This is a genomic window from Variovorax sp. P5_A3 (assembly GCF_056400665.1).
The window spans coordinates 1-54,770 of record NZ_JBFUKW010000026.1 but is presented as its reverse complement, the minus strand read 5'-3'; the positions used below and the strand labels follow the sequence as shown (position 1 = coordinate 54,770).

59 protein-coding genes (1 of these 59 running past the window's edge) are annotated in these 54,770 nt (G+C 64.7%); 40 read left to right on the top strand and 19 right to left on the bottom strand.

Going from position 1 to position 54,770, the window contains the following annotated elements; translation table 11 throughout:
- Both AC1D3B_RS29460 and AC1D3B_RS29455 read left to right on the top strand, forming a co-directional pair.
- On the top strand, window positions 1–275 hold the 3' portion of the coding sequence (locus AC1D3B_RS29460) for an N-acetyltransferase family protein (protein ID WP_478194218.1). It extends 247 nt beyond the left edge of the window; 275 of the gene's 522 nt are visible here — the last part of the coding sequence; its start codon lies beyond the left edge, outside the window; the stop codon is at window positions 273–275.
- Window positions 272–715 carry a TM2 domain-containing protein gene (locus AC1D3B_RS29455; protein WP_478194217.1) on the top strand — a complete coding sequence of 148 codons (444 nt, stop codon included), beginning with the start codon at window positions 272–274 and terminating at the stop codon, window positions 713–715. Before AC1D3B_RS29460 ends, AC1D3B_RS29455 begins: the two co-directional genes overlap by 4 nt.
- Window positions 716–814: 99 nt before the next feature.
- On the opposite strand, the gene AC1D3B_RS29450 is transcribed toward AC1D3B_RS29455, so the two are convergent.
- From AC1D3B_RS29450 to hda, 5 genes are all read right to left on the bottom strand, one after another.
- Window positions 815–1,825 (bottom strand): inorganic phosphate transporter, encoded by a 1,011-nt coding sequence (locus AC1D3B_RS29450; protein WP_478194216.1) that lies wholly within the window; start codon window positions 1,823–1,825, stop codon window positions 815–817.
- Between the two features lie 15 nt (window positions 1,826–1,840).
- A complete protein-coding gene (locus tag AC1D3B_RS29445; protein WP_478194215.1) occupies window positions 1,841–2,485 on the bottom strand; it encodes a DUF47 domain-containing protein in 645 nt (214 codons plus the stop codon).
- Window positions 2,486–2,579: 94 nt separating this feature from the next.
- On the bottom strand, window positions 2,580–3,038 hold the full coding sequence (folK, locus tag AC1D3B_RS29440; RefSeq protein ID WP_478194214.1) for a 2-amino-4-hydroxy-6-hydroxymethyldihydropteridine diphosphokinase: 459 nt from the start codon (window positions 3,036–3,038) through the stop codon (window positions 2,580–2,582).
- On the bottom strand, window positions 3,035–4,615 hold the full coding sequence (gene pcnB / locus AC1D3B_RS29435; RefSeq protein WP_478194213.1) for a polynucleotide adenylyltransferase PcnB: 1,581 nt from the start codon (window positions 4,613–4,615) through the stop codon (window positions 3,035–3,037). Before pcnB ends, folK begins: the two co-directional genes overlap by 4 nt.
- Before the next feature lie 30 nt (window positions 4,616–4,645).
- On the bottom strand, window positions 4,646–5,332 hold the full coding sequence (gene hda / locus AC1D3B_RS29430; RefSeq protein WP_478194212.1) for a DnaA regulatory inactivator Hda: 687 nt from the start codon (window positions 5,330–5,332) through the stop codon (window positions 4,646–4,648).
- Window positions 5,333–5,529: 197 nt separating this feature from the next.
- On the opposite strand from hda, the gene purM reads away from it, so the two are divergent.
- The 5 genes from purM to AC1D3B_RS29405 all read left to right on the top strand — a co-directional run bounded on the left by purM (window position 5,530) and on the right by AC1D3B_RS29405 (window position 9,682).
- Window positions 5,530–6,570 carry a phosphoribosylformylglycinamidine cyclo-ligase gene (gene purM, locus AC1D3B_RS29425; RefSeq protein ID WP_478194211.1) on the top strand — a complete coding sequence of 347 codons (1,041 nt, stop codon included), beginning with the start codon at window positions 5,530–5,532 and terminating at the stop codon, window positions 6,568–6,570.
- A 14-nt stretch (window positions 6,571–6,584) separates the two neighbouring features.
- Window positions 6,585–7,643 (top strand): AI-2E family transporter, encoded by a 1,059-nt coding sequence (locus AC1D3B_RS29420; RefSeq protein ID WP_478194210.1) that lies wholly within the window; start codon window positions 6,585–6,587, stop codon window positions 7,641–7,643.
- Window positions 7,644–7,755: 112 nt separating this feature from the next.
- Window positions 7,756–8,334, top strand: a complete 579-nt coding sequence (locus AC1D3B_RS29415; RefSeq protein ID WP_478194209.1) for an isochorismatase family protein — start codon at window positions 7,756–7,758, stop codon at window positions 8,332–8,334.
- Window positions 8,331–8,624 (top strand): hypothetical protein, encoded by a 294-nt coding sequence (locus AC1D3B_RS29410; protein ID WP_478194208.1) that lies wholly within the window; start codon window positions 8,331–8,333, stop codon window positions 8,622–8,624. Before AC1D3B_RS29415 ends, AC1D3B_RS29410 begins: the two co-directional genes overlap by 4 nt.
- Window positions 8,603–9,682 carry a GlxA family transcriptional regulator gene (locus AC1D3B_RS29405; protein ID WP_478194207.1) on the top strand — a complete coding sequence of 360 codons (1,080 nt, stop codon included), beginning with the start codon at window positions 8,603–8,605 and terminating at the stop codon, window positions 9,680–9,682. Before AC1D3B_RS29410 ends, AC1D3B_RS29405 begins: the two co-directional genes overlap by 22 nt.
- 33 nt (window positions 9,683–9,715) lie before the next feature.
- Here the strand turns inward: AC1D3B_RS29405 and AC1D3B_RS29400 are convergent, their stop codons facing one another.
- From AC1D3B_RS29400 to murJ, 3 genes are read right to left on the bottom strand one after another with little or no spacing between them, the layout of a single operon-like run.
- On the bottom strand, window positions 9,716–10,135 hold the full coding sequence (locus tag AC1D3B_RS29400; RefSeq protein WP_478194206.1) for a bleomycin resistance protein: 420 nt from the start codon (window positions 10,133–10,135) through the stop codon (window positions 9,716–9,718).
- A complete protein-coding gene (locus AC1D3B_RS29395) occupies window positions 10,135–10,986 on the bottom strand; it encodes a SirB1 family protein (protein WP_478194205.1) in 852 nt (283 codons plus the stop codon). Before AC1D3B_RS29395 ends, AC1D3B_RS29400 begins: the two co-directional genes overlap by 1 nt.
- A 45-nt stretch (window positions 10,987–11,031) precedes the next feature.
- Entirely contained in the window at window positions 11,032–12,597 is a 1,566-nt protein-coding gene (murJ, locus tag AC1D3B_RS29390; RefSeq protein ID WP_478194204.1) for a murein biosynthesis integral membrane protein MurJ, read from the bottom strand.
- A gap of 118 nt (window positions 12,598–12,715) precedes the next feature.
- Here murJ and rpsT point away from each other — a divergent pair, with 118 nt between their 5' ends.
- Window positions 12,716–13,030 (top strand): 30S ribosomal protein S20, encoded by a 315-nt coding sequence (gene rpsT / locus AC1D3B_RS29385; protein ID WP_435515783.1) that lies wholly within the window; start codon window positions 12,716–12,718, stop codon window positions 13,028–13,030.
- Between the two features lie 116 nt (window positions 13,031–13,146).
- Here rpsT and AC1D3B_RS29380 read toward each other — a convergent pair whose 3' ends face one another.
- Window positions 13,147–13,482, bottom strand: coding sequence for a DUF3579 domain-containing protein (locus tag AC1D3B_RS29380; protein ID WP_478194203.1), 336 nt, complete (start codon window positions 13,480–13,482; stop codon window positions 13,147–13,149).
- 162 nt (window positions 13,483–13,644) lie between these two features.
- Here AC1D3B_RS29380 and AC1D3B_RS29375 point away from each other — a divergent pair, with 162 nt between their 5' ends.
- The 6 genes from AC1D3B_RS29375 (at window position 13,645) to AC1D3B_RS29350 (ending at window position 19,927) form a co-directional block, all read left to right on the top strand.
- Window positions 13,645–14,850, top strand: a complete 1,206-nt coding sequence (locus AC1D3B_RS29375; protein WP_478194202.1) for an acetylornithine/succinylornithine family transaminase — start codon at window positions 13,645–13,647, stop codon at window positions 14,848–14,850.
- Entirely contained in the window at window positions 14,847–15,776 is a 930-nt protein-coding gene (argF, locus tag AC1D3B_RS29370) for an ornithine carbamoyltransferase (RefSeq protein ID WP_478194201.1), read from the top strand. Before AC1D3B_RS29375 ends, argF begins: the two co-directional genes overlap by 4 nt.
- Before the next feature lie 73 nt (window positions 15,777–15,849).
- Window positions 15,850–16,488, top strand: a complete 639-nt coding sequence (gene kynB, locus AC1D3B_RS29365; protein ID WP_478194200.1) for an arylformamidase — start codon at window positions 15,850–15,852, stop codon at window positions 16,486–16,488.
- The gene (gene kynU / locus AC1D3B_RS29360; protein WP_478194199.1) at window positions 16,485–17,783 is read left to right on the top strand and encodes a kynureninase; all 1,299 of its coding nucleotides are present in this window, start codon (window positions 16,485–16,487) and stop codon (window positions 17,781–17,783) included. Before kynB ends, kynU begins: the two co-directional genes overlap by 4 nt.
- Window positions 17,784–17,794: 11 nt before the next feature.
- The gene (kynA, locus tag AC1D3B_RS29355; RefSeq protein WP_478194198.1) at window positions 17,795–18,631 is read left to right on the top strand and encodes a tryptophan 2,3-dioxygenase; all 837 of its coding nucleotides are present in this window, start codon (window positions 17,795–17,797) and stop codon (window positions 18,629–18,631) included.
- 45 nt (window positions 18,632–18,676) lie between these two features.
- Window positions 18,677–19,927, top strand: a complete 1,251-nt coding sequence (locus AC1D3B_RS29350) for an SMI1/KNR4 family protein (protein ID WP_478194197.1) — start codon at window positions 18,677–18,679, stop codon at window positions 19,925–19,927.
- A 2-nt stretch (window positions 19,928–19,929) separates the two neighbouring features.
- Here AC1D3B_RS29350 and AC1D3B_RS29345 read toward each other — a convergent pair whose 3' ends face one another.
- From AC1D3B_RS29345 to AC1D3B_RS29330, 4 genes are read right to left on the bottom strand one after another with little or no spacing between them, the layout of a single operon-like run.
- Entirely contained in the window at window positions 19,930–21,108 is a 1,179-nt protein-coding gene (locus AC1D3B_RS29345; protein ID WP_478194196.1) for an FAD-dependent monooxygenase, read from the bottom strand.
- Between the two features lie 13 nt (window positions 21,109–21,121).
- On the bottom strand, window positions 21,122–21,400 hold the full coding sequence (locus AC1D3B_RS29340) for a DUF6587 family protein (RefSeq protein ID WP_478194195.1): 279 nt from the start codon (window positions 21,398–21,400) through the stop codon (window positions 21,122–21,124).
- A 1-nt stretch (window position 21,401) separates the two neighbouring features.
- On the bottom strand, window positions 21,402–23,303 hold the full coding sequence (feoB, locus tag AC1D3B_RS29335; protein WP_478194194.1) for a ferrous iron transporter B: 1,902 nt from the start codon (window positions 23,301–23,303) through the stop codon (window positions 21,402–21,404).
- Window positions 23,296–23,577 carry a FeoA family protein gene (locus AC1D3B_RS29330; RefSeq protein WP_478194295.1) on the bottom strand — a complete coding sequence of 94 codons (282 nt, stop codon included), beginning with the start codon at window positions 23,575–23,577 and terminating at the stop codon, window positions 23,296–23,298. Before AC1D3B_RS29330 ends, feoB begins: the two co-directional genes overlap by 8 nt.
- A gap of 446 nt (window positions 23,578–24,023) precedes the next feature.
- Here AC1D3B_RS29330 and AC1D3B_RS29325 point away from each other — a divergent pair, with 446 nt between their 5' ends.
- The 18 genes from AC1D3B_RS29325 to AC1D3B_RS29240 all read left to right on the top strand — a co-directional run bounded on the left by AC1D3B_RS29325 (window position 24,024) and on the right by AC1D3B_RS29240 (window position 39,639).
- The gene (locus AC1D3B_RS29325; protein WP_478194193.1) at window positions 24,024–24,329 is read left to right on the top strand and encodes a TcpQ domain-containing protein; all 306 of its coding nucleotides are present in this window, start codon (window positions 24,024–24,026) and stop codon (window positions 24,327–24,329) included.
- Window positions 24,329–25,186 (top strand): VirB8 family type IV secretion system protein, encoded by an 858-nt coding sequence (locus tag AC1D3B_RS29320; protein WP_478194192.1) that lies wholly within the window; start codon window positions 24,329–24,331, stop codon window positions 25,184–25,186. The genes AC1D3B_RS29325 and AC1D3B_RS29320 overlap by 1 nt, the downstream gene beginning before the upstream one ends.
- Window positions 25,183–25,947: a TrbG/VirB9 family P-type conjugative transfer protein gene (locus tag AC1D3B_RS29315; protein ID WP_478194191.1), complete on the top strand. Its 765-nt coding sequence runs from the start codon at window positions 25,183–25,185 to the stop codon at window positions 25,945–25,947. Before AC1D3B_RS29320 ends, AC1D3B_RS29315 begins: the two co-directional genes overlap by 4 nt.
- Window positions 25,944–27,125 carry a TraB/TrbI/VirB10 family type IV secretion system protein gene (locus AC1D3B_RS29310; protein ID WP_478194190.1) on the top strand — a complete coding sequence of 394 codons (1,182 nt, stop codon included), beginning with the start codon at window positions 25,944–25,946 and terminating at the stop codon, window positions 27,123–27,125. The genes AC1D3B_RS29315 and AC1D3B_RS29310 overlap by 4 nt, the downstream gene beginning before the upstream one ends.
- 23 nt (window positions 27,126–27,148) lie before the next feature.
- Window positions 27,149–28,189 (top strand): P-type DNA transfer ATPase VirB11, encoded by a 1,041-nt coding sequence (gene virB11 / locus AC1D3B_RS29305; RefSeq protein ID WP_478194189.1) that lies wholly within the window; start codon window positions 27,149–27,151, stop codon window positions 28,187–28,189.
- Between the two features lie 63 nt (window positions 28,190–28,252).
- Window positions 28,253–28,891 carry a lytic transglycosylase domain-containing protein gene (locus AC1D3B_RS29300; RefSeq protein WP_478194188.1) on the top strand — a complete coding sequence of 213 codons (639 nt, stop codon included), beginning with the start codon at window positions 28,253–28,255 and terminating at the stop codon, window positions 28,889–28,891.
- A 40-nt stretch (window positions 28,892–28,931) separates the two neighbouring features.
- Window positions 28,932–29,363, top strand: coding sequence for a TrbC/VirB2 family protein (locus tag AC1D3B_RS29295; protein WP_478194187.1), 432 nt, complete (start codon window positions 28,932–28,934; stop codon window positions 29,361–29,363).
- On the top strand, window positions 29,356–29,664 hold the full coding sequence (locus AC1D3B_RS29290; protein WP_478194186.1) for a VirB3 family type IV secretion system protein: 309 nt from the start codon (window positions 29,356–29,358) through the stop codon (window positions 29,662–29,664). The genes AC1D3B_RS29295 and AC1D3B_RS29290 overlap by 8 nt, the downstream gene beginning before the upstream one ends.
- Before the next feature lie 20 nt (window positions 29,665–29,684).
- Window positions 29,685–32,126, top strand: a complete 2,442-nt coding sequence (locus tag AC1D3B_RS29285) for a VirB4 family type IV secretion/conjugal transfer ATPase (protein WP_478194185.1) — start codon at window positions 29,685–29,687, stop codon at window positions 32,124–32,126.
- A 17-nt stretch (window positions 32,127–32,143) separates the two neighbouring features.
- Window positions 32,144–33,235: a TrbL/VirB6 family protein gene (locus AC1D3B_RS29280; RefSeq protein WP_478194184.1), complete on the top strand. Its 1,092-nt coding sequence runs from the start codon at window positions 32,144–32,146 to the stop codon at window positions 33,233–33,235.
- A 92-nt stretch (window positions 33,236–33,327) separates the two neighbouring features.
- A complete protein-coding gene (locus AC1D3B_RS29275) occupies window positions 33,328–34,131 on the top strand; it encodes a DUF4189 domain-containing protein (RefSeq protein ID WP_478194183.1) in 804 nt (267 codons plus the stop codon).
- The gene (locus AC1D3B_RS29270; RefSeq protein WP_478194182.1) at window positions 34,128–34,886 is read left to right on the top strand and encodes a hypothetical protein; all 759 of its coding nucleotides are present in this window, start codon (window positions 34,128–34,130) and stop codon (window positions 34,884–34,886) included. Before AC1D3B_RS29275 ends, AC1D3B_RS29270 begins: the two co-directional genes overlap by 4 nt.
- Window positions 34,883–35,251 (top strand): hypothetical protein, encoded by a 369-nt coding sequence (locus AC1D3B_RS29265; RefSeq protein WP_478194181.1) that lies wholly within the window; start codon window positions 34,883–34,885, stop codon window positions 35,249–35,251. The genes AC1D3B_RS29270 and AC1D3B_RS29265 overlap by 4 nt, the downstream gene beginning before the upstream one ends.
- Window positions 35,217–35,933, top strand: coding sequence for a hypothetical protein (locus AC1D3B_RS29260; RefSeq protein WP_478194180.1), 717 nt, complete (start codon window positions 35,217–35,219; stop codon window positions 35,931–35,933). Before AC1D3B_RS29265 ends, AC1D3B_RS29260 begins: the two co-directional genes overlap by 35 nt.
- 55 nt (window positions 35,934–35,988) lie before the next feature.
- Window positions 35,989–36,117: a hypothetical protein gene (locus AC1D3B_RS29255; protein WP_478194179.1), complete on the top strand. Its 129-nt coding sequence runs from the start codon at window positions 35,989–35,991 to the stop codon at window positions 36,115–36,117.
- Window positions 36,111–36,857, top strand: a complete 747-nt coding sequence (locus AC1D3B_RS29250; RefSeq protein ID WP_478194178.1) for a hypothetical protein — start codon at window positions 36,111–36,113, stop codon at window positions 36,855–36,857. The genes AC1D3B_RS29255 and AC1D3B_RS29250 overlap by 7 nt, the downstream gene beginning before the upstream one ends.
- 64 nt (window positions 36,858–36,921) lie before the next feature.
- Entirely contained in the window at window positions 36,922–37,926 is a 1,005-nt protein-coding gene (locus tag AC1D3B_RS29245; protein ID WP_478194177.1) for an XVIPCD domain-containing protein, read from the top strand.
- A 33-nt stretch (window positions 37,927–37,959) separates the two neighbouring features.
- Window positions 37,960–39,639 (top strand): type IV secretory system conjugative DNA transfer family protein, encoded by a 1,680-nt coding sequence (locus tag AC1D3B_RS29240; protein ID WP_478194176.1) that lies wholly within the window; start codon window positions 37,960–37,962, stop codon window positions 39,637–39,639.
- 33 nt (window positions 39,640–39,672) lie between these two features.
- On the opposite strand, the gene AC1D3B_RS29235 is transcribed toward AC1D3B_RS29240, so the two are convergent.
- Window positions 39,673–42,540 carry an aconitate hydratase gene (locus tag AC1D3B_RS29235; RefSeq protein ID WP_478194175.1) on the bottom strand — a complete coding sequence of 956 codons (2,868 nt, stop codon included), beginning with the start codon at window positions 42,538–42,540 and terminating at the stop codon, window positions 39,673–39,675.
- A gap of 118 nt (window positions 42,541–42,658) precedes the next feature.
- Between AC1D3B_RS29235 and AC1D3B_RS29230 the strand changes: the two genes are divergently transcribed.
- Window positions 42,659–43,483, top strand: a complete 825-nt coding sequence (locus AC1D3B_RS29230; protein WP_478194174.1) for a helix-turn-helix domain-containing protein — start codon at window positions 42,659–42,661, stop codon at window positions 43,481–43,483.
- Between the two features lie 48 nt (window positions 43,484–43,531).
- Here AC1D3B_RS29230 and acnB read toward each other — a convergent pair whose 3' ends face one another.
- From acnB to AC1D3B_RS29205, 5 genes are all read right to left on the bottom strand, one after another.
- On the bottom strand, window positions 43,532–46,117 hold the full coding sequence (acnB, locus tag AC1D3B_RS29225; RefSeq protein ID WP_478194173.1) for a bifunctional aconitate hydratase 2/2-methylisocitrate dehydratase: 2,586 nt from the start codon (window positions 46,115–46,117) through the stop codon (window positions 43,532–43,534).
- A 65-nt stretch (window positions 46,118–46,182) separates the two neighbouring features.
- On the bottom strand, window positions 46,183–46,725 hold the full coding sequence (locus tag AC1D3B_RS29220) for a hypothetical protein (protein WP_478194172.1): 543 nt from the start codon (window positions 46,723–46,725) through the stop codon (window positions 46,183–46,185).
- A 27-nt stretch (window positions 46,726–46,752) separates the two neighbouring features.
- Window positions 46,753–47,763, bottom strand: a complete 1,011-nt coding sequence (locus tag AC1D3B_RS29215; RefSeq protein WP_478194171.1) for an HpcH/HpaI aldolase/citrate lyase family protein — start codon at window positions 47,761–47,763, stop codon at window positions 46,753–46,755.
- Window positions 47,764–47,770: 7 nt separating this feature from the next.
- A complete protein-coding gene (gene tam / locus AC1D3B_RS29210) occupies window positions 47,771–48,547 on the bottom strand; it encodes a trans-aconitate 2-methyltransferase (protein WP_478194170.1) in 777 nt (258 codons plus the stop codon).
- A gap of 13 nt (window positions 48,548–48,560) precedes the next feature.
- Window positions 48,561–49,547: a malate dehydrogenase gene (locus tag AC1D3B_RS29205; protein WP_028248645.1), complete on the bottom strand. Its 987-nt coding sequence runs from the start codon at window positions 49,545–49,547 to the stop codon at window positions 48,561–48,563.
- A gap of 192 nt (window positions 49,548–49,739) precedes the next feature.
- On the opposite strand from AC1D3B_RS29205, the gene AC1D3B_RS29200 reads away from it, so the two are divergent.
- The 7 genes from AC1D3B_RS29200 to AC1D3B_RS29170 form a co-directional block, all read left to right on the top strand.
- A complete protein-coding gene (locus tag AC1D3B_RS29200) occupies window positions 49,740–50,501 on the top strand; it encodes a GntR family transcriptional regulator (protein WP_478194169.1) in 762 nt (253 codons plus the stop codon).
- Between the two features lie 215 nt (window positions 50,502–50,716).
- Window positions 50,717–51,163, top strand: coding sequence for a succinate dehydrogenase, cytochrome b556 subunit (gene sdhC, locus AC1D3B_RS29195; RefSeq protein ID WP_478194168.1), 447 nt, complete (start codon window positions 50,717–50,719; stop codon window positions 51,161–51,163).
- 13 nt (window positions 51,164–51,176) lie between these two features.
- Complete coding sequence (sdhD, locus tag AC1D3B_RS29190) at window positions 51,177–51,542, top strand: succinate dehydrogenase, hydrophobic membrane anchor protein (protein ID WP_478194167.1); 366 nt, start codon at window positions 51,177–51,179, stop codon at window positions 51,540–51,542.
- 87 nt (window positions 51,543–51,629) lie between these two features.
- Window positions 51,630–53,438, top strand: coding sequence for a succinate dehydrogenase flavoprotein subunit (gene sdhA / locus AC1D3B_RS29185; RefSeq protein WP_478194166.1), 1,809 nt, complete (start codon window positions 51,630–51,632; stop codon window positions 53,436–53,438).
- A gap of 31 nt (window positions 53,439–53,469) precedes the next feature.
- Window positions 53,470–54,171, top strand: a complete 702-nt coding sequence (locus AC1D3B_RS29180) for a succinate dehydrogenase iron-sulfur subunit (RefSeq protein WP_478194165.1) — start codon at window positions 53,470–53,472, stop codon at window positions 54,169–54,171.
- A 14-nt stretch (window positions 54,172–54,185) separates the two neighbouring features.
- A complete protein-coding gene (locus tag AC1D3B_RS29175; protein ID WP_478194164.1) occupies window positions 54,186–54,488 on the top strand; it encodes an FAD assembly factor SdhE in 303 nt (100 codons plus the stop codon).
- Window positions 54,489–54,512: 24 nt separating this feature from the next.
- A partial coding sequence (locus AC1D3B_RS29170) for a citrate/2-methylcitrate synthase (protein WP_478194163.1) occupies window positions 54,513–54,770 on the top strand: 258 nt, incomplete at its 3' end.

Genomic DNA, 54,770 nt, shown 5'->3' with positions numbered 1-54,770 from the left:
AAGATTCGATCTACCTCGCCGACGCCGCCCGCGGACAAGGTCTAGGGGCCAGGTTGCTGGCCGCACTGTCCCAGGCCGCCGAATCCGTCGGCGTGCGCAAACTGATCGCTGTCATCGGCGATTCGGCCAATGCGGGCTCCATCGGCGTGCACCGCGCGCAAGGCTTCAGCCATGTGGGCGTACTCAAGGATTGCGGATGGAAGTTCGGCGAGTGGCGCGACGTCGTGCTGATGGAAAAGGTGCTGGGAGCGGGCAGCTCGACCAGTCCCGAATGAAGAACAAGACCGTGGCCGCGTGGCTGGCCTTTCTGGGCGGCCCGCTGGGCTTGCATTGCTTCTACCTTCGGGGCCTTTCCAGCACCCTCGGCTGGTTGCTACCGATCCCGACCGCTCTCGGCCTCTACGGCGTCGAGCGCGTGCGGCTCTACGGTCTTGACGATGGCATGAGCTGGGCGCTGATTCCTCTGCTCGGCTTCACCATTTCCGGCTGCGCGCTCACAGCCATCGTCTATGGGCTGATGACCCCGGAAAAATGGAACGCCCGCTACAACGCCGGGCGCTCCGACAGCGCGGCCGGCAATACCAACTGGCTCACCATCGGTGCCGTCGTCCTGGCACTGTTCTTCGGCAGCACCATCCTCATGGCCAGCCTGGCATTCAGCTTCCAGCGCTACTTCGAACACGAAATCGAAGCAGGCCGAAAAATCTCACAGTGAAGGCGTGAGGGCCGCCGCGCCCGGCCGCCCGAAGCGGCCGGCCCGCCCCCGGTAGGGGGTAGGCGAAGCGACACGCAGTGCGCGCAGCCTGGGGGTGAGTCAAAAGACCTGGATGCCGATCCAGTAGGCGATCGCGGCGACGAAAGCCGATGCGGGGATCGTGAAGATCCACGCCCACACGATGTTTCCGGCGACGCCCCAGCGCACTGCGCTCATGCGCTGCGCCGCGCCCACCCCGACGATGGCGCCCGTGATCGTGTGCGTCGTCGACACCGGAACGCCCAGCGCCGTCGCCAGGAAGAGCGTCAACGCCCCGCCGGTTTCAGCGCAGAAGCCGCCGACAGGCTTGAGCTTCGTGATCTTCTGCCCCATCGTCTTCACGATGCGCCAGCCACCGAACATGGTGCCGAGCGCGATGGCGGTGTAGCAACTCACGATCGTCCAGGTCGGCGGCGCTTCCGCATCCGCGGCCGCGTAGCCGGTGGCGATCAGCAACATCCAGATGATTCCGATGGTCTTCTGCGCATCGTTGCCGCCGTGGCCCAGGCTGTAGGCACCGGCGGAGACCAGTTGCAGCCGCCGGAACCATCGATCCACGCGCGACGGCGTGGAACGCCTGAAAGTCCAGGCGACCAAGACCATCATCAGCGAACCCAGCAGGAAACCGAGCAGCGGCGAAACGAAGATGAATGCCACCGTCTTCCAGATGCCCGAGGCAATCAGCGACCCCGCGCCCGCCTTGGCAATCACTGCACCCACGATGCCTCCGATCAGCGCATGCGACGAACTGCTGGGAATGCCGTAGTACCAGGTGACGAGGTTCCAGCTGATGGCACCCACCAGCGAACCAAAGACGACGTGCACATCCACGATCCCGGGCTGCACGATGCCCTTGCCGATCGTCGCCGCCACGCTCAGGTGGAACACGAAGATCGCGATCAGGTTGAAGAAGGCCGCGAACACGACCGCCTGACCGGGCTTCAGCACACCGGTCGACACGACGGTGGCGATCGAATTCGCCGCGTCATGAAATCCGTTCATGAAGTCGAATGCGATGGCCAGCGCGACCAGCACCACTACCACCCAGAGGGCGACCTGAACCGTTGCCATTCGAAGCCCGCAGTATCAGGAGTTTTCGAGGACGATGCCCTCGATCACGTTGGCGACGTCCTCGCACTTGTCGGTGATCGTTTCGAGCAGCTCGTAGATGGCCTTCAGCTTGATGACCTCGCGCACGTCCGGCTCTTCGCGGAACAGCTTGCTCATCGCGCTGCGCATCACGCGGTCGGCGTCGGACTCGAGGCGGTCGATCTCCTCGCAGGTCTTCAGGGTGGCCTCGGCCGTGGCCGGGTCGGTGATCTTGCCCAGGAACTTGACCGCGTCCTTCACCCGTTCGCAGCACTTCACGCTGAGCGCGGTGAGGCGCGTGATCTCCTCGGTCATGTGGCGCACGTCGTAGAGCGCCATGGTTTCGGCCGAGTCCTGGATCAGGTCGGCCACGTCGTCCATCGTGTTGATCAGCTTGTGGATCTGCTCGCGGTCGATCGGCGTGATGAAGGTCTTGTGGATCAGGCGGTTGACGTCATGCGTCACGCGATCGGCGGCGCGCTCGGCATTGTCGACATCGCGGTTGTATTGCTCGCGAAGGTGCAGGTCGTTGTAGTTGGCGACCAGATGCTCGAAGGCGCGCGCGGCTTCGACGATACGGTCGGCGTGCTGATTGAACATCTCGAAAAAATTCCCCTCGCGGGGCAGCAGCTTGCCGAACATGGCGCTCTCCTGGGTTCGCGGCCGTCACGGCACAAGTCTGTGACACCTTCGTGAAAAACCGCGCAAGTGTAATGGGCAGACCTGAACGCAGCCGTCAGAGCCGCTCGATCCGCTGGTCCGCGACCTTGGCGATCTGCCCGCTTGTGACTTGATTCGGCGCAATTTCGGCCAGCGGCAACAGGACGAAAGCGCGTTCATTCATGCGCGGATGCGGGAGGGTGAGGGTTTCGCTTTCCATGACCACATCCCCATGACGCAGCAGATCGAGATCGAGGGTTCGCGGCGCATTTCGATAAGGCCGTTCACGACCCGCCACGATCTCGAGACGCTGAAGCTCCGTCAGCAACACATGCGGATCCAGAGTCGTCTCCAGTTCCACGACGGCATTGATGAAATCGGGCCCCGTCGCATCGATGGGCCCCGTCCGGTAGAGGGAGGAACGCGCCTTCACCCGCGTTTCCGGCAAGCCATCCAGGTCGGCCATCGCGCGCTCGACGGTGCCGCGCGCATCGCCGAGGTTGGCGCCGATCGCGACGAAGGCCCGGGCAGTCATTCCGCCGCGACGCTGCCGGCTTCTCCGCCGCCACTGCGCGGCTTGCGCCGGCGGCGACGCTTGCGCGGCGCGGTGGTGACCTCGCCGTCAGGCGGAAGGTCCGGCGCAGCTTCCGAGCCAGGCACTGCCACCCGATGCCCGGACGACGGTTCGGCTGGCGCACGCGCCGGTACGCGTTGGCGCGTCCGCTTTTGCTGCTCATCGCGCACCTGCTCCATCAGGTCTTGTCGGCGCATGTCGTCGGCAGTGCTGAATTCCTGCCACCACTCCGCAACCGCCTCGCCGACTTCACCGATATCGGCACGTAGCCGCATGAAGTCGAAGGCAGCGCGAAAGCGGGCCTGCTCGACCAGGCTGTAGGGCGTGGCGCCGCTGCGCTTGTCGAAGCGCGGCTGCATCATCCAGATCTCGCGCATGTCGGCCGCCAGCTTGCCGCGGCCTGACACGTCGCCGATGCGCGCGTTGAATACGTCGTCGATGGCATCCTGAAGCGCCGGGAACGACGCTTGGGGCCGCTGGCCATGCCGCCCTTCCATGCGTTGCGCCCAGCCGTCGCGCACGTCCGCCCACAGCACGCAGGCCAGCAGGAAGCTCGGCGCCACCGGCTTGCCTTCGCCGACGCGGCGATCGGTGTCCTGCAAGGCGGCGTTGACGAAGGGCTGCTCGGCGCGCTCGACGACCACGTCGAGCAGCGGATAGATCCCGGTCGAGAGTCCGAGCTTGCGCAGTTGCGCCACGGTCGCGACCGCGTGCCCGGTCTGCAACAGTTTCAGCATCTCGTCGAACAGGCGGCTCTGGGGCACGTCCGCCAGCAGCCGGCTCGATTCGACCAGCGGCGCAGCCGTCTTGGGCTCCAGCTTGAAGCCGAGCGCGGCAAGCTTGGCCGAGAAACGGATCGCGCGAATGATGCGCACCGGGTCCTCGCGGTAGCGCGTGATCGGGTCGCCGATCATGCGCAGCGTGAGCTTCTTCGCGTCCTTGATGCCGTTGTGGTAGTCGACCACGACCTGGCTGGCCGGGTCGTAGTACATCGCGTTGACAGTGAAGTCGCGGCGCGCGGCGTCTTCTTCCTGCGGGCCCCAGACGTTGTCGCGCAGCACCCGGCCGCTGGCGTCTACGGCGTGCTTCATGCCTGCGAGTTCGCCCTTGCTGGTGCGTTCGTTGCCCGCCACCTGTTCGGCCCCTGCACTGTCCATGTAGGCGCGGAAGGTCGAAACTTCGATCACTTCATGGTCGCGCCCCCGGCCGTACACCACGTGAACGATCCGGAAACGCCGCCCGATGATGAATGCACGGCGGAACAGGCTCTTCACCTGCTCGGGAGTCGCGTTGGTCGCCACGTCGAAGTCCTTCGGACGCAGCCCCAGCAGCAGGTCGCGCACCGCGCCGCCGACCACATAGGCCTCGAAGCCGGCTTCCTGCAAGGTCGTAACGACGTTCCTGGCGCGTTCATCGACCAAGGCCGGATCGATGCCGTGCACCGAGGCGGCGACCTCCTGGCGTTTGCCGAAACGAGCCTTGCCGAGCGGCGCATCGCCGGATTTGCCGAGAAGTTTGTCGATGAATTTCTTGATCATTGGGAGGAAGGGTTCGGCGCTCCGGGCGCCCTATTCATTTTCGAGCATCGACCGGATCAGCGGGATGGTGATCGCGCGCTGCGTCTGCAGGGCGTAGCCGTCGAGCTGGGTGAGCAGTTCCATCAGGCTGCCAAGGTCACGGCTGAAGCGGTGCAGCATGTAGTCGAGCACATCGTCCGACAACATCACGCCGCGGCCGTCCGCGGCCTGCCGCAGGACCGCGCGCCGTTCGGTCTCGCTCAACACCTGCAAGTGGAACACATGACCCCAGCCGAGGCGCGTGCGCAAGTCTTCGCGCAAAGGCAGGTCGGCCGGCGGCAAGGCACCGGCCGCGACGACGCCGCGCTGCAGGCTCTGCGCGTTGACGAACCAATTGAACGCCGCGTGCTGCTGGACCGCGGTGAAGAGATGGACATCGTCGAGCAGGACGGCGCCCCATCGATCGTCGAATTCAGGCGGATTCGATACCGCGGGATTCAGCCATCCGACGCTGGCGCCCTGCTCGCGCAGCGCACTGCGAACGGCTTCCAGCAGATGCGACTTCCCGCTTCCGCTCTCGCCCCAGAGATAGGTCGGCACCGGTGAATGCAGTGTCGGCGCACGCGCATCGCCTACCCACAGCGTCAGGTGCCGCAATGCCGGCTCATTCGGCCCGGCGAAAAAGCCCGCGAGCGTCGGACCGGTCGCCAGGCCGATATCGAGCGCGAGCTGCTTCATGCCATGGCCGCCGGCAGCGGCTGAGGAGGCGCGTGTGACGCGAAAGAAGGGTTCATGGGGCAGGACTGACAAGCCTGAGGGAGGGGAGCCGATGAGCGCCCTTAAAATCGTCGCGAATTCTATCGGCCCGACCGTATCGGTTGCCGGCCTCATTGTCCTCTTCCTTCCGCCCTCCCCTCCATCAGTCCGGCCACGCCATGAACTCCAACTCCTCCACACCGCTCAGCTACAAGGATGCGGGCGTCGACATCGACGCCGGTGACGCGCTGGTCGACCGGATCAAGCCCCTCGCCAGGAAGACGATGCGCGAAGGCGTGCTGGCCGGCATCGGCGGCTTCGGCGCCCTGTTCGAGGTGCCCAAGCGCTACAAGGAACCCGTGCTGGTGAGCGGTACCGACGGCGTGGGAACCAAGCTCAAGCTGGCCTTCGAATGGAACATGCACGACACCGTCGGCATCGACCTGGTCGCCATGAGCGTGAATGATGTGCTGGTGCAGGGCGCCGAACCGCTGTTCTTCCTCGATTACTTTGCCTGCGGCAAGCTCGACGTGGACACGGCTGCAGCCGTGGTCGGCGGTATCGCCCGGGGCTGCGAGCTCAGCGGCTGCGCGTTGATCGGCGGCGAGACGGCTGAAATGCCCGGCATGTATCCCGCCGGCGAATACGACCTCGCAGGCTTCGCGGTCGGCGCAGTCGAGAAGTCGCTGATTCTCACCGGGCAGAACGTCAGGCCCGGCGACGTCGTACTGGGCCTCGCGTCGTCAGGCGTGCATTCCAACGGCTTCAGCCTGGTACGCAAGGTGATCGAGCGCGCGGGCGATGCCCTGCCGGCAACGCTGGACGGCAAGCCCTTCCGCGAAGCGGTGATGGAACCAACCCGTCTCTATGTGAAGCCCGTGCTGGCGGCGCTCGCCAGGCATCCGATCAAGGCCCTGGCCCACATCACCGGCGGCGGCCTGCTCGAGAACATCCCGCGCGTGCTGCCCGAAGGCACGGCCGCCCACCTGCGCAAGGGCAGTTGGCCGCAGACCGAACTCTTCGCATGGCTGCAGCAGGTCGCCGGCATCGACGACGTCGAGATGAACCGCACCTTCAACAACGGCATCGGCATGGTGGTCGTGATCGACGCGGCCGAGGCCGCCGCCTGCGCAGACACGCTGCGCGCGGCCGGCGAGACCGTGCATGAAATCGGCGTCATCGCCGAACATGGAGCGGGCGCGGCAGTCGTCGTCGCCTGAACAGCCTGCGCCGCGTGAGCGAGCCGACCCGCACTCCGTCGCGATCCCTGGTGACGGCGAGCTACGTGCTCATTGCCGGCACCCTGCTGCTGGTGATGTGGCACGGGTTGCTGCCGGGGTTGCTGTGCGTATGCATCGGCTTTCTCGGCACGCGCTGGCTCGCCCGCGTGCTGCACTCGGGCCTTCGCCGGTCACAGAAGATCAGCGCAAACGACCCCGCATGGGCCGCAGTGCCGTCGTTGCCGCGCATCACCGCCGCGACCTTCGTGATGGCGGCGCCGATCGGCCTTCTCGTCCTCGGCTTTTCGGAGGCACGCGAGTTCGTCCTGAACGCACCCGAGCAGTACAAGGAGTTGCTCGATTTCGTTGCGCGGACAGTGCTCGAGTTCCGCCTCAAGCTGCCACCCGACATGGCCGCCTATCTGCCGGAAGGCGCCGCGGAGGTGCAGCGGACCATTGCCGGCTTTCTGCGCGCGCAAGCCGGTTCGCTCGCACTGACCGGCCGGGCTTGGCTCGGCGGGCTGCTGTTTGCCTACGTGGGCCTGATCATCGGGTCATTGGCTGCCATTGCCACACAGGCGTCCTCGCGCCGCCCGCTGGCGCAGCAACTCAAGGAGCGCATCGTCCTGTTCGGCGAAGCCTTCGGGCAGATCGTGGCGGCGCAGTTCTGGATTGCCGCCTTCAACACCCTCCTGACGGCCATCTTCCTGCTGTTCCTGCTGCCTGCGTGGAAGATGGAACTGCCTTACACGCCAGCCCTGATCACCCTCACCTTCGTGGCCGGCCTGGTGCCGATCGTTGGCAACCTCATTTGCAACACAGTCATCGCGCTGGTAGGACTTTCGGTGTCGCCGCTCGTCGCGCTGGCCTGCCTCGCATTCCTGATCCTGATCCACAAGGCCGAATACCTGATCAACGCAAAAGTGGTCGGCAGCCGCACCCAGATGTCGGTCTGGGAGCTCCTGGCCGTGATGTTCGTGGCCGAGGCGGTGTTCGGCCCGGCGGGGCTGGTCGCGGCGCCGCTCTTCTACGCCTACCTTAAGAAGGAACTGAAGGCGGCAGGGCTCGTCTAGGCGATAGCATGTCCTGAATTGATCGATTTCGGTCCGAGGCAGCACGGACGAACGAGCGCCATGCCCTGAAAATCAAGCGCATCATCCACTTTCCTCCAGGAGTTGCCGCACCATGAAGAGCTGTCTGATTGTGATCGACGTACAGGAGTCGTTCCGCCACCGCCCCTATTTCGACGAGATGGAACTCCCCGCCTACCTGGCCGCCCAGAACGCCCTTGTCTCGGGCTTCGCGGCGGCCGGCGCGCCCATCGTCCGGATCTTCCACAACGACGGACCCGCCGTAGCAAGCAATTCCTTCGCCATCGAATCAGGCCACGTGCGGCCGCTCGACGGCCTGGCCGACTTCAAGGCCGCAGCGACCTTCACGAAGCGGCGCCACAGCGCCCTCGTGGGCACCGGGCTGGATGTCTGGCTCACGCAGAACGGCATCGATCGCCTCGTCATCAGCGGCATCCGCACCGAGCAATGCTGTGAGACGACCGCGCGCCACGCCTCGGATCTGGGCTGGCAGGTCGACTACGTCACCGATGCCACGCTCACCTTCGACATGGTCCAGCCCGACGGCATGCCGCTACCGGCGGCCGACATCAAGGCCCGGACGGCCACGGTGCTCGACGGCCGGTTCGCCAAGATCTGCAGCGTGGACGAAGCGCTCACCCGCCTCGGCGAGATTTCGAAGGTGCCAGCGTGAAACCCACGCTGCGGGTCGTGATCCTCGCGTTCGACGACTTCGAGGCGCTGGATCTCGCAGGCCCTTGCGAGGTCTTCACGACTACCAGCCGCATGGCCCTTCGAGCCGCGCCGGACGCGCCGGCACCCTTCGAGGTGACTTGCGTCTCGCGCAGCCCGGCGCCGGTGCGGATGCGGGCCGGACTTTCCGTGCGGCCTGGGCATTCGTTCGACGACGTGCCGCCGGCGGAGCCGCTGGCCCTGCGCACGGCGCGACAGATGGATTTCGCATGGACGAGATCCGCGCAGTAGACCCCGACGCCCCCATCCGCGTCGTCTTTGCGCTGTTGCCCCACAGCCTGATCCTCGACTGGGCCGGGCCGGCCGAAGCGCTGCGCATCGCCAACCAACTGCTTGTCGCCGGCGGCAGGCCGGCGCGATTCGAACTCGTCTTCGCGAGCCCGGAGCCGACTTCGGCGAGTTCCGTCGGCGTGGCACTCGCGGGGCTTCAACCGCTGCCGTCCGAGTGGGACGCTCCGACCTGGGTGGTGCTGGTCGGTCTGCCAGGCGACACCGTGGCAGTCGACAACGCGCCCGCGCAAGCGCTGCTCCAGTGGCTGCGCACCCTGCGGCTCGAAAGCGGCCGACTGGAACTCGTCACGGTGTGCGCCGGGACCCTTCTTGCAGCCCACGCAGGCCTGCTGGGAGGGCGTCGCGCCACTACGCACCATCACCATCTCGATGAATTGCGACGCACCGACCCGCGCTGCGAAGTGGTCGCCAACCGCGTCTTCGTCCTGGCCCCGCCGCTCTACAGCAGCGCCGGCGTGACCACGGGCATCGATCTCATGCTGCACCGCATCGCCGAAACCTGCGGCGAATCGCTCGCGGCCCGGGTGGCGCAAACCATGGTCGTCGCCATGCGCCGCGGTCCGCACGACCCGGAGTTGTCGCCCTTCCTGGCCCATCGCAACCACCTGCATGCCGCACTGCACCGCGTGCAGGATGCGGTGAGCGAGCAACCCCAGGCCGACTGGACAGTCCCCCGAATGGCCGATGTCGCGCACACATCGCCCCGGCATCTGACGCGCCTGTTCGTCGAACACGCCGGCGTCGCGCCCCTCGCCTACCTCCGCCGCCTGCGCCTCGCCACCGCGCAACTCGCCCTGCGATCAGGCGTCAACGTCACACGCGCCGCAGACATCTCGGGCTTCGGCTCAGACACCCAGCTCCGCCGAGCCTGGCGCCAGTTCGGTCTCCCCGGCTCCCCCTCAACCCAGGAAACCGCCCAGGTACCCAAGGTCCCAATTCGTGAAACACCACGGATCCGGCTCCGCCGGTCCGCAGGTGTTGCCCCCGGCCGGGGGTAGGCGGCCACACGAAGTGGGCAAGCCTGGGGCGAGCTACAGATATCCGCAGAAGCGAATGATGTGGCCGTCGGGCTCGCGGATCGCGAACTCGCGCAAGCCCCAGGGCTGGGAGGTGGGCGGCTCGATCACCGTCACGCCGCGCTTGGCGTAGGCCGCATGCAATCCGTCGATGTCGCGCCCGACATGGATCACGATCTCGCCGCGCCAGGGACTCGCCTCGCGCCGGCCGCATTGCCATAGACGAAGATAAACTGGGTCCCCGTAACTGCGGTCGCCCTTCTTCACCCTTGCGTAACTCGGAGGTTCCCCGGCTATGAAGTCGAGTTCGAAGCCAAGCACATCCCTGAAATAGCGCGCCGCTCGCGTGACGTCGGCGACCGGCAGCACAGGTTGGATGCCATGGAATTCATGCAGCGTACCGAGGTCCACCGCCGAAGCCTTGACGGGCTCCATCAGTTTTCTGCCCGGCGAAGCGCAGCTACACGCTCGGCGACCGCATCGATGTCGAGTGCGTCCTCGACGTGCGCCAGATAGGTTTCGAGGTCGCGCACCGCCAGCGCGCAATTCCCTTGCTCAGCGTGCGCCAGGCCACGGTCGCGATGTTCGCCCCAGGCTTCCGGCAAGAGGGCGATCAGGCGATCCTGGACAGCGATCGCGCGCTGCCAGTCTTCCTGCGCGTGGTGGATTTCCTTCAGGTTGCGCAGCATGCGCCCGATGATTTCGCGCGGCGTCGCGGGCTGCAGGTAAAGGCCAAGCGGTACGTCGAACTCGCCGACCAGGCCGTTGCTGCGCTTGTACGGCTCCAGCCGCTCACTGAGCTCTTCCCGCGAAAGCGATTTGCCGGTGAAGGGGTCGATCACCACCTGCCCCTTCGGCAGCGTGACCTTGAGCATGAAATGGCCCGGGAATCCCACCCCGCGCGCCTGGAGTCCCAGGCCTTGCGCAAGCTCGATCCAGAGGACCGCGAGCGAGATCGGAATGCCGCGCCGGGTGCGCAACACCGCGTTGAGGTAGCTGTTGTCAGGGTCGTAGTAATCGTTGACGTTGCCGCCGAAGCTCAAATCGTGAAAGAAGAACTGGTTGAGCGCCCGCAACCGCTGCAAGGGCGCTGCATCGGCAGGCAGGCGGCGCTTGAGCCGTGCGAGCAGTTGGTCGACATCGCCCAGCACCTGCTGCACGTCCAGTTCGGGGTATTCGTCCTGCGCAAGACTGGCCGCCGCCTCGAGCAAAGGGAACTGCTCGTCGCTCTCCACGAGTGAACTGAAATACTCGAGAGCGGTGGGCGTCGAGAAGCTGTACGTCATGTGGCTTTGTAGAGGAGCGGACGCAGAGCGTCAAGGCTGCGGCGTTCAGCGCCGCACAAAACTGCGCAGCCTGACGCCTGCAACGGCGAGGACCGCAAAGTAGACGACCGCGGCGCCCGCGATCAATGCCGCCAGCAGGCCGATGCGCTGCAGGCGCTCGGCGCGCAAGGCGATCCAATCGAAATGCTGCGCACCCCAGACGAGCAATGCGGCCAACACCAGCGTGGCGACCAGAACCTGCAGGATGAACTTTCCCCAGCCCGCCACGGGCTTGTAGCTGCCGCGCCGGATCAACCCGACCAGCAGCCACGTGGCATTGACCAGGGCGCCGATGCCGATCGTGAGCGTGAGGGCGGCGTGCTGGAGCACCGGGACCAGGAAGAAGTTGAGGACCTGGGTCATGACGAGCACGCCGACGGCGATCAGCATCGGCGTGCGCATGTCGTGCTTCGCGTAGTAGCCGGGCGCGAGCACCTTGATGGCGACCGTGCCGACAAGGCCGACGCCATAGCCCATCAGTGCCGAGGTGGTTCGCTGCACGTCCAGGTCGCTGAAAGCGCCGTTGTGGAACAGCACAGCGACCAGTGGCTTCGAGAAAACAAGCAACGCCACCGCACAAGGGGCGGAGAGCAGCACCACGAGCCGAAGTCCCCAGTCGAGCAGGGACGAATAGCGGTCTTCGTCCTTCGCAGCGCGTGCGCCTGCCAGTTGCGGCATCAGCACCACGCCCAGCGCCACGCCGAGGAGCGCCGTCGGGAATTCCATCAGGCGGTCGGCGTAGGTGACCCAAGTCACGCTGCCCGGCGCGAGGTGAGACGCGATCTGCGTGTTGATAAGCAACGAGATTTGCGCGGCACTGACGCCGATCAGCGCTGGCAGCATCAACTTCACGATCTTGCGCGTGGTCGGGTCGGCCCAGGCCGAGCGAATCGCACGCACGCTCACGCCGACACGTGGCAGCATTCCCAGGCCGTGCAGGGCCGGCAGTTGCAGGGCCAGTTGCAACACGCCGCCAACCATCACGCCCACGCACTGTGCATAGATGGGCTCGATGCCGTGCCGCCTGAACCAGGGCGCGCCGACGAGAATCGACAGGATCAGCGCCACGTTGAGCAGCACCGGCGACGCCGCAGGAACGGCGAACTTGCGCCAGGTATTCAGAATGCCGCCGGCCAACGCCACCAGGGACATGAACCCGATGTACGGGAACATCCAACGCGTCATCACCACGGCCGCATCGAAGCCCTGCGCGGTCTGCTTCAGGCCGCTGGCCATCGCCCAGACCATCAGCGGCGCGCCGACCACGCCTGCCACGCACAGCACGACCAGCGTCCACGTCAGCAGGGTCGCGACATGGTCGACCAGTTGACGCGCCCCCTCGTCGCCGCTTTCCGTCCGGGTGGCGGCCAGGACCGGCACAAAGGCCTGGCTGAAGGCACCTTCACCGAACACGCGCCGGAACAGATTGGGAATGCGGAAAGCGACATTGAAGGCGTCGGTCAACGCACTGACCCCGAAAACCGAGGCCATGAGCAAGTCGCGGATCAGCCCGGTCACCCGGGAAGCGAGCGTCAGGAGAGAGACGGTAGAGGCGGATTTGAGCAGGGACACAGGCCGGAAGTGTATGTGGCTGCATGTCCTCTGCCGGACGGCCGGGACGGCCAGGGGGCCTTCCCCTATAATGGAAGGCTTTGCTGCATCATCCCCAGACACCTTAGGAATCACCTCCATGGCATCCACCAAGCCCAAGAAAAAGAACCCGCGCCTCGCGTCGGGCCGTAAACGCGTCCGCCAGGACGTCAAGCTCAACGCCGCGAACACCTCGCTGCGCTCCAAGTACCGCACCGCCGTCAAGAACGTCGAGAAGGCCGTTCTGGCTGGCGACAAGACGAAGGCTGCAGAAGCCTTCGCGAAGGCCCAGAGCATCGTCGACACCGTCGCCGACAAAGGCATCTTCCACAAGAACAAGGCCGCTCGCGACAAGAGCCGCCTGTCGGCCAAGGTCAAGAACCTGGCCCTCGCCCCTGAAAAGGCCGCCGCCTGACGCATTCAGGCAAACAGCCCGGACCGGTTCGCCAGTCCGCCGTTTGATCGGGGTGCGCTGCAGCAAAGTGAAAAACCGCCTTCGGGCGGTTTTTTCATGGGCGTTGCCTTTTCAGGCTACTTCTTCCCGGGAAGAGGAAGCACCGGGGCGTCCGGCACAAGACAGGCTTCGGCGACCTGCAAGCCGTTGTCCTTGGCGAAATTGAGGCAGAAATCCCAAGCCATCGGCTCGGCATCGCGCAATTCGCGGTTGACGACGACGCACTTGACGCCATTGATGACGGTCGGCACACACCAGGGCGAATAGTTCAAATGGCTTCCCGGCTGCGGGCCGCCCGGACGGAAAGAGCACATGACGCCCGCCAATCGTTCTGCCCAATCGCTGGGGCGAAATGTCCGGCCATCCTGGGTGATGCCCTGGATGAAAACTTCTTTGGCGTTGGGAGAAACCATCGGTTGGCGAGAGGAAGGCACAGGCTCGTGCTGCGCCGCACAACGATTCTATCCGGGGGTCCCGCGGGCGACATGTGCGGGGGCATTGCTGTGATGCGCAATCCTCACTGAAGGCGTCATATCGCACGCCTAGAATCCGCGTTCCCATTTCCGGAGAAACGCATGAGCGCCAATGCCGCCCCCTCGTCGCCCCACGTCATGAACACCTACGGACGCCTGCCGATCGCTCTGTCGCACGGCCAGGGTTGCCGAGTCTGGGATACCGAAGGGCGTGCATATCTGGACGGGCTCGGCGGCATCGCCGTCAACACGCTGGGCCACAACCACCCCGAATTGGTGCCTGCCCTGCAGGACCAGATCTCGAAGCTGATCCACAGCTCCAACTACTACTACGTGCCCGGCCAGGAACAATTGGCGGCCAAGCTGACGGAGCTTTCCGGACTGACGAACGCCTTCTTCTGCTGCACGGGCCTGGAGGCCAACGAAGCGGCACTCAAGCTGGCGCGCAAATTCGGCCATGACAAGGGCATCGAGCGGCCCGAAATCGTGGTGTACGAGGCCGCTTTCCACGGTCGCAGCATCGCGACGCTGTCGGCCACCGGCAACCCCAAGGTCCAGAAAGGCTTTGGCCCGCTGGTCGAAGGCTTCATCCGCGTTCCGCTGAATGACATCGATGCGCTCAAGAAGGCGACCGAAGGCAATCCCAACGTGGTCGCCGTGTTCTTCGAGACCATCCAGGGCGAAGGCGGCATCCACGCGATGCGGTGGGAGTACCTGCGCCAGGTGCGCCAGTTGTGCGACGAACGCGACTGGCTCATGATGATCGACGAGGTGCAATGCGGCATGGGCCGCACGGGCAAGTGGTTCGCGCACCAATGGGCCGACATCAAGCCGGACGTGATGCCGCTCGCCAAGGGGCTGGGCTCGGGCGTCCCGATCGGTGCCGTCGTCGCCGGCCCGCGCGCCGCCCACATCTTCGGCCCCGGCAACCACGGCACGACCTTCGGCGGCAATCCGCTCGCCATGCGCGCCGGCATCGAGACGATCCGCATCATGGAAGAGCAGAAGCTGCTCGACAACGCAGCCAACGTCGGCGCGCATCTCAAGGCGGCCCTGGAGCGCGAACTCGGCGGCCTGCCGGGCGTCAAGGAGATCCGCGGCCAGGGTCTGATGCTGGGCATCGAGCTCGACCGCCCCTGCGGCGTGATCCTGAACCGCGCCTGCGAGGCCGGCCTGCTGTTGAGCGTGACGGCCGACAGCGTGATCCGCCTGGTGCCCCCGCTGATCCTCAGCATCGCCGAGGCGGACGAGATCGTGGCCCTCCTGGTGCCGGTGGTGAAGGCATTTCTCGCAGAGCCACAGCCATGAGCGATTCACCCGCCATCCGGCACTACCTGCAGTTCTCGGACTTCACGGCCGACGAGTACTCGCACGTCTTCGCCCGCGCCGCGCTGATCAAGAAGAAATTCAAGGCGTACGAAAGGCACCAGCCCCTGGTGGACCGCACGCTGGCGATGATCTTCGAGAAGGCGTCGACGCGCACGCGCGTGAGCTTCGAGGCCGGCATGTATCAGCTGGGCGGCAGCGTCGTCCATCTCACGACCGGCGACAGCCAGCTCGGCCGCGCCGAGCCCATCGAGGACAGCGCCAAGGTCATCAGCCGCATGGTCGACCTCGTGATGATCCGCACCTTCGAACAGACCAAGATCGAAGCCTTCGCGGCGCATTCGCGCGTGCCCGTCATCAACGGGCTGACCAACGAATTCCATCCCTGCCAGATCCTCGCGGACATCTTCACCTACATCGAGCACCGCGGCTCGATCGCGGGCAGGACGGTGGCCTGGGTCGGCGACGGCAACAACATGGCGAACACTTGGCTCCAGGCCAGCGAGATCCTCGGCTTCAAGGTGCACGTGAGCACGCCAAGCGGCTACGAGGTCGATCAGTCGATCGCGGGCATCCGCTCCTCCGACAGCTACAAGGTATTCAAGGACCCGATGGAAGCTTGCCGCGACGCCGATCTCGTGACCACCGACGTCTGGACCAGCATGGGCTACGAGGCCGAGAACGAGGCCCGCCGGGCGGCCTTCGCCGACTGGTGCGTCGACACCGAGATGATGCGCGTGGCCCGGCCGGACGCCCTCTTCATGCATTGCCTGCCGGCGCATCGCGGCGAAGAAGTCGAGGCCGACGTGATCGATGGCCCGCAATCGGTGGTCTGGGAGGAAGCCGAGAACCGCATGCACGTGCAGAAGGCGCTGATGGAGTTCCTTCTGCTCGGGCGACAGGCCTGAGTCCGGCACCGTGTTTCCTTTCTGTTGGAAATAACCGACACCACGACTCCTTTCACGGCGCTAACTTCGCGCCATGAACCAACAAATCTGGGATATATCGCCGCCGGTGCATGAAGGCGCGCCGGTCTTTCCCGGCGACACGCCTTACCGCCAGCGCTGGGCGGCCACCATCGCGCCGGGCTGTCCAGTCAACGTCAGCGAGATCACCCTCTCGCCGCACGTCGGTGCGCATGCCGATGCGCCATTGCACTACGACGCTGCCGGCGCCACCATCGGCAACGTCGATCTCACGCCTTACCTCGGCCCCTGCCGCGTGATCCACGCCATCGCGACCGGGCCGCTGATCGAATGGGCACATATCGCGCATGCCATCGACGGACTGCCGCCTCGCGTCCTGGTGCGCACCTATGAGCATGCGCCGGTCGACCGCTGGGATGGTCGGCTCGCAGCCTATGCCCCCGTCACCATCGAACGCCTGGCCGCGCTGGGCGTCAAGCTGGTCGGGATCGACACGGCGAGCATCGACCCGGCCGACAGCAAGACGCTGGACAGCCACCAGGTCATCCGCCGCCTCGACCTGCGCGTCCTTGAGAACCTCGTGCTCGACGAGGTGCCCGAGGGCGATTACGAGCTCATCGCCCTCCCCCTCAAGCTGGTGAGCGCCGATGCCTCCCCCGTTCGCGCGATCCTGCGTGAACTCCACCCTTCATGACCATGACACTCGACGATTGCAAGCGCCTCGATGCGCAAGACCCTCTGGCCGGATTGCGCGATCAATTCGTTCTCCCCGAAGGCGTCATCTACCTCGACGGCAACTCGCTGGGCGTGCTGCCTAAGACGGCTCCCGCGCGCATCGCGGAGGTCGTCGCCAAGGAATGGGGCGAGGGCCTCATCCGCTCGTGGAACACGGCCGGCTGGTTCGACTTGCCGCAGCGGCTCGGCGACAAGGTCGCACGCCTGATCGGGGCCGCGCCGGGCGAGGTCGTCTGTACCGACAGCACCTCGGTCAACCTCTACAAGGTGCTGTTCGCGGCGCTGAGCCAGGTCCTGCAAGCCACGTCGAGCACAGGCCGACGTGTGGTGCTCAGCGAGCGCAGCAACTTCCCTACCGACCTCTACATCGCCGAATCGTTGTGCCGGGAGCGCGGCTTCACGCTCAAGCTGATCGATGCGAGCGAGTTGCCTGCCGCGCTCACCGACGAGGTGGCGGTGCTGATGCTGACCCACGTCAACTACCGCACGGGCGCCATGCACGACATGAAGGCCATCACCGCCGCGGCCCACGCGGCCGGAGTGCTCACGGTCTGGGACCTCGCGCACAGCGCCGGCGCCGTTCCCGTCGCTCTCAACGACAGCGATGCCGACTTCGCGATCGGCTGCGGCTACAAGTACCTGAACGGCGGCCCGGGTGCGCCGGCGTTCGTCTGGGTGCACACGCGGCATTCCGGGCAGTTCCAGCAGCCTCTGTCGGGCTGGTGGGGCCACGCCGCGCCCTTCGAGTTCACGCCGCACTACCGGCCCGCTCCGGGGGTGGCGCGCTATCTCTGCGGCACCCAGCCGATCATCGCGCTGGCGGGCCTCGAATGCGGGATCGACACCGTGCTCGCGGCCGAAGCCCTCTCCGGCGGACAGGGCTGCATGGTGGCGCTACGCACCAAGTCGCTCGCGCTGACCGATGCGTTCATCGCGCTCGTGGAGGCACGTTGCGCCGGCCTATTCACGCTGGTGACGCCGCGCGAGCACGCCCGGCGCGGCTCGCAGGTCTGCCTCGCGCTGAGCGACGGCGGCCCAGGCGCGTATGCGATCGTCCAGGCACTGATCGCGCGCGGCGTGATTGGCGATTTCCGCGCCGGCGACACACAGATGCCCGACATTCTTCGTTTCGGCTTCACGCCGCTGTACCTCGGCTTCCAGGACGTGTGGCAGGCGGTCGCACATCTCGTGCAGGTCATGGACAGCGAAGAGTGGAAGCGGCCCGAATTCAACCAGAAGCAGGCAGTGACCTGAGGAAGCTCCAGATGAGTACCGAACAGATCGTCCACGACGAGAAGGCGCAACTCGATTTCAGCGCCTCGATGAGCTACACCGACTACCTCAGTCTCGACACGATCCTGAACGCGCAACACCCCCGCTCGCCGGCCCACGATGAACTGCTCTTCATCGTGCAGCACCAGACCAGCGAACTCTGGATGAAGCTCATGCTGCACGAGTTGCGCGCCGCCATCCGCTGCATCGCGCAAGACGATCTTTCCAGCGCCTTCAAGATGCTGGCGCGCGTGTCGCGCATCATGGAGCAACTGGTACACGCATGGGACGTGCTGGCCACCATGACGCCGCCCGAGTACAGCGCGATGCGGCCCTATCTCGGCGCCTCCAGCGGTTTCCAGAGCTGGCAGTACCGCTGCATCGAGTTCGCGCTGGGCAACAAGAACGCCGCCATGCTCAAGCCGCATTCGCACCGCCCGGAATTGCTGGCGGAGGTCGAAGCCGCCTGGCACGCTCCTTCCCTCTACGACGAGGCGCTGCGCCTGCTGGCGCGCCGAGGCCTCGAAGTGCCGGCCGATCATCTGGAGCGCGACTGGTCGAAGCCCTACGAATCGAGCGACGGCGTCGAGCAGGCCTGGCTGGTGGTCTATCGCGACCCGAAGAAGTACTGGGAGCTCTATCAGCTCGGCGAGGAACTCACGGACCTGGAAGACGCCTTCCGCCTCTGGCGCTTCCGCCACGTGACCACGGTCGAGCGTGTGATCGGGTTCAAGCGTGGCACAGGAGGCACCGGCGGCGTAAGCTACCTGCGAAAGATGCTCGACGTGGTGCTCTTCCCCGAGATATGGAAACTTCGGACCGATCTCTAGACTGCGCCACGCGGGCCGCTTCCATCACGACAAGAGGAGACGACGATGGACAACGATTTCTTCGGCGATGACGAACTCGCGCTGCTGCGCTCCCATGGCGTCGTGCTGTTTGCGCGGCGCGTGATCTTCGACGCGCAGCCGCCGATGACGCCGGACCAGATCGCGGCGGTGCAAGCCGTCTGCGCCGGCCCTTTGCCGCCCGAACTCCTTGCGCTGTGGCGGCTCACCGCGGGCGGCCGCATCGACTACGACCTCCACCTGCACATGAACGGCAACGAGGAATCGGTCGGCTGGAGCGAACTATTCTGGAACGGCAGCGACTCGTTCCACGACCTGCAAGGCTGGATTGCGCACGAGTCGGAAGGCGCGAAGGAAGCCGCGGAAGAAAGCGATGAAGCATGGGACGGCAAGCTGACCTTGCTGCCCTTCGGTGGCCTCGAAGACTGCGATCGCATCTATGCGGTCGTCGAGTCCGGCGCGGACTACGGACACATCCTCGCCTGGAAGCAGGGCCTGCCGACGGCCTGGGCCCACGAGATGCACGAGGACGGCATGACCACGGTCGCGCACGACCTGTGCGCCGCGTTCGAGGCCCTGCACCTCGATGAGGACCCGCTCGATCCAGCGGGCGAGTACTTCACCGGACAGACGCTGCTCGAGTATCTCGACGACCGGCACCAGGCGCACGGACTGGCCATCGAGCTGATGGACAAGTTGATCGCGTTCTATCGCCGCGCGATGGTCGACTGGCGGACCCCGCTGGGCGACGGAACGCTGGGCCAGAACGGACCGCTCTCGCGCATCGCCCTTCGCCACGCGGTGGCAACGGATGACGCGGAATTGGTCGGCCGGCTGGTTGCGGCGGGCGTGGCCCTGGACGGTCCGTTGCACGGCAGCGCGATCGCAACCGACCTGGCCCTGAGCCACGGCGCCCATGCCGCGGCAGCGGCGCTCGTCCAGGCCGGGGCGCCCGTGGCGGCCGATGCCCTGGACTACATCGACAACGCGGTATCGCCGGAACTGGTCAGCCTGCTCCTGGCGCATGGTGCAGAACCCAGCCCCACGGCGATGGCCGAATGCGTGGCCTGTGGTGCGCCTGCGGCTGCGCGGCTGATCGCGAGCGCGTACGCCCAAACCCATGACGACCTGCCGGCCGCCTACGAAACCGTCCGTGACGGGCTCCTGGCCGACCTCGAATCGTCACTGATCGAAGTGCGCGAAGGGCGCCTCACGCACTACCTGGGTCTCGCCGGGCTGACCAAGCGCGTCGATCACCTCCGGAGCTTCAGTCTCTGAGTTCAGGCGTCGTAGAGCCAGGGAACGTCGAGCAGGCGGGCGCCCATCAGGCGCAGTGCGGCATCGCGCCCCACGCGCACGAGCCCCGTCGCGTGGAAGATCTCGCCGTTGCGCCGGGCACGGGCCTGCACCTGGGCGTTGCGCTCCCAGCGTGCGGCGGCGTAGCGCGAAAGCGCGGCCGGCACCTGGGTCGCGTCCCCGCCATCGAGTGCGTCCGCCAGAGCCACGGCATCCTCGATCGCCATGCCTGCGCCCTGGGCCAGGTAGGGGAGCATCGGGTGCGCCGCATCGCCCGCAAGCGCCACGCGCTCGCCGGCCATCTGCTCCGGGCCGGTCAGCGGTGGTCGATCGCTGAGCGTCCATGCGCGCCATGACGGCACGACTTCGAGCAGCGCCTGCAGTCCGTTGCAAGTACGGCCTGTCGCGGCCTGCAGCGCAGCAAGGCTCGTCCCCTGATCCCAGTCGCGCGCGTCACCGACGGGCGCGGACTCCGCGAGGACGACGATGTTGAGCGCATCTCCGCGGCGAACGGGATAGGCCACGGCGTGCAAGCGTGGTCCGAGCCAGACGCGGATCTGCGTGCTGCGAAGTGGTGCGGGCAATGCCGACTGATCGACCAATGCACGCCATGCCGTGTGGCCCGTCGCACGGGGCGGCGTCGGATCTTCGACCACGCACGGACGCACCGTGCTCCAGAGCCCGTCGGCGCCAATGAGCGCGTCGCCTTCCCAGGCGCGCGTACCGATGTTCGATGCACAGACGAGGTCTCCGCGCGCCACCACCTGCGTCACGCGGGCGCCGGTAGTGAGCGTGACGGCGCCGGTCCCACGCACGGCGGCCAGCATCAGCGCGTGCAGATCGGCGCGATGGACACAGAGATAGGGGGCGGCGTAGCTGTGCAGCATGGCGTTGCCGAGTGGCATACGTGCCATCTCGCGGCCATCGGTCGCACCGAGGACGACCAGCGCCTCAGGCCGCGCCGCAACGCGCAACAGGCTCTCCGACACACCCAGCCCTTGCAGGCGCCGCGTGACGTTGGGGCCGAGTTGGATGCCGGCCCCGACTTCGCCGAACGCGACGGACTGTTCCAGCAGATCGATGCGATGACGCCGGCGGGCAAGCGCGAGCGCGCAGGCCAAGCCCGCGATGCCTCCGCCTGCAATCAGGATGTGCGCCGCCATCTAGAGCGCGCGCTCAGCGCGAGCGCGTCAGGGGCGGTTCGCGGTCTGCGTCTGCCTTGGAACTTGCGCCGGTCGAGCAACTGCCGCAGCTGTCGCAAGACCCGCAACCTGAAGTCTTGCCCAACGAAGCCGCAAGCTGCTGCGCGCGTTCCTCGTCGACCAGGCCTGCGCGCTGCGAACCGGCTGCGAGCCGGGCAGCAGCCGCGCGGCGCCAGCTGCCCGGCATCCAGCGCCAGACGGCGGAGACCGCAGCCAGCGCAACGATCAGCGCAACGACGATCTGTTGTGTCATCTCATCCTCCTGTGAGTGCCAGTGTCACCCTGTAGGTGATCCAGCACGCAATGTAGGCGAGTCCGAACAAATAACCAGCCATGATCCACACGTAGCGCCACGAACCGGTCTCCCGCTTGACGGTGGCCAGGGTCGAAATGCACTGCGGCGCAAACACATACCAGACCAGCAGCGACAGCGCCGTGGCCAGTGACCAGCTGCTCGCGATCAATGGCTGGAGCTGGCCCGCCACGTCGTCGCCGGTCGCGGACAGTGCGTACACCGTGCCCAGTGCGCCGACTGCCACTTCGCGTGCCGCCATGCCAGGCACCAGCGCGATCGAGATCTGCCAGTTGAATCCGATCGGCGCGAAGATGTGCTCCAGTCCACGGCCGATCATGCCGGCCAGGCTGTGCTGGATGGCCGGGCCGGTCGCGCCCTCGGGCGGCGACGGGAAGGTCGAGAGAAACCACAGCAGGATCGTGAGCGTGAGAATGATCGTCCCCACGCGCTGGATGAAGATCCATGCCCGCTCGTAGAGCCCCAGCGCGAGGTTGCGCAGATTGGGCCACCGGTAGGCCGGGAGTTCCATCATGAGCGGCGAATGCTGCTTGCTGTCGCGAAAGCGCTTCATGACCCAGGCCACGGCCATCGCCGAGACGATCCCGAAGACGTACAGCGCGAAGAGCACCACGCCCTGCAGGTTGAACACGCCGCCGACGGTGCGCGCCGGAATGAAGGCGGCAATCAGCAACGCGTAGACCGGCAGCCGCGCCGAACAGGTCATGAGCGGCGCGATCATGATCGTGGTGATCCGATCACGCCAGTTGCTGATGGTGCGCGTGGCCATCACGCCGGGAATCGCACACGCGAAGCTCGACAGCAGCGGAATGAAGGAGCGGCCCGACAGCCCCACGGTGCTCATGACGCGATCGAGCAGGAAAGCTGCACGCGGCAGGTAGCCCGAGTCTTCCAGCGCCAGGATGAACAGGAACAGGATGAGGATCTGCGGCAGGAAGACGATCACCCCGCCGACGCCGGCGATGATGCCGTCGACCAGCAGGCTCTGCAGCATGCCCTCCGGGACGATGCGCTTGATGAGTTCGCCGAACGCGCTGGTGGCGTCCTTGATGGCATCCATCGGCACCTCGGCCCAGCTGAACACGGCCTGGAACATCAGGAACATCGTGACTGCCAGCACCACCATGCCCCACAGCGGGTGCATCACGACGCGGTCGATGCGGTCGCTGGTGGCAAGGCTGCCGACCGGCTCGTGCACCGCGAGTTCGAGGATGCGGCGCACTTCGCGCTGCGTGTCGAGCACATCGTCGAGGCCCGGCGCGTGCCAGGGTTTCGGCGCCATGGCTGCGACGGGTGTATCGAGCGCTTCGAGAAGCCCTTGCGCGCCACCGCTGTGCACGCCGACGGTTTCGATCACAGGCACGCCGAGTTCTCGCGCGAGCACCGCCGAATCGACTGCGATGCCTTGCTTCTTCGCCATGTCGGCCATGTTGAGCGCCACCACCATCGGCAGGCCCAGGCGCTTGGCCTCGAGCACCAGCCGCAGGTTCAGACGCAGGTTGGTGGCATCGGTCACGCACACGAGCAGGTCGGGCGGCGCCTCGTTGCTCTTGCCGGTGACCACGTCACGCGTGACCGCCTCGTCGGCCGACAGCGCATTGAGGCTGTAGGCGCCCGGCAGGTCTAGCACGAAGACACGTCGGCCCGCAGCCGTTCGCAACGTGCCCTCCTTGCGCTCGACGGTCACGCCCGCATAGTTCGCGACCTTCTGGCGACTGCCGGTGAGCAGGTTGAACAATGCCGTCTTGCCGCAATTTGGATTGCCCAACAGCGCAATGCGCTCCGGCGGGCTTCTTTTCGAACTGGCGGCGCCGGGCTGGAAGGTCAGCGTCGCTTCAACCATGGCCCGGCGCTCCCGGCGTCACACGAATCAGCGATGCCTCGTGGCGGCGCAACGCGAACGTGGTGTGTCCAAGGCGCACGGCCAATGGCTCGCGGCCCGGCACGCCATTGGCGACGATGCACACAGCCTCACCCGGGACGAACCCGATTTCGGTCAGTCGAAGCACCAGTTCGCGATCCTCCGGCGCATCGGGCCGCACGACGTCGAGCACGGTGGCCCACTGATGGTTGGGAAGCTGATGGAGGCTGATGGCGGCCAAGGCCGCGCCGGTCATTGTGGTCACCCGCGAAATCCAGATCGACAAAATGAGAATTATTCTCGAAAACGGAGCCACGCGGGTAAATCGGCCGCAAAGCCATGCCTGATTCGGTGCTTGCAGGATCCTGAAACGTGGACCCTGTCAAGCCGGTCAAAGAAACAGCAAGATACAACTCCGAACCTAGAATCGCCAAAAAAGACAGGTTCAGGGAGCAGAGTGATTCATAGCAACGCTATTGGCCAATGGCCCTTGGCACGTCCATCGAATGGCTGGACGTGGCCCGCGAGCTCCGCGCTTCGCGACTTCCATCGATTCAATCCCCTTCGTCATCGAGCAGGCCTGCCGTGAGCACGGCTGCACTCTGGCGCGCCCTGCAGGGCGGCTTCGCCCTGGCCGTCGTTGTCGCGACAGCCGCGTGCGGAACACCTCCGCCCTCCGATTTCGGAGGCGATTGGAGACCGGTGAACCGCTTCCATGACGAGCCTTCGGCGATACCGCTGCAGCCCGCCTATGCCTTCCATGCCACTCCGATCGATGAGACGCTGAAGAAAATGCTCGAGCGATGGGCGGCAGACTCTGGACTGAAGCTTTCCTACCGACTCGACGTTGACTACACGCTTCACACGCCAGTGGCGCGGATTCGCACCAGCGATCTGTCAGCAGCTACCTCCGAGCTGACCGATCTCTACGCGGCTCAGGGCGTCTCCATTAGCGCCGACGGAGAGCAGATCGTCGTGCAGCCCGCTTGCGAAGCCGTGACTTGCTGATGCGCAGCCAAGAATCCACCACGCCAAAGATCGACGAAGCCATCGCCCGAGCCGTCGATTTCGAACTCACCATCGCGGATCTCGCGCGGCGCAGCGAGCGTCGCGCATGGGCCGTCGCGTTCAGCGCCATCGTCATGGCGCTGATCCTCGCGGGCGGCTACTTCTACATGCTGCCCCTCAAGGAAAAGGTGCCCTTCCTCGTCATGGCCGACGCGTATACAGGCACGAGCACCGTCGCCCGGCTGACTGACAGCATCGTCGATCAGCGCATCACCGCCAGCGAAGCCATCAATCGCAGCAACATCGCGCACTTCGTGCTGGGCCGCGAATCCTACGACTTCGCGCTGACCAATCTGCGTGACTGGACCACGGTGCTCACGATGTCTTCGCCCGGCGTTGCTGCCGCCTACACGAGCCTGCATTCCTCTAACAACCCGGACAGCCCTTACAGGTCCTACGGCAAGGACCGGGCGGTTCGCGTCAGGATCCTGAGTATTGTCCTGATCGGCGCCAGTGCCAACGCCGCGCCGAAAGGCGCAACCGTCCGATTCCAACGCAGCCTCTTCGACAAGCAGACCGGCGCAAGCCGACCGCTGGACAGCAAGATCGCGACGCTGGAGTTCACCTACAAGCCGCACCTGAAAATGGACGAGCAGCACCGGGTCGAGAACCCTCTCGGCTTCCAGGTCACGAGCTACCGGGTCGACAGCGACTACGCGTCGGTAGCGCCCGAAGAGCTTCCGGTGTCGCCACCCGTCGATTCGCCTCAGCCCGACCTTGTCGTTCCGCCACCCCCGGTGTCCGAACGCGGCGCGGCCGAAATGAGAGCCAGCAGCGTCCGTGAGGCGAGCCGATGATCTGTCTGTCGCGTCGTCTTTCTGTCGCCGCTGCCATGTGCGTCGCCGCTGCCGCGTTCGACGCGGACGCTGAGGCCGTGCAGTCCTATGAATACCAGCCCGATCGCATCTATCCGGTCTACACCGCCCTGGGCATCACCACGCAGATCGAACTGAGTCCGAACGAGAAGATCCTCGACTACAGCACGGGCTTCAGCACCGGCTGGGAGCTGACCCGGCGCGCCAACGTGTTCTACCTGAAGCCCAGGAACATCGACGTGGACACCAACATGATGATCCGGACGGAGACGCACTCCTACATCTTCGAATTGAAGGTCGTCGCGACCGATTGGAGGACGCTGGAATCCGCTCGCGCCGCAGGAGTCCAGTACAAGATCAGTTTCAGTTATCCGCCCGACTCGAGCTTCTCGAACGAAGTCGTCGTGCCCGAGCAGGCACCGGAACTCAGCACCTCCCTGGTCAAGGGCCGAGACTACAACTTCGACTATGACTATGCGACACGCGACGCCGGCGCGCGGTGGCTGATTCCCGCCAGCGTCCACGACGATGGCCGCTTCACCTATATCAAGGTGAGCGACACGACGCAGTTCCCGACGGGAAGCTTCCCCGCCGTCTACATGCGCCTGGGAGAGCACGACGAAGACGCTGTGGTGAACACGACCATCGAAGGCAACACGATCGTCGTTCACGGTACGTACCCCTATCTCGTCGTTCGTCATGACAGCGAGGTGGTGGGTCTTCGCAGGAACACCGCCAAGTGACCCGGCGCATCCCGCCGCCATCCGTCGACGAGTCCACGCACGGCAACCCGTACGCAGCCCGCTACGAACAGGGCGAAGCGCCCAATCTCGACGCCGCGGCACCCCAACTGAGAACGAGCGAACTGCGCCGCATGAACCGCCGCGCATTGGGCTTCCTGGCGGGCATCGTCGTCTTGCTTGCCGCGGCGGCGCTGTGGATGTTCAACGGCGTGCTTCAACGCAACGACGGCCCCAAAAAGCCGCGCGACGAGATGGTCACTGTCCCGGTCGCGCCGAAGCCTGAGCCTCGGCCACCGATGCAGCGGCAGGCCGAGGCCATACCGCTAGCGCCACCGCTGCCGCCTCAGCCGCCTCAGCCGTCGTTGCCGCTGTTGCCGACGACGCCACAAGGGCCGCGCCAACCCACATTGATCGAGCGTCGCATGATGTCGGCCAACGGCGCAACCGCGGTGGGCGTGACCCACGCCAGCGGGCGCCCCTCGACACCGGGCGCCCTGCCATCGATGGGTGCGGACTCGGGCATTCCACCCAACAGCGCCTATTCGGCCAAGGCCCTGGCGCAGACGTCCAGCGCACAGCCCCTGATGCGTCCCGACACGCGGATGCTGCGCGGGACCTACATCCGTTGCGTGCTCGAAACCCACATCGTCACCGACATCCCCGGATTCACTTCCTGCATCGTCACCGAGCCCATCTACGCCTTCAGCGGCAAGCGCCTGCTGCTGCCCAAGGGATCCAAGGTGCTCGGCAAGTACGACACGGAGCCGAACGGGCCTCGCGTCGCGGTGGTGTGGGATCGAATCGTCACGCCGACGGGCATCGACGTGAACATGGCCAGTCCGGGGGTCGACAGCCTCGGGGGCGCTGGCCATGCGGGCCATCTGGATGAGCATTGGGGGACGCGCATCGGTTCCGCGATGCTGATCAGCCTGTTCAGCGACGCGTTCAAGTACGCGGCGGCGGAATACGGCCCCGGCAGTTCGAGCGTGAGCAATGCCGGCGTCGTCGTGCAGTCGCCCTTCGAGAGCAACACGGCGCAGACGCTGCAGAACTTCGCCAGCCAGGCCGTCCGGCGCGCGGCCAATCGGCCGGCCACCGTGACCATCCACCAAGGGACCGTGGTGAATGTGTACGTCGCCAAGGACGTGGATTTCAGCGGCGTGGTCGCGCGCTACTGAACAGGCCTGCACCCGCAAGAGCCATGACCGACGAACACACTGCCACCGTCTCGACCGACTTCCTTGCGTACCAGTACGAAGTGCTGGGCGTGCAGGACTACATGGCTTCGCCCGACATCACCGAGATCTGCATCAACCGGCCGGGCGAGATCTATCTGGAAAGCCGCGACGGCTGGCACCGTGTCGAAGTACCTCAACTCACCTTCGCGCGTGCCCTGCAGTTCTGCACGGCCGTCGTCAACGAGAGCGCGACGGGCCAGCGCATCACGGATGCCAATCCGGTCGTGTCCCTGACGTTCCCGACCGGACAGCGGGCCCAGTTCGTCATGCCGCCGGCCTGCGAAGCCGGCCGCCTGTCGATCACGATCCGCCTGCCATCAAGGCAGACGAAGACGCTCGGCCAGTACCAGGAAGACGGTTTCTTCGAGCAGATCCTCGACAACGGAGACGGCATCGACGAACACGATCGCGAGCTATTGGAACTGCGTTCAACGGGCCGCCATGCCGACTTCTTCCGAAAGGCCGTTCTGTACAGGAAGAACATCGTGGTCTCGGGCGCCACCGGCAGCGGCAAGACCACGTTCATGAAGTCCTTGGTGCATCACATTCCCCATAGCGAGCGGCTGGTCACCATCGAGGACGCACGCGAGCTGTTCATCGAACAGCCCAACGTCGTGCACCTGCTCTATTCCAAGGGCGGCCAGAGCACCAGCAACGTGACGGCCAAGAGCTGCATGGAAGCCTGTCTGCGAATGAAGCCCGACCGGATCATCCTGGCGGAATTGCGCGGCGACGAGTCGTTCTACTTCATCCGCAACTGCGCGTCCGGCCATCCCGGCTCCATCACCAGTTGCCATGCAGGAAGCACTGCCCAGACCTGGGACCAGCTCGCACTCATGGTGAAGGCCTCCTCCGAAGGCGCCGGCCTTGAGTTCGCGACCATCCAGCGCCTGCTGAAGATGACCATCGACATGGTGGTGCATGTCAAGGTCCTTGCGGGGCAACGATTCATCACGGGCATCGATTTCAGTCCCGGTCGAATGGCGCCGTCTGATACCGCCTAGTCGCCGGACCACAACGAACAAACAAAAAAGGGAGATGTCGTCGTGCTACCGGATATGGAAATGATGGACTGTCGCAACCTTGCCGTTCCGGCGGTCGTGATGCGCCACGTCGTCCGCGTCGAATCCGGCGCGAACCCCTTCGCGATCGGCGTGGTCGGCGGGCGCCTTGCCCGGCAACCGAAGAATCTGGACGAAGCCTTGGCGACCGTCGGCAAGCTCGAAGCCGAGGGCTACGACTTCTCTCTCGGCGTCGCCCAGGTCCATCGCGCCAACCTCGGCAAGCTCGGACTCGACACTTACGAAAAGGCCTTCGACACCTGCTCGAACCTTGCAGCCGGATCGCGCATCCTGGCCGATTGCCACACCCGCGCCCGGGGCGATTGGGGCAAGGCATTCAGTTGCTACTACTCGGGCAACTTCGTGACGGGATTCCAGCACGGCTACGTGCAGAAGGTCTACGACTCGATCGGCCGCGAGAGCAAGATCGCCGACGCGACCGCACTGCCCGCAACCCCGCCGGTCCGGGACACACCAGGCGTGTCCCGCAGCGTGCCGGTCGACGTGTTCGTGCCACAGGTGCGTGGCCCTGGCGATGCACCCGCTCCGCCTGCCACGTCACGCGCAACACCCCCAGCACCCGCGACCGTCACCGATCGGGCCGACCTGCGCGAGAAGGCGCCCGATGGAGCGTTCGTCTTCTGAGCGTCGCACCGTTTGTCAAACCAGAGAGGAAACCTGAAAAATGAAAACACACCCATTCACCCGCAAGGCCGCCGATCAATTCGAGCCGGCCTACCTGCGCACGTTCGTCCACGCGACATTGGCCGTCGCGTTGGTGCTGCCCGGCCTGGCCGTGGCCCAGGTCGGCGGCGCCGACGCGACCGCCACTGCCTGCGGGTTTCTCACGAGTGTCCAGAGCCTGCTCAATGCGGTGTCGATCGTGGTCGTCACCATCGCCATCATCTTCTCCGGGTACCAGATCGCGTTCGCCCACAAACGCATCGCCGACGTGGCCCCCGTCATGATCGGTGCGATCCTGATCGGCGCTGCCAGCCAGATCGCCGGCATGTTCCTCTCCAACAGTTCGGGCAGCAATGCGTGCACAGCCAGCAGCGCACCCGAGGCGGCGACACATCTGGCGACCGTCGCGCAGTGGCTGCTCCAGCATGCATAGGAACCCGATGTTCCGCGGCTGCACGCGGCCACCCATGTTCCTGGGCGTTCCCTACGTGCCCTTCTTCCTGGGCGCGGGCGGATGCATGTTGCTCGCGATGTATTTCAACCTGTTCTGCCTGCTGCTGATCCCGCCGGTGATCTTCGTCATGCGCCAGATGGCGCGCCGAGACGAAATGATCTTCCGCCTGCTGGGTCTCCGGCTGCAGTTTCGCCTTCGCGCGCGAAACGTCCGGCTGCACGACGGCATGTCGGTCTTCACGGCCAACAGCCATCGGGGCCAGTCCGGCGTCAACAGCTAGCAGAAGGCTCACTCCCGGCCATGTCCAGACCACCCTTCAGCCCCGACACCGCCATCGCGGAGTTCGTCACGCTGTCCACGCACGTGTCGCCTACCGTCGTCAAGACCACGGGCGGCGATTTCCTCCTGACGTGGCGCCTGGAGGGGTTGCCCTTCGTCGGACGGGAGGAATGGGAGCTCGAGCATCGTCACAACACGTTCAACCGGATGCTTCAGACATTGCGCGCGCCGGATTTCGTCAACGTGGCGTTCTGGGCTCACGACCTCCGCCGCCGCCGCGCGGTCAGGAGTCCGGGCCAGTTCGACCAGCCATTCAACCAATCGCTTTCCGACGCGTACTTCCGCGCGCTGTCGGTGCAGAAGCTGATGCAAAACGAACTCTATCTGACCATGTTGTATCGCCCGGTGGTGGGAGGAAAGCGCTTCGCCGAGAAATCCACCGATCTCTCCCGGCTCGAAGCCGAACAGCAGCAGGCCGTGAGCAAGGTGCACGAATTGGCCGGGAACGTGGAAGCAGTGCTCAAGGACTACGCCCCAGCACGCCTCGGCATGTACGAGAGTGCCAGCGGCATGGTGTTTTCCGAGACGCTCGAATTCTTCGGCTACCTGCTCAATCACATCGACGAACCGGTACCGGTGCTGAAGGCACCAGCGTATCGCTACCTGGCAGTCAGCCGGCAACGCTTCTCCACGAAGACAGGAGACTTCGTACTCACCACGCCGACCAGCGTCAACCACTTCGGCGCGATCCTCAACATCAAGGAATATCCCGCGGGCACCTATCCGGGCATCCTCAACGGCCTCAAGTACCTGGATTTCGAGTACGTCGTCACGCACTCCTTCAGCCCCATGGGGCGGCACGATGCGCTCAAGGCGCTCGAGCGCACCAAGGGCATGATGATCTCGTCGGGCGACAAGGCCGTCAGCCAGATCGTCGAGATGGACCAGGCCATGGACCAGCTCTCGTCCGGCAGCTTCGTGCTGGGCGAGTACCACTTCACCATGGCTGTCTACGCGCCCGACCAGCCCACGCTCATCCAGCACATCGCCGGCGCGCGGGCGGAACTGTCCAACGCCGGCTTCGTCTCGGTGAAGGAAGACCTGGCTGTCGCTGCAGCCTTCTACGCGCAGTTTCCAGGCAACTGGAAATTCCGCACTCGGCTCGCGAACGTCAGCTCGCTGAACTTCCTGGGCCTCTCACCGCTGCACAACTTCGCCACGGGCAAGAAGGGCAACAACCCGTGGGGCGAATGCGTCACCACCTTGCAGACTCCCAACGGGCAGCCCTACTACTTCAACTTCCACGCCACCCACCCGGGCGAGAACTCGCTCGGCGAAAAGGCCATTGCCAACACCCTGGTGATCGGCAAGTCCGGCACCGGCAAGACCGCGCTCATCAACTTCCTCCTCAGCCAGGTACAGAAACTCAAGCCCGCGCCGACCATCTTCTTCTTCGACAAGGACCGCGGCGCTGAGATCTTCGTGCGGGCCTGCGGGGGCAACTACCTCGCACTGGAGAATGGCCAGCCCACCGGCTTCAACCCCTTCCATTGCGAGCGCAGCGAAGCCAACATCCAGTTCCTCTGCGACCTCATCAAGGTGCTGGCCGGCAAGGCCGTCTACAGCGCGCGCGAAGAGGACGAGATCTTCCGCGCGGTGGAAAGCATGCTCGACACGCCGCTCCACCTGCGCAGCATGACCAACTTCCAGAAGAGCGTTCCCAACATGGGCGACGACGGCCTCTTCGTTCGCCTGCGCAAATGGACCGCGGGCAACGCCCTGGGCTGGGTGTTCGACAACCCGGTCGACACCGTAGACCTGCAGCGCGCCGACATCATCGGCTTCGACTACACGGACATCATCGACAACCCCGAGGTGCGGGTGCCGGTCATCAACTACCTGCTGCACCGTCTCGAGGCGCTCATCGACGGCCGCCGGATCATCTACGTCATGGACGAGTTCTGGAAGATCCTGGACGGCCAGGGCGGCCTCAAGGAATTCGCGAAGAACAAGCAGAAGACCATCCGCAAGCAGAACGGGTTGGGCATCTTCGCCACGCAAAGCCCCGAAGACGCGCTCGCCAGCGACATCGCTGCCTCGCTGATCGAGCAGACGGCTACGATGATCCTGCTGCCCAATCCGAACGCCAGCCGCGCGGACTACATCGACGGCCTGAAGCTCACCGAGTCGGAATACCAGGTGGTCGTGAGCCTCGACGAGCGCTCGCGACGGTTCCTCGTGAAGCAGGGGCACATGTCATCTGTGTGCCAGCTCGATCTGCGCGGCATGGACGACGCGCTGGCAGTCATCTCGGCGTCGACCGACAACATCGAGGTCATGCATGCGGTATTGCGCGAGCGCGCCGCCGCCGAAGGTGTGGCCGTGAACGACCTCCGACCCGAGCAGTGGCTGCAGGCCTTCCAGGACAAGCGCAAGGGCAGCGGCAGGCCCGCCAGGCGCTGAAAGAGCAGGAAGCAGCCATGCCCATCACGGACGTCAGCAACTTCGTCTTCTTCCAGCTCATCAACGACTACCTCCGCGATGAGATCAACACCTTCCAGTGGAATCTGCTGACGAGCATGGCGCAGTTGGTCGGTGCCATCGGGTTGACGCTGCTGTCGATCTGGATCGTCTTCCAGGGCTTTCGCATCATCAGCGGACGTACACAGCAGCCGATGATGTCCCTGGTCGGGGACTCGCTCAAGGCCACGCTCATCCTGAGCATTGCCACCGGCGCTGCAACCGCATCCCCCTCCCTTTACTGGACCCTGACGGACGGCACGGCCAGTGCCATCACGGCGCTGGTCTCCCGGAACACGGACAGTCCCTACCAGAGCATCGACAAGAACCTCGCTTACATGCAAGGCATGCTCTCGGCCATCGACACGCTGGCCGGCGGCGGCGACCCGTCCGTGGACAGCGCAAAGGATCGCGCCAAATGGTTCTCGGGCATCGGCATTGCCGGACCCGGCGTGGTGGGTGGATCCATCCTGCTGCTCAACAAGATCGCCATTGCCCTGTTCGTGGGCTTCGGGCCGCTGTTCATCGTCTGCCTGTTGTTTGAGCAGACCAAATCGCTGTTCAGCAAGTGGCTGCTCTATGGCATCGGCACGGTCTTTTCCCTGGCCGTCCTCAGCTTCATGGTCGGGCTGGCGAACAACGTGATCCAGTCTGTCGCGGCGGCGTTCCTAGCCAAGTACGCGGTATTGCTGGCGGACGCCGGGGACTTCGGCGGCGCCGTCGCTGCAAGCGAAGGCATCACGTCCATGGCGTTGCAGCAAGGCGGCCTCGGGTTGATCCTGACCACGCTGATCGTGAGTGCGCCGCCGATGGCTGCGGCGTTTTTTCAGGGGACGCTGGGGAGCTTCATGTCGTATTCAGCTTTCGGAAGCGTTGGGTCGAGCGGTGCCGCGCGTGATGCCCAGATGGTGGCGCAAGGGCGCATGCCGCAGGGTGGCATTCCACATCATGCCCCTCCTGGACTTCACGGAAGACCTGCCGCAGCGCCTCCTCCCGACGACGCCGTCAAGCAGTTTCCTCCCCTTTCCAGAACGTTCGAAGGAGTCGCATGAAACAGAGAAGAAACCTCGCATTGCTGAGTCTCCTGGGCTCGATGTGCATGTCAACGGCCTGGGCAGAAGGGCCGTGTCCGCAAGGACAGCGCATGGTGGGTCAGCAGAACAGAGGGGGCGCCGTCATCCCCATCTGTCAGCCTTTTGCCGGCCTCGAGAGTCGTCCGTCGGGACCTCGCATCGTCTGGGCGGAACGTTGGGGGGCCTATGCCATCAATGGCGATCGCGCGGTGAGTTGGGCAGTCAACCATGACTCGATGCAAGAGGCGGAAAAGGCCGCCATGGCATCGTGTGCCGAAGGCGGCAATGGTTCCTGCCGTTCGCTGGGGGGATTTAGCAACGCATGCATGGCCTACGCGATCGACATGGTCGGAAACATCGCACAAGCCCAAGCCAACGGTCCCGATGCAGCCGAGAGTTACGCGATAAAAAAATGCAACGAGACGGCCGTCGCCGGACGGTGCGTGCTGCTGAGCCGAGCGATCTGTGCCGGCGATTGGTTCAACCCGTCCATCAACGACCGCGCGAAGCAAGCCTCTACGGGCGATCTGGAAAAGGCATCTGCTCAGGGGGACAACCGCAAGTATTGGGGGGCGATCGCTTCGAGCGGAAACCAGGTAAAGGCCGCTTACGACTTGTCCAACGAAGCCGCAGCCAAGACCGCTGTGCTCGCCACGTGCGATGGCTGCAGGGTCATCAAGACTTTCGAGAACAGCTGCGCGGGCATCGCTTGGCCAGCGGACAACCGGCCGCTCGTGGAAACCGCAGTGGACAAGGATCCGGCCACTGCGAAATCGAAGGCTCAGGCGCAATGCACCAGCAAGTACGGCAACTGTGACGCCGCCTTGCGTTGTTCGGGTCGTGCCTATCCCAAGAACAATCCCGACGCTTCATGAAGACCACTGTTTTCGCCCTGCTTGCATTCGCTCTTGCACTGGGACTGTCTCCAGCACGTGCGCAATGGTCCGTCATCGACGAGAGCGCCAACGACAAGCTCGAAACCGCCAACGAAAGGCTCAAGAGCGCCATCGACGTGCTGGGAACGCCCAGTGACGCGAACGGCGCGACGATCAGCAGGAGCATTCATCTGCTGGACAGGCGATTCGACATCGGAGCCACCGACTCGCCGGGAGCTCGGGTCGATGATCCCCCGCAGCCATTGGTTGAGTTGCAGCTTGCCCGTGACACCGAACGATGCGGCCAGGTCGCGACTTTGCAGCAAGCCATCTGCACGGAACTCGTCGAGACGATGAACGCGCGGTACATGTACATGAAAACCATGTACGACAACACCAGCACGCGCCATCGACGTCTGACCGAACTGGTCGATGCGCGCAGGCAACTGACGGCCACCGACTTCGGCAAGCTCGAGGACAACACCAACCAGATCCTCGCCCTTCAGACGCTTGCAGTCCTCGACCGGCAGCAAATGGAAGCGGCGCACCACGCGTATCAGGCGCGCATCGACCATCTGAACAACCAACTGACCCATCGGGCCAATGCGGCCACGAGCGGAATGCCGACGGGCGGTCTGGGCTCCCTCGTCGACTCTGCCGCCGGCGTGGTGAGCGGCGTGGCTCTCAAGACCGCTCTGGATGCATCAAGACGCGCCAGCGCCGACGGCCAGCTGAAACTGGGCATCGACCGATGAGCGGCACGACGCAGACCCGAAACTCAATAGGGTCGGTGCGCAAATGGATGTTCCTGGCGGCGGCTTTCTGCACCGCAGCGAACGCACAGGGCTTCTATCAGGAGCTGCAGCACAGGACCAACGATCCATTCGTCTTCTGCACCTACGGGCAAAGGATCCTCGTTCCGTGCTGGAAGCCGCTGCCGCCTTTCACCGGCAACTGGATGCTCACCGGCGCATGCAATCCACCCAACCAATACGGGCGGAGTTGGACGAACGACGACACCCAAGCCTTCGCGGAGTACCTGACCGTTTGCCCCCAAGCCATGACCAGCGGCGACTGGAATGGCAATGGCGACGGGACGTCGGTGCCCATACCTCACTGATCCCATCAACTTCCTCAACCCGCCTTTTCATCAGATGAAGACTTCCCTTTCCTTTCCTTCCATCCTCGCGCTGTCCCTTCTTCTGGGTGCCTGCGGCAACGTCCCGTCTATGGCATCGGCGGCGCCCTCGTCCTCGGAACACAGGGCGGCGGTACCCGCTTCGTCATCGGCAGCACTCCAGCCTTCGGACCTAGACGACCTGCGCGTCGCCGGCATCGACCGCACCGCCATTCTCAGCTCCGTCATTGGCGATCTGAATGGCGATGGTCGACCGGATTTACTCGTCGTGTTGAATCCGGCGGATACGGACAAAGCCGCGACCGATCGCCGGCCCCGAACAGTGCTGCTGCTGATTCGGGATGCCGACGGACACCTGCAAAGGGCCGCACAGAACGACCTGATCGTTCCTTGTGCGAGTTGCGGCGGCCTCTTGGGCGACCCTTTCAGCTACGCGCGCATCGACAACGATGGATTCACCTTGATGACCGAAGGCGGCTCCCGCGAACGGTGGTGGAACAAGTTCGCATTCAAATACTCAGCCGGGCAGAAGACCTGGGTTCTCGTGGAAGTCCGACAGGGGGACGGCGACACGATAACCGGCCAGAACAAAGAGATCAGATTGACCACAAAGGACTTCGGGTCGACGACGTTCGGGAGCTTCGACCCAGCGAGCCTGCCTTGACGCTTTGCCAAGAAGACAGTCGTTCACTAAAAACTACTAGGCCAGGGAGAGCCGCATGACAGCACATCGCGAGACGCAACTGATACACGACGCCATGACTGCGGGCATCAAGTCCCCGACAGAGATGGCCAACTTCATGGCCCAGGCGAGAAATGGGGTGGGGCCGTCGGCGTGGGCGTGGTGATACCCAAATGGCGACGGGACATCGGTGCCCGTGCCTCACTGATCCCATCAATTCCCTCAACCCACCTCTTTCATCAGATGAAGACTCCCCGTTCCTTTCCTTCCATCCTCGCGCTGTCCCTTCTTCTGGGTGCCTGCGGCAACGTCCCGTCTACGGCATCGGCGGCGCCCTCGTCCTCGGAACACAAGGCGGCGGTACCGGCTTCGTCTTCGACATCACCCCAGCCTTCGGACCTTGACGACCTGCACGTCGCCGGCATCGACCGGGCCACGATCCTCAAATCGGTGAATGGCGATCTGAACGGCGATGGTCGCCCGGATCTGCTCGTCGTGTTGAACCCGGCGAGTACGGACAAGGTTGCGAACGATCGCCGGCCGAGAACCGTGGTGTTGCTGATTCGGGACGCCAACGGACACCTGCAAAGGGCCGCACAGAACGACCGGATCGTTCCTTGCGAGAGTTGTGGAGGCGTCTTGGGCGACCCTTTCGGCTACGCGCGCATCGACAAGGATGGATTTACCTTGGTAACGGAAGGCGGCTCCCGATGGCGCTGGTGGAACGAGTTCGCCTTCAAGTACGCGGACGGGCAGAAGACCTGGATTCTCGAGAAAGTCCAACGCGGAGTCGGCGACAACATCACCAAGGAATCCAAGGATGCCACCTGGACCACAAAGGATTTCGGGTTGGCGACATTCGGCAGTTTTGACCCATCGACCTTGCCCGCCGTTGAATTTCCCTGATGACCCCTTGCCATGAGGAAGGGAAGGACGCTTCGTCGCAACACAGGAATACAGGAAGGAACACATGACGACAAGTCGCGAGACGCAGTTGATGCGGGACGCCATGGCTGCGGGCATCAAATCGCCAAGGGAACTGGCCAACTTCATGGCCCAGCTGACTGCTGAATCCGGCGGGCTGAAGCAGTTGGAGGAGAGCTTTCGCTACACCAAGAACATCGGTCAGATCCCTGTCAAGTCAGCGCGCAGCGAAGGCCCGGAAGCCCTGGAGGCCGCGCGCGAGGAAGCGCTCCGAGGGAATCCGGAAAGGTTGGCCGATCTGATGTACGGCGGAAGGATGGGCAATTCCGAGCCCGGCGACGGATACAAGTACCGCGGTCGCGGCTTCGTGCAGTTGACCGGAAAGTACAACTACCGCGAGGCGGGCGAGGCGCTGGGACTGGATCTTGTCAACCGTCCCGATCTGGCGGCCGATCCTGAGAACGCATCGAAGATCGCGGTGTGGTACTGGGTCAAGAAGGTGCACAGCGTTGCACCAGAAGATGTCACCAAGGCCACGTACCTGGTCAATGGCGGCGAGAACGGCTTGAAAGTTCGCAAGGCCCGCTTCGCCGAATGGCAAGAAAAGCTCACGCCAGAATTCATGCTGGCGCTGGAACCCCGCCCACCTTCAACCAAGACGGCAACGCGGCTCGACGAGCCCGCCCACACTGAGCATGCAATGTTCAAGCAAGCACAACGCGGCGTCCACCTTATGGACGCCAGGGCCGGCCGTGCGCCTGACGAGCGCAGCGACAACCTGGCTGCCGCGCTCGTGGTTGCAGCTCGCGGCGACGGATTGAATCGCATCGATCACGTGTCGCTGAGCACCGATGCCTCCAAGGTGTTTGCAGTGCAAGGCGGCTTGAATTCGCCGTTCAGGCAAGTCGCCAGCGTGCCGACAGTCGAGTCCCTCGACACGCCGGTCACCGCGAGCACTCAGGCGTGGGATCGGGCAGTGCAGCAGCCGGCACTCCAACCACATCCAACATCGCACCAGCATAGCCAGCCCTCTCTGGCACACGGCCACTGAAGTTGTTCACGGCATCCATTGGAGGAAAGTCTCGTGAACAAAATCAAATGGTGCGCGGCCATGGGCCTGTGCCTGGGGGCTGTCGTCGCAGGCAACTACCTCGCAGGGTTCGGCACTCTGCTATTGCTCAAGCTCGGCACGGCATCCCTCCAGTGGGACACCTACCTGGCCTACGTCAGGGCGCTGGATTTACCGCAGGTACAAACCTATGCCGGCCGCATCCGTTGGGCCGGCTATGTGGGGTTCGGCCTGCCGCTCGCGCTCTGGTTCGCTTCGCTGCTCCTGCTCGCCCGGAGGAAGGCGCCTTCGATTCATGGCGATGCCCGCTTCGCAAACGCCGGCGATCTGAAGCGATGCGGGATGTTCAATCCGTCAAGCGACGGCATCCTGGTCGGCAAATTCAGGAATGAACTGCTTCGCCTTGGCGGCCAGCAGTTCGTGATCCTGGCTGCGCCGACGCGCTCTGGCAAGGGCGTGGGCGTGGTGATACCCAATCTGCTGGACTACCAGGAATCCATGGTGGTCCTCGATATCAAGCAGGAGAACTACGAACTCACCAGCGGCTGGCGAGCCAGCCAGGGCCAAGTCGTATTCCTGTTCAACCCGTTCGCGGAAGACCGCCGAACACATCGCTGGAATCCTTTGAGCTACGTCTCGACCGACCCCGCCTTCCGCGTGTCCGACCTGATGGGCATCGCGACGATGCTCTACCCGGACGGATCGGACGACCAGAAATTCTGGGTCAGCCAGGCTCGCAACGCCTTCATGGCCTTTACGTTGTACCTCTTCGAGAAATGGGAGGACGACGAAAGGAACAGGCTCGCGGATGAGATTCGAGTTGCGCGCACGTTGGGCAACGTCTACCGGCTGTCGTCGGGCGACGGTGGTGACCTTCGCGAGTTCTACCAGCGCCTCGCCGGGCAGCCCTTCCTGAGCGACCCCGCGAGATCAGCCTTTGCGAACCTGCTGTCGCAGGCGAACGAGACCTTTGCGTCGATCCTGGGTTCGTTCAAGGAGCCGCTCAACGCCTGGATCAATCCGGTGCTCGATGCAGCGACCAGTGCCGATGATTTCCTCCTGACGGATGTGCGGCGCAGGAAGATGACGATCTACATCGGCATCCAGCCCAACAAGCTGGCGGAGAGCCGGTTGATCGTGAACCTCTTCTTCAGCCAGTTGATCAATCTCAACACCCGCGAGTTGCCACAGAACAATCCGGCCCTGAAACATCAGTGCCTGTTGTTGATGGACGAATTCACGGCCATCGGCAAGGTGGAGATCATTGCGAGCGCCGTGTCGTACATGGCCGGCTACAACATCCGGCTGCTGCCCATCATCCAGAGCGTGGCACAGCTCGACGCGACCTATGGCAAGGAAGTCGGGCGCACCCTGATCACCAACCATGCCTTGCAGATCGTCTTTGCGCCGCGCGAGCAGCAAGACGCGAACGACTACTCCGACATGCTGGGCTACACGACCGTGCGCAAGCAGAACCTGACGCGAAGCCGGGGCGACGTCTCGCGCAGCCATACCGAGGAACGGCGAGCCTTGATGTTGCCGCAGGAGCTGAAGGCCATGGGGCCGGAGAAGGAGGTCTTCCTGTACGAAGGCATTCCTCATCCCGTGATGTGCGAAAAGATCCGCTACTACCAGGACCGCTACTTCACGGAGCGCCTGCTACCCAAGGTGGAGATTCCCGCCTTGGATATCTGACGCGGGCGCCGGCGAAGGCGCCCGCTATACCGCCTACGCGGCGAGCAGTTGGCGCAGCACAAACGGCAGGATCCCGCCGTGCTTGTAGTAGTCGACTTCGATCGGCGTGTCGATGCGAAGCCGGACCGTCGCCTCCTGGTGGCTGCCGTCCGGACGATGAACGACGATCTTCACATCCATCTGCGGCTTGAGTTCTCCGCCGATGACCACGTCGATCTTCTCGTCGCCCGTGAGGCCGAGGCTCTCCCACGAATCGGCACCGCGGAACTGCAGCGGCAGCACACCCATGCCGACCAGGTTGGCGCGGTGGATGCGCTCGAAGCTGCGCGCGACCACGGCCTTGATGCCCAGCAACTGCGTGCCCTTGGCGGCCCAGTCGCGCGAGGACCCGGTGCCGTATTCCTCGCCGCCGAAGACCACCGTCGGTACGCCCTGCTTCATGTACTTCATGGCCGCGTCGTAGATGAACATCTTCTCGTTGCCCGGCTGGAAGAGCGTCAGGCCGCCCTCCTCGCGCGAGCCGTCCGGCCCGGCGGGAATCATGAGGTTCTTGATGCGCACATTCGCGAAGGTGCCGCGCATCATCACGTCATGGTTGCCGCGGCGCGAACCGTAACTATTGAAGTCTGCCTTCGATACGCCGTGCGCCTTGAGCCAGATGCCGGCCGGCGAGCTTTCCTTGATGGAGCCTGCCGGCGAGATGTGATCGGTCGTGATCGAGTCGCCGAACAGCGCCATGATGCGCGCGCCCGTGAAGCCGGCGTCCGCCGCGTGCGGCTTCATCTTGAAGCCCTCGAAGAACGGAGGCTCGGCGATGTAGGTGGACTTGGGCCAGTCGTAGACCTGGCCCGCCGTGCCCTTGATGCTGCTCCACAGCTTGCCCGGGTTGTCCTTGATCTGCTCGTAGTTCTGGCGGAAGGCCTTCGCGTTCATCGCGAAGCGCAGGTTGTCATCGATCTCCTTCATGCTGGGCCAGATGTCGCCGAGGTACACGTCCTGGCCCTTCTTGCCCTTGCCCACTGGCTGGGTCATCAGGTCGACCATCACATTGCCTGCGATCGCATAGGCCACCACCAGCGGCGGCGAGGCCAGGAAGTTCGCCTTGAGGTTGGGATGGATGCGGGCCTCGAAGTTGCGATTGCCCGACAGCACCGCAGCGCCGATCAGGTTGTTCTTGGTGATGACCTCGTTGATCTCGGGCGTGAGGTCGCCCGCGTTGCCGATGCAGGTCGTACAGCCATAGCCGGCCAGGTAGAAGCCCAGTTTCTCGAGGTACGGCAGCAGGCCGGCCTTCTCGAGGTACTCGGTCACGATGCGCGAACCGGGGGCCAGCGAGGTCTTGACGTGCGGCTTGACCGTGAGGCCGGCCTCGACCGCCTTCTTCGCCAGCAGGCCAGCGGCCAGCATCACGCTCGGATTCGAGGTGTTGGTACAGGAGGTGATGGCGGCGATCAGCACGTCGCCGTTGCCGATCGTCACCTGGCCCTTGGGCGCGGCCGGCGCGGTCGCGCCCACATGGGCTGCGGCCTTGGTCGAGCGATTCGCGACCATCTCCTCCACCTGCCTGGGTGCGCCGGGCGGCGGCGGTGCAATTTCCTGCTCACCGTCGCTGCCACCTTGGGTCAGCGGGTAGCGCATCTTCAGCGTGTCGGCCGGCTGGTTGAAGCCATTGGCCTCGTTCGGCTTGCTGTACAGCTCGGAGAACTTGGTCGCCAGGTGCCCCAGGTCGATGCGATCCTGCGGCCGCTTGGGACCGGCCAGGCTCGGCGAAACGGTGCCCAGGTCGAGCTTGACGACCTTGGTGTATTCAAGCTCGCCGGGCGCCGGCATGCCGAACAATCCCTGCGCCTTGTAGTAGGCCTCGAAGCGCTCGATCTCGGCGTCGGTGCGGCCGGTGCCCTTGAAATAGGCGACAGTCATTTCGTCGACCGGGAAGAAGCCCATGGTCGCGCCGTATTCGGGCGCCATGTTGCCGATGGTCGCGCGGTCGGGCACGGCAATGGAAGCAGCACCCGGGCCAAAGAACTCGACGAACTTGCCGACCACCTTCTCGCCACGCAGGATGGCGGTGACGTAGAGGACCAGGTCGGTCGCCGTCACCCCCTCGCGCAGCTTGCCGGTGAGTTCGAAACCAACCACGTCCGGCGTGAGCATGTAGACCGGCTGGCCCAGCATCGCGGCCTCGGCCTCGATGCCCCCGACGCCCCAGCCGACGACGCCGATGCCGTTGATCATCGTCGTGTGGCTGTCGGTGCCGACCAGCGAATCGGGGTAGTAGACCGGCGGGTCGCCCTTGTCGTGCGGGCTCTTGTACACGCCGCGCGCAAAGTATTCGAGGTTGACCTGGTGGACGATGCCGAATCCGGGCGGCACCACGCCGAAGGTGTCGAAGGCCTGCATACCCCATTTCATGAACTGGTAGCGTTCGTTGTTGCGCTGGAACTCGAGCTTCATGTTGAGGTCGAGTGCCTTGGGCGTGCCGTAGTAGTCCACCATCACCGAGTGGTCGACCACGAGGTCCACGGGCACGAGGGGCTCGATGGTCTTGGGCGACTTGCCCAGCGACTGCGCCACGCTGCGCATCGCGGCCAGGTCGGCCAGGAGAGGTACCCCGGTGAAGTCCTGCAGCACCACGCGTGTCACGACGAAAGGCACCTCGTCCGTGCGCTCGGCATTGGGTGACCAGTTCGCGAGTTGCTCGACGTGTTCCGCAGTGACCTTCTGGCCGTCGCAATTGCGCAGCACCGATTCGAGAACGATACGGATCGACACCGGCAGCTTGTCGACGTTGGGATACTGCTTGGCGAGTTCCTTGAGCGACCAGTACTTGCCGGACTTGCCCGAAGCAGTCCTGAAGGTTTTCAGCATCGGGGCAAAGGCGTGTGCCGGTTCTTTGGCCATGAGGAAACTCCTTGTGTTTCGTGGAAGCTCCTCAAAGATAGCAGGGTTCGATGACATCGGTACAGGCATGACGTGAGAGGTCATGGCATCTCCTCCGGCCTTCACTAGGATGCTGCCCATGAGCATCCAAAGCGCCCCGCCGACCGCCGCCGATCCGTTCGGAACCCATCTTCGCCACTGGCGCCAGCATCGCCGGCTCAGCCAGCTCGATCTGGCCAACGAAGCACAGGTTTCGACGCGGCATCTCAGCTACGTCGAGACCGGCCGCGCCGAGCCCAGCCGCGAGATGGTGCTGCGCCTCGCGGAGCGGCTCGAGGTGCCGCTGCGGGAACGCAACGCCCTGCTGGTCGCGGCTGGCTACGCGCCGATGTATCGCCAGCGCTCGCTGGACGATCCGGCACTGGCGGCGGCGCGGCGGGCGGTCGATCTGGTGCTCAAGGGCCACGAGCCCTTTCCGGCGCTGGCGGTGGATCGCCACTGGAACCTGGTGGCGCACAACGCCCTGGTGCCCTTGCTGATGGCCGGGGCGGCGCCCGAACTCCTCAAGCCGCCGATCAACGTGCTCCGGCTCAGCCTGCACCCGGAGGGCCTGGCCTCGCGGATCGCCAACCTGGCGCAATGGCGCGCGCACCTGCTCGAACGGCTGCAGCAGCAGATTGCCGCCACCGGCGATGCCACACTGGCTGCGTTGCACGACGAACTGGCCGCCTATCCGGTTCCCAGTGTCAGCCACGACACGCCGGCGGCCGGCGGCGAGCTTGCCAATGTGGTCGTGCCGTTCCAGCTCGTGACGCCCAGCGGCTTGCTGAGCTTCATCAGCACCACCACGATCTTCGGCACACCGGTCGACGTCACCCTGCAGGAGCTGGCGGTGGAGTCATTCTTCCCGGCCGATGCGCAGACAGCGAAGGCGCTCGCAGCGCTGGCCGAGCCACCGGCCTGACGAAAAAAAGCCCCGCCATGGCGGGGCTTGATCGCGGCATCGATGCTGTCAGGCAGCGACGGACGCAGCGATGTCCTTGTACTCGTCGATCTTGTCGAAGTTCAGGTACTGGTAGATCTGTTCGCTGGAAGCGTCGAGCACGCCGACGTTGGTCATGTACTCCTCGCGGGTCGGGATGCGGCCGAGGCGTGAGCAGATGGCGGCGAGCTCGGCGCTGCCGAGGTACACGTTGGCGTTCTTGCCCAGCCGGTTCGGGAAATTGCGCGTGCTGGTCGACATCACCGTCGCGCCCTCTCGCACCTGTGCCTGGTTGCCCATGCACAGCGAGCAGCCGGGCATCTCGGTGCGCGCGCCGGCATTGCCGAACACGCCGTAGTGGCCTTCCTCGGTCAGTTGCTGCGCATCCATCTTGGTCGGTGGCGCGATCCACAGCTTGACGGGAATGTCGCGCTTGCCTTCGAGCAGCTTCGACGCTGCGCGGAAGTGGCCGATGTTGGTCATGCACGAACCGATGAAGACTTCGTCGATCGCGGCGCCGGCCACATCCGACAGCGTCTTCACGTCGTCAGGATCGTTCGGGCAGGCCACGATCGGCTCGTGGATGTCGGCCAGGTCGATCTCGATCACGGCGGCGTAGTCGGCGTCGGCGTCGCCCTTGAGCAGCTGCGGGTCCTTCAGCCAGGCTTCCTGTGCGGCGATGCGGCGGGCCAGCGTGCGGCCATCGGCGTAGCCTTCGGCGATCATCCAGCGCATCAGCGTGATGTTGCTGTTGATGTATTCGATGATCGGTTCCTTGTTCAGGTGCACTGTGCAGCCAGCGGCCGAACGTTCTGCCGAGGCGTCGCTGAGTTCGAAGGCCTGTTCGACCTTGAGGTCCGGCAGACCTTCGATTTCGAGGATGCGGCCCGAGAAGATGTTCTTCTTGCCCTTCTTCTCGACCGTCAGCAGGCCTTGCTTGATCGCGTAAAGCGGGATCGCGTTGACCAGGTCGCGCAAGGTCACGCCCGGCTGCATCTTGCCCTTGAAGCGCACCAGCACCGATTCGGGCATGTCGAGCGGCATCACGCCGGTCGCAGCCGCGAAGGCCACGAGGCCCGAACCCGCCGGGAAGCTGATGCCGATCGGGAAGCGCGTGTGGCTGTCGCCGCCCGTGCCGACCGTGTCAGGCGTCAGCAGGCGATTGAGCCAACTGTGGATCACGCCGTCGCCCGGACGCAGCGAGACGCCGCCGCGCGTTGCCATGAACTCTGGCAGTTCGTGGTGCATCTTGACGTCGACCTTCTTCGGGTACGCCGCCGTGTGGCAAAACGATTGCATCACGAGGTCGGCGCTGAAGCCCAGGCAGGCCAGGTCCTTCAGTTCGTCGCGGGTCATCGGGCCGGTGGTGTCCTGGCTGCCGACCGAGGTCATCTTCGGCTCGCAGTAGGTGCCGGGGCGCACGCCCTGGCCTTCCGGCAGACCGCAGGCACGGCCGACCATCTTCTGAGCGAGAGAGAAGCCCTTCTTGGTGTCGACCGGGCTGACCGGCAGGCGGAACAGCGTCGAGGCGGGCAGGCCCAGCGCCTCACGCGCCTTGGCCGTAAGGCCGCGTCCGATGATCAGCGGAATGCGGCCGCCAGCACGCACTTCGTCGAACAGCACGTCGCTCTTGACGGAGAACTCGGCGATCACCTTGCCGTCCTTGAGCGCCTTGCCTTCGTAGGGACGCAGTTCGACGACGTCGCCCATGTTCATCTGGCTGACGTCGAGCTCGATCGGCAACGCGCCGGAGTCTTCCATCGTGTTGTAGAAGATCGGGGCGATCTTGCCGCCCAGGCAGACGCCGCCGAAGCGCTTGTTCGGCACGTAGGGGATGTCCTCGCCGGTGAACCACAGAACCGAGTTGGTTGCGCTCTTGCGCGACGAGCCCGTGCCGACCACGTCGCCGGCGTAGGCCACCAGGTGGCCGCGCGCGCGCAGGTCTTCGATGAACTTCACCGGGCCGCGCTTGCCGTCTTCCTCGGGAACGATGCCGGGGCGCGCGTTCTTGTGCATCGCGAGTGCGTGCATGGGGATGTCCGGACGCGTCGTCGCGTCCGGCGCGGGCGACAGGTCGTCGGTGTTGATTTCGCCCGCCACCTTGAAGATGCTGACGGTGATGCTTTCCGGCACTTCAGGACGGCTGGTGAACCATTCGGCATCGGCCCAGCTTTGCAGCACCGCCTTTGCGTTGGCATTGCCCGCGTCGGCCTTTTCCTTGACGTCGTGGAACTGGTCGAACATCAGCAGCGTCTTCTTGAGGCCTTCGGCCGCGACGGCACCGACTTCGGCATCGTCCAGCAGGTCCACCAGGGGTCCAATGTTGTAGCCGCCGAGCATGGTGCCGAGCAGTTCGGTCGCGCGAGCGCGCGTCAGCAGCAGGCTCTTTTCGGTGCCATGCGCCACGGCGGCCAGATAGCTCGCCTTGACCTTGGCCGCGTCGTCCACGCCCGCGGGCACGCGGTGCGTCAGCAGGTTGAGCAGGAACTCGGCGTCGGCAACGGCCGGCGACTTCATGAGCTCGATCAGCTCGGCGGTCTGCTTGGCAGTGAGCGGCAGGGGCGGGATGCCGAGCGCGGCGCGCTCGGCGACATGGTCAACGTAGGCTTGCAACATCTTCTTTTCTCCGGAAACACAAATGGGCGGGCGGCTCCCGCGACAAGCAAGAGCCGCGCCTTGACTTACTGCTTGGTCGTGGACGCCGAATCGTCGAACAGGCTCTTGGGCGGGTTCTTCTTCATGTCTTCAGCGAACTCCGCCTGCTTGGCGGCCTGGCACTCGTCAGCGAGACGCAGGCCCTGCTTCTGGCTCATCAACATGGACTTGTTGCCCAGTTGCAGCCACATGGCGCCCTGGCGCGGGTCTTCCAGGCGGATCGCGCCCGTGCGGCTTTCGACCGGGTGCAGGCGATAGCGAACGTTGGCGTGCGTCAGCGTGAAGAAGCCGGGCTTCTTCACGTCGGCCACGATGTCGACGCTGGCGCCGAGCTCGCACTTGATCATGCCCGTGTAGACACGTTCGGCGACCTTCAGGTCCTCGGCGGTCAAGGTGACATCGGTCTCCTCGACGATCGGCTGCTTTTCTTCCAGCTTCTTGACAATCTTCTTGGGCAGCACCTTGTGGGTGACTTTCGGCTTGTTGCCCTGCGGCGGCGTGGCGGTCTGGGCCGTTGCTGCCAGCGGGATTGCCAAGGCAGCGGCGGCGATCAGCGCAATTGTCTTCATGGTGGAGATTCTTTCGAGAGTTGGGTTTCAGGATGAAGAGGGCGCAAACCACGCTTGCGCTTCGGGAGGCAAAGTGCGGCCCGTGGCGTGCGCCCGCTCCAGAACCTGCCAGAAATGGCGGTAACTGGCGCGGTCATGCAATGTGCCATCGATGCTGACCGGCGCCCACGCCGCCGAAGCGGCAGCAGCGGTGATTTTTGTAGCGATTTGAATCTGCCGGTCGTCGGGCGCAAAAGCCTCGAGGATCGGGCGGATCTGGTTCGGGTGGATGCTCCACATGCGCGTGTAGCCGAATTCGCTGGCCGCTTTTCTTGCCGCGGCACGCATCGCCTCGATGTCGTTGAACTCGGTCACGACGCAGTGCGAGGGCACCTTGCCATATGCATGGGCGGCGGAAGCGATGTCCAGTTTGGCGCGCACAACCAAGGGGTGCGAGAACTGCCCTGCGGCGCCCATGCCCTCGGCTGGAATCGCGCCACCGTGGGACGACACGAAATCCATCAAGCCGAAACTGAGCGACTGCACGCGCGGGTGTGCGGCGATCTCGAAGGCGCGATGAACAGCCAGCGGGGATTCGATCAGCACATGCAAGGGGAGCGCTTCGGCGCCGGCGGCATCGAGCGCTTCGACCGCATCGCGAACGTCGTCGATCGACTCGACCTTGGGCACCATCAGATGGCTCAGGCGATGACCGGCGCGCCCAGCGATCGTGATGACGTCGCCTGCAAAGCTGGGATGATCGACCGGATGGACCCGCGCGCCAACGCGCATGCCGGATGCCGCGGACAGCGCAAGTTCGGCAACCAGCGCTGCATGCTCAGCCTCGCCACCTACCGGAGCGCCATCCTCGCAGTCGAGCGTCACATCGAAGACGCACGCGCCGAACTCCGCCGCCATCTCGGCCTGCAGCGCAAGGCTCTTGCGCATGCGCGCTTCGACACCGCTGTAGTGGTCGCAGACAGGCAGCACCACCGCGCCGGCCTGCGCGCCGAGCAGCACCTCGCGTGGATGAAGGCCAGGGGATTGTGATGCGCTCATTCGGTGCTCACGCCTTCCGCTGCGCCACGATGAACATGCGCGGGAAGGCCAGCAGCAAGCGGCCGTCGCTGCGCGGCGGATAGGCCGTCGCGATGCGTTTTTCGTACTCGGCCAGGTAGCTGCTACGCAATTCGGGCGTCAGGCGATCGACGAAGGGCTTCAGCCCGGTGCCGCTCACCCATTCGACGATGGCGGCCGCGGAGGCCATGGGGTGGTGATAGGCAGTGCGCCAGACATCGACCTTGGCTGCATCGCCAGCAAGCAGGTCGTAGTAACCGTCGATCGACAGCAGTAGCGTGCGCAGCTTGTCGGCGTTGCCGATGGCAATAGCCCAAGGCGCCTCGGCCGCGACCTCGCGCATCAGGCGATGCGTCGGCTCCTGACGGTTGTCGGGCATCTGGATCGCCAGCACGCCGCCCGGTGCCAGCGCGGCGAAGAGCCTCGGTATCAGCGCCTCGTGGTTGGGCACCCATTGGAGGGCGGCATTGGCGTAGATGAGATCGGGCGGCACCTCGGGCTGCCAGGTCGCGATGTCGCTGCATTCGAAGCGGGCTTGCGGCAGCCGCTCACGCGCGCTCGCCAGCATGGCCTCGGAGTTGTCGGTGCCGACAACGGCAGCGCCGGCAAAACGCTGCACGAGCAGCTCGGTGGAATTGCCCGGGCCGCAACCGAGATCGACCACATGGGCCGCTTCGGTCAGCGGAACGCGCGCCAGCAGCTCTGCCGCCGGGCGCGTGCGCTCGTCCTCGAAGCGACGATAGAGCGCGGGATTCCAGTCGAGCATTCGAAATGCTTACTTAGAGCAGATGCGCGACGCCGGCCTGTTCATCTTGCAGTTCCTTGAGCGTCTTGTTGATCCGCTCCTGGCTGAATGCGTCGATGTCGAGGCCTTCGACCAGCTTGTACTCGCCGTTTTCGGTGGTGACCGGAAAGCCGAAGATCACGTCCTTCGGAATGCCGTACTGGCCATCCGACGGGATGCCCATCGTGACCCACTTGCCGTTCGAGCCCAGGGCCCAGTCGCGCATGTGGTCGATGGCGGCGTTGGCGGCCGAGGCGGCCGACGACAGGCCGCGTGCCTCGATGATCGCTGCACCGCGCTTGCCGACGGTCGGCAGGAACACGTCGGCATTCCAGACCTGGTCGTTGATGAGGTCCTTGACGCTCTTGCCGCCGACGGTGGCAAAGCGGTAGTCGGCGTACATCGTAGGCGAATGATTGCCCCAGACGGTGAGCTTCTCGATGTCGCCCACGGCAGTGCCGGTCTTGGCGGCGATCTGGCTGGCAGCGCGGTTGTGGTCGAGGCGCAGCATGGCGGTGAAGTTCTTTCGCGGCAGGCTCGGTGCGCTCTTCATCGCGATGTAGGCATTGGTGTTGGCGGGGTTGCCGACCACCAGTACCTTGACGTTGCGGCTCGCGACCTGGTCCAGCGCCTTGCCTTGTGCCGTGAAGATCTGGGCGTTGGCGGCCAGCAGGTCGGCGCGCTCCATGCCAGGGCCGCGCGGACGGGCACCCACCAGCAGTGCGTAGTCGGCATCCTTGAAGGCGACCAGCGGATCGCCGGTGGGGACTACGCCTGCGAGCAGCGGGAATGCACAGTCCTCGAGTTCCATGATGACGCCCTTGAGCGCCTTCTGGGCCTTCTCGTCCGGGATCTCGAGCAGTTGCAGGATGACCGGCTGGTCCTTGCCGAGCATTTCGCCGGAGGCGATGCGGAACAGCAGGGCGTAACCGATTTGGCCAGCGGCACCGGTGACGGCAACGCGAACAGGCTTTTTGCTCATGGGAAAACTCCAGGAAATGATGGGAAACGGTGCACGGCCGCGGAGTGCGGCCACCAGGTCGGCCCGGGACAGTGGCCCCGGGCTTCAGGCCGTTTTTGATTTTATGCCGATTTGCGGATTCGATGGCGCCTGTCTTATGTCTTATATAAGATGTCGACTTGAAGACACCGTCGCGGTGTGCCGACGTACCCCATGACCACCTCCCCCACAGCCATCGCGGAGCTCTCGACACCGTCGTTCAGTCCGCTCTACCAGCAGATCAAATCGCTGATCCTGCAGAGCCTGCATGCCGGCGAATGGAAGCCGGGAGAGCCGATCCCCAGCGAAATCGACCTCGCCGCGCGCTTCCGCGTGAGCCAGGGCACCGTACGCAAGGCGATCGACGAACTCGCAGCCGAGAACCTCGTGGTTCGCCGCCAGGGCAAGGGCACCTTCGTCGCGACGCACGCCGAGCAATACGTGCAGTACAGGTTCCTGAAGCTGGTGCCGGACAGCGGCGACGTCGACAGCGAAGGCCCTGCCGAGCGCGAGATCGTCGATTGCCGCCGCCAGCGCGCCGCCGCCGACGTGGCACGTGCGCTCGCATTGCGAACTGGCGATCCGGTGCTGCAAGTCCGGCGCGTGCTCGCGTACCGCGGTACGCCGACCATCCTCGAAGACCTCTGGCTGCCCGGCGCCCCCTTCAAAGGCCTCACCGCAGAGCGCCTTACGGCATGGCATGGTCCGATGTACTCGCTGTTCGAGACCGAATTCGGCGTGCGCATGGTGCGCGCCGAAGAGAAGATCCGCGCCGTGCTCCCCGACGAAGAACAAGCCGCCCTGCTCGCCATCTCCACCGCGACACCCCTCCTGAGTGTCGAGCGCGTCGCACACACCTATCACGACACCCCCATGGAACTGCGCCGCGGCCTCTATCGCACCGACACCCACCACTACAGAAACGAACTCGGATGATTTCGCAAGCCCGCAAATGACCAGGCGCCACCGGAGCGGCCGAGGAACCGGCTCCGCCGGGCCTCTGGCAGCGCCCCCGGCAGGGGGTGGGCGGCCACACGAAGTGTGGCAAGCCTGGGGGCGAGCAACAAGTCTGCTGCGTTGCAATAGAATTTTGAGTCGTTTGCATTTCTGCTACAGATCAAGCCGCCCCTCGAAAAAAACTGAAAGTCCCCATGACAGAGATGGCCACACCACCAAGACCAGCGCGGCGCGAGTTCCGCAACATCAACGCATTCACCGACCTGACCACCTATCGGCTTCCGCCGGCCGGCCTCGTGTCGATCCTGCACCGCGTGAGCGGTGCCCTCATGTTCCTGTTGCTGCCCTTCATCATCTGGATGTTCGACACCTCCGTGTCCTCCGAGATCTCGTATGCCCGCTTCAAGGCCGCCTTCAACAGCGGCCTTGGTTTTGTTCCGGGCTGGTTTCTGAAGCTGGTCGCGCTCGCATTGATCTGGGCCTACCTCCATCACTTCATCGCCGGCCTGCGGCACTTGTGGATGGACGTGAGCCACGCCGCGGTGAGCAAGGAATTCGGGCACAGCTCGGCCCTCGCAACGCTGGCGATCAGCATCCTGCTGACCATCGTCCTCGGCGCCAAGCTGTTCGGCCTGTACTGAGAAGGAGCACGACATGTCTGTGAACTACGGCTCCAAGCGCACCGTCGTCGGCGCGCACTACGGCATGCGCGACTGGCTCAGCCAGCGCATCACCGGCGCCTTGATGGCGCTCTTCACCATCATCCTGCTCGCGCAGGTGATATTCACGCGCGGGCCGGTCGGCTACGACGCGTGGGCCGGCATCTTCGCCGCGCAATGGATGAAGGTCCTCACCTTCGTGGTGATCGCCTCGGTGCTCTATCACGTCTGGGTCGGCATGCGCGATATCTGGATGGACTACGTCCAGCCAGTCGGCATCCGCCTCGCGTGCCAGGTTTTCACGATCGTCTGGCTTGTAGCGTGCGCGGGTTGGGCCATTCAAGTGCTCTGGAGGGTCTGATGCCCCCCAGCTTTTCGTTTCACGTAATCGCTGCCCCCCGCGGGGGCGAGGCCTCCCTTGGGGCGGCCCGGCAGGAGTCCTGACCCCATGACCTACACCAAAGAACAAATCACAAAGCGGAAGTTCGACGTCGTCATCATCGGTGCCGGCGGCTCCGGCATGCGCGCCTCGCTGCAACTCGCACGCGCCGGCCTCAACGTGGCCGTGCTCTCCAAAGTGTTCCCGACCCGCTCGCACACGGTCGCTGCGCAAGGCGGCGTCGGCGCCTCCCTCGGCAACATGAGCGAGGACAACTGGCACTATCACTTCTACGACACGATCAAGGGCTCCGACTGGCTCGGCGACCAGGACGCGATCGAGTTCATGTGCCGCGAAGCACCGAAGGTCGTGTACGAGCTCGAGCACTTCGGCATGCCCTTCGACCGCAACCCGGACGGCACCATCTACCAGCGCCCCTTCGGCGGCCACACGGCAAACTACGGTGAGAAGCCGGTCCAGCGCGCCTGCGCGGCCGCCGACCGTACCGGCCACGCGATGCTGCACACGCTCTATCAGAAGAACGTCGAAGCACGCACGCAGTTCTTCGTCGAATGGATGGCGCTGGACCTGATCCGCGACGCCGAAGGCGACGTGGTCGGCGTGACCGCACTCGAAATGGAAACCGGCGACCTGCACATCCTGCAGGCCAAGACCGTGCTGCTGGCCACCGGCGGTGCGGGCCGCATCTTCGCGGCTTCGACCAACGCCTTCATCAATACCGGCGACGGCCTCGGCATGGCCGCACGCGCTGGCATCCCGCTGCAGGACATGGAGTTCTGGCAGTTCCACCCGACCGGCGTTGCCGGCGCCGGCGTCCTGCTGACGGAAGGTTGCCGCGGCGAAGGCGCGATCCTGCTGAACAGCAACGGCGAACGCTTCATGGAGCGCTACGCCCCCACGCTGAAGGATCTCGCACCTCGCGACTTCGTCTCGCGTTCGATGGACCAGGAAATCAAGGAAGGCCGCGGCTGCGGTCCGAACAAGGACTACGTGCTGCTCAAGCTGGATCACCTCGGTGCCGAGACGATCCACAAGCGCCTGCCTTCGGTGTACGAGATCGGCATCAACTTCGCCAACGTCGACATCACCAAGGAGCCGATCCCGGTCGTGCCCACCATCCACTACCAGATGGGCGGCATCCCCACCAACATCAACGGCCAGGTCGTCATCCAGAAGGGCGAAGAAAACAGCGCCGTGGTCCATGGCCTCTACGCCGTGGGCGAATGCTCCTGCGTGAGCGTGCACGGCGCCAACCGGCTGGGCACCAACTCCCTGCTCGACCTGCTGGTGTTCGGCCGCGCGGCCGGCAACCACATCGTCCAGTTCAACGACAAGCTCAAGGAACACAAGGAACTCCCGGCCGATGCGGCCGACCGCACACTGGAGCGCCTCAACCAGCTCGAAAGCTCCACCAGTGGCGAATACGCGCAGGACGTGGCGAACGAGATCCGCGCGGTCATGCAGCAGCACGCCGCCGTGTTCCGCAAGCAGGCATCGATGGACGAAGGGGTCCAGAAGATCGCCGCCGTGCGCGAGCGCGTCGCCGCAGTCACGCTCAAGGACAAGTCGCGTGTGTTCAACACGGCGCGCATCGAGGCGCTGGAAGTCGACAACCTGATCGAAGTGGCGCAGGCCACGATGGTGTCGGCTGCCGCACGCAAGGAATGCCGTGGTGCCCACACGGTCGAAGACTACGAACGCCCGGCCGACGACCCCGTCGCGCCGCTGGGCCGCGACGACGCCAACTGGATGAAGCACACGCTCTGGTACAGCCAGGACAACCGCCTCTCGTACAAGCCCGTCAAGCTGCAGCCGCTGACAGTCGCATCCGTGCCGCCCAAGGTCCGCACGTTCTGAGCCCACGAGAAAGCACTACAAGGTCATCACGATGAAGCGCACATTCCAAATCTACCGCTACGATCCGGACAAGGACGCCAAGCCCTACATGCAGACCGTCGAGATCGAACTCGACGGCCACGAGCGCATGCTGCTCGACGCCCTCATGAAGCTCAAGGCGCAGGACCCGACACTGTCGTTCCGCCGCTCCTGCCGCGAAGGCGTCTGCGGCTCGGACGCCATGAACATCAACGGCAAGAACGGTCTGGCCTGCCTCACCAACATGCTCACGCTCAAGGGCACGATCGTCCTGAAGCCGCTGCCTGGCCTCCCGGTGATCCGCGACCTGATCGTGGACATGACGCAGTTCTTCAAGCAGTACAACTCGATCAAGCCGTACCTGCAGAACGACACTGTGCCGCCCGAGAAGGAGCGCCTGCAGTCGCCCGAGGAGCGCGAGGAGCTCAACGGCCTCTACGAGTGCATCCTGTGCGCAAGCTGCTCGACGAGCTGCCCCAGCTTCTGGTGGAACCCCGATAAGTTCGTCGGCCCGGCCGGCCTGCTGCAGGCCTACCGCTTCATCGCCGACAGCCGGGACGAAGCCACCGGCGACCGCCTGGACAACCTGGAAGACCCGTACCGACTGTTCCGCTGCCACACGATCATGAATTGCGTGGACGTGTGCCCCAAGGGATTGAACCCGACCCGCGCAATCGGCAAGATCAAGGAACTCATGGTGCGTCGCGCCATCTAGTGAGACTTGAACCCATGCAAGCCACCGACGACTTCGACCAGCCGATCAGCGAGCGTGCACTGAGCAAGCTGAAATGGCGTTGCCGTCGCGGCCTGCTCGAGAATGACCTGTTCATTGCCCGTTTTTTCGAACGGCACGAAGAAAGCCTGACCCGCGGGCAGGCACAGGCACTGGAGACATTGATGGATCTGTCGGACAACGATCTGCTCGACCTTCTGCTTCGGCGAAAGGAGCCCGAGCCCGCATGGGCCGAGGCCGGGGTGATCGCACTGTTGCAGTTGATGCGTACCGACGGCGCGCAATCCTTATCCTCCTGACCAATCCTTTGAAAGACACCCGAAATGAAAGCTTCCGAGACCAAGGCCACTCTGTCGTTCAGTAACGGCGGACAGAACGTCGAGCTACCGATCTACAAGGGCACGATGGGCCCCGACGTGATCGAYATCCGCRAGCTCTACGCCCAGACGGGCATGTTCACCTACGACCCGGGCTTCATGTCGACTGCTTCGTGCGAGTCCGCCATCACCTACATCGATGGCGACAAGGGCGAACTGCTGTACCGCGGCTACCCCATCGAGCAACTCGCGACCAACTGCGAC

Excerpts from the sequence above, each read along its gene's own strand:
- AC1D3B_RS29455 (WP_478194217.1), top strand. The coding sequence starts at position 272 with ATGAAGAACAAGACCGTGGCCGCGTGGCTGGCCTTTCTGGGCGGCCCG.
- AC1D3B_RS29450 (WP_478194216.1), bottom strand. The coding sequence starts at position 1,825 with ATGGCAACGGTTCAGGTCGCCCTCTGGGTGGTAGTGGTGCTGGTCGCG.
- AC1D3B_RS29445 (WP_478194215.1), bottom strand. The coding sequence starts at position 2,485 with ATGTTCGGCAAGCTGCTGCCCCGCGAGGGGAATTTTTTCGAGATGTTC.
- folK (WP_478194214.1), bottom strand. The coding sequence starts at position 3,038 with ATGACTGCCCGGGCCTTCGTCGCGATCGGCGCCAACCTCGGCGATGCG.
- pcnB (WP_478194213.1), bottom strand. The coding sequence starts at position 4,615 with ATGATCAAGAAATTCATCGACAAACTTCTCGGCAAATCCGGCGATGCG.
- hda (WP_478194212.1), bottom strand. The coding sequence starts at position 5,332 with ATGAAGCAGCTCGCGCTCGATATCGGCCTGGCGACCGGTCCGACGCTC.
- purM (WP_478194211.1), top strand. The coding sequence starts at position 5,530 with ATGAACTCCAACTCCTCCACACCGCTCAGCTACAAGGATGCGGGCGTC.
- AC1D3B_RS29415 (WP_478194209.1), top strand. The coding sequence starts at position 7,756 with ATGAAGAGCTGTCTGATTGTGATCGACGTACAGGAGTCGTTCCGCCAC.
- AC1D3B_RS29405 (WP_478194207.1), top strand. The coding sequence starts at position 8,603 with ATGGACGAGATCCGCGCAGTAGACCCCGACGCCCCCATCCGCGTCGTC.
- AC1D3B_RS29400 (WP_478194206.1), bottom strand. The coding sequence starts at position 10,135 with ATGGAGCCCGTCAAGGCTTCGGCGGTGGACCTCGGTACGCTGCATGAA.
- AC1D3B_RS29395 (WP_478194205.1), bottom strand. The coding sequence starts at position 10,986 with ATGACGTACAGCTTCTCGACGCCCACCGCTCTCGAGTATTTCAGTTCA.
- rpsT (WP_435515783.1), top strand. The coding sequence starts at position 12,716 with ATGGCATCCACCAAGCCCAAGAAAAAGAACCCGCGCCTCGCGTCGGGC.
- AC1D3B_RS29380 (WP_478194203.1), bottom strand. The coding sequence starts at position 13,482 with ATGGTTTCTCCCAACGCCAAAGAAGTTTTCATCCAGGGCATCACCCAG.
- AC1D3B_RS29375 (WP_478194202.1), top strand. The coding sequence starts at position 13,645 with ATGAGCGCCAATGCCGCCCCCTCGTCGCCCCACGTCATGAACACCTAC.
- argF (WP_478194201.1), top strand. The coding sequence starts at position 14,847 with ATGAGCGATTCACCCGCCATCCGGCACTACCTGCAGTTCTCGGACTTC.
- kynB (WP_478194200.1), top strand. The coding sequence starts at position 15,850 with ATGAACCAACAAATCTGGGATATATCGCCGCCGGTGCATGAAGGCGCG.
- kynU (WP_478194199.1), top strand. The coding sequence starts at position 16,485 with ATGACCATGACACTCGACGATTGCAAGCGCCTCGATGCGCAAGACCCT.
- kynA (WP_478194198.1), top strand. The coding sequence starts at position 17,795 with ATGAGTACCGAACAGATCGTCCACGACGAGAAGGCGCAACTCGATTTC.
- AC1D3B_RS29350 (WP_478194197.1), top strand. The coding sequence starts at position 18,677 with ATGGACAACGATTTCTTCGGCGATGACGAACTCGCGCTGCTGCGCTCC.
- AC1D3B_RS29345 (WP_478194196.1), bottom strand. The coding sequence starts at position 21,108 with ATGGCGGCGCACATCCTGATTGCAGGCGGAGGCATCGCGGGCTTGGCC.
- AC1D3B_RS29340 (WP_478194195.1), bottom strand. The coding sequence starts at position 21,400 with ATGACACAACAGATCGTCGTTGCGCTGATCGTTGCGCTGGCTGCGGTC.
- feoB (WP_478194194.1), bottom strand. The coding sequence starts at position 23,303 with ATGGTTGAAGCGACGCTGACCTTCCAGCCCGGCGCCGCCAGTTCGAAA.
- AC1D3B_RS29330 (WP_478194295.1), bottom strand. The coding sequence starts at position 23,577 with ATGACCGGCGCGGCCTTGGCCGCCATCAGCCTCCATCAGCTTCCCAAC.
- AC1D3B_RS29320 (WP_478194192.1), top strand. The coding sequence starts at position 24,329 with ATGCGCAGCCAAGAATCCACCACGCCAAAGATCGACGAAGCCATCGCC.
- AC1D3B_RS29315 (WP_478194191.1), top strand. The coding sequence starts at position 25,183 with ATGATCTGTCTGTCGCGTCGTCTTTCTGTCGCCGCTGCCATGTGCGTC.
- virB11 (WP_478194189.1), top strand. The coding sequence starts at position 27,149 with ATGACCGACGAACACACTGCCACCGTCTCGACCGACTTCCTTGCGTAC.
- AC1D3B_RS29300 (WP_478194188.1), top strand. The coding sequence starts at position 28,253 with ATGGACTGTCGCAACCTTGCCGTTCCGGCGGTCGTGATGCGCCACGTC.
- AC1D3B_RS29295 (WP_478194187.1), top strand. The coding sequence starts at position 28,932 with ATGAAAACACACCCATTCACCCGCAAGGCCGCCGATCAATTCGAGCCG.
- AC1D3B_RS29290 (WP_478194186.1), top strand. The coding sequence starts at position 29,356 with ATGCATAGGAACCCGATGTTCCGCGGCTGCACGCGGCCACCCATGTTC.
- AC1D3B_RS29285 (WP_478194185.1), top strand. The coding sequence starts at position 29,685 with ATGTCCAGACCACCCTTCAGCCCCGACACCGCCATCGCGGAGTTCGTC.
- AC1D3B_RS29280 (WP_478194184.1), top strand. The coding sequence starts at position 32,144 with ATGCCCATCACGGACGTCAGCAACTTCGTCTTCTTCCAGCTCATCAAC.
- AC1D3B_RS29275 (WP_478194183.1), top strand. The coding sequence starts at position 33,328 with ATGGTGGGTCAGCAGAACAGAGGGGGCGCCGTCATCCCCATCTGTCAG.
- AC1D3B_RS29270 (WP_478194182.1), top strand. The coding sequence starts at position 34,128 with ATGAAGACCACTGTTTTCGCCCTGCTTGCATTCGCTCTTGCACTGGGA.
- AC1D3B_RS29265 (WP_478194181.1), top strand. The coding sequence starts at position 34,883 with ATGAGCGGCACGACGCAGACCCGAAACTCAATAGGGTCGGTGCGCAAA.
- AC1D3B_RS29260 (WP_478194180.1), top strand. The coding sequence starts at position 35,217 with ATGGCGACGGGACGTCGGTGCCCATACCTCACTGATCCCATCAACTTC.
- AC1D3B_RS29255 (WP_478194179.1), top strand. The coding sequence starts at position 35,989 with ATGACAGCACATCGCGAGACGCAACTGATACACGACGCCATGACTGCG.
- AC1D3B_RS29245 (WP_478194177.1), top strand. The coding sequence starts at position 36,922 with ATGACGACAAGTCGCGAGACGCAGTTGATGCGGGACGCCATGGCTGCG.
- AC1D3B_RS29235 (WP_478194175.1), bottom strand. The coding sequence starts at position 42,540 with ATGGCCAAAGAACCGGCACACGCCTTTGCCCCGATGCTGAAAACCTTC.
- AC1D3B_RS29230 (WP_478194174.1), top strand. The coding sequence starts at position 42,659 with ATGAGCATCCAAAGCGCCCCGCCGACCGCCGCCGATCCGTTCGGAACC.
- acnB (WP_478194173.1), bottom strand. The coding sequence starts at position 46,117 with ATGTTGCAAGCCTACGTTGACCATGTCGCCGAGCGCGCCGCGCTCGGC.
- AC1D3B_RS29220 (WP_478194172.1), bottom strand. The coding sequence starts at position 46,725 with ATGAAGACAATTGCGCTGATCGCCGCCGCTGCCTTGGCAATCCCGCTG.
- AC1D3B_RS29215 (WP_478194171.1), bottom strand. The coding sequence starts at position 47,763 with ATGAGCGCATCACAATCCCCTGGCCTTCATCCACGCGAGGTGCTGCTC.
- tam (WP_478194170.1), bottom strand. The coding sequence starts at position 48,547 with ATGCTCGACTGGAATCCCGCGCTCTATCGTCGCTTCGAGGACGAGCGC.
- AC1D3B_RS29205 (WP_028248645.1), bottom strand. The coding sequence starts at position 49,547 with ATGAGCAAAAAGCCTGTTCGCGTTGCCGTCACCGGTGCCGCTGGCCAA.
- AC1D3B_RS29200 (WP_478194169.1), top strand. The coding sequence starts at position 49,740 with ATGACCACCTCCCCCACAGCCATCGCGGAGCTCTCGACACCGTCGTTC.
- sdhC (WP_478194168.1), top strand. The coding sequence starts at position 50,717 with ATGACAGAGATGGCCACACCACCAAGACCAGCGCGGCGCGAGTTCCGC.
- sdhD (WP_478194167.1), top strand. The coding sequence starts at position 51,177 with ATGTCTGTGAACTACGGCTCCAAGCGCACCGTCGTCGGCGCGCACTAC.
- sdhA (WP_478194166.1), top strand. The coding sequence starts at position 51,630 with ATGACCTACACCAAAGAACAAATCACAAAGCGGAAGTTCGACGTCGTC.
- AC1D3B_RS29180 (WP_478194165.1), top strand. The coding sequence starts at position 53,470 with ATGAAGCGCACATTCCAAATCTACCGCTACGATCCGGACAAGGACGCC.
- AC1D3B_RS29175 (WP_478194164.1), top strand. The coding sequence starts at position 54,186 with ATGCAAGCCACCGACGACTTCGACCAGCCGATCAGCGAGCGTGCACTG.